Raw genomic sequence first — 55,419 nt, forward strand, 5'->3', positions numbered from 1 at the left:
ACCGCGTTCCGTTATTTGACGGACGGCTTCTTCTTTAAATTCAGGTGTAAATCGTGGTGTGCCCATACGCTCCTCCTGTGCTCAAACTATAGGGCAGGATCGTCTACTGGGGGGGGGGCAGTCCAGTTTTGCGTCAAGATCGATCTCTACCCATCGAGCGCCAGAAGCCTCCGAAGGGCGCACAAGAGTCAGGAGCTGCCATTCAATCAGGCAGCGAGTGGAAACGGACAGATTCGACATCACCAGCGAACGCATAAGCTTCGGCAATTCCTCTGGTCGCAGTGTGGGCATATTCTGCTTCTTAGGCTTTTCAAACGCCATCCCCACACCCGAGGCAGGATTAGCATCAATCAGCCCAGTATTGACCGCGTAAATCATAATCTCATTAATGCGCTGTACCAAGCAACGAACCGTTTCCAGAGCACCACGGGCCTTAATCGGCTCCAATGCTTCAACAAGCTTGCGCGCTTTTATTTCCTGTACGGGAATTTCACCAATAGCAGGAAAAACATCCTTCTCAAGAGAGCGCCAGATATCCTTAGCGTAATCCGCCGTAACGCTGGCTTGTTTCAAAGCAAACCAGTTAGCGGCCACGGTTGAGAAAATGCTGTCTAACGCTATCTGTTGCTGTTCTGTGACCTGTTCGGCCTGGGTCTGTGGGTCAATACCGTTTGCGAGTAAGGAGAGGTAGTCAGCGCGCAGGCGTCTGGCATCTGCCAGCGATAGGGCAGGGAAGGCACCAAGGCCCATCATGGTGCGCTGCTTTGTCGCTGGCCTTTGATAGCGGAAACGCCAAAGCTTCTTTCCTGTGGTTTTCACCACCATAAAAAGTCCGTCGCCGTCATGCAGCGTCAGATCTTTATCAATGGCTTTGGATCGAAGAACTTCTGTGTTGGTGAGAGGGCGCGTAGTCCTTGCCATACGGGGCTTTCCTGCGTGAATTGGTATACGTTATTGGCATACATCTTACCGTATACCAATGCGTATACCAATTATCACCGGATTTGGCTGGATCTCTACGGACTACTACAGACGTAAAAAAGCCCGCGAGGCTGGTTCCAAGCGGGCTTTCAGGACTTACCCGGACGTATCCGGTATCCGGTACATAATGTGGTGGAGCTGGCGGGAGTTGAACCCGCGTCCGAAATTACTACACCGTCGGCACTACATGCTTAGTCCAGTCTTTACATTCGCCGGTTAGCTGCGAACGGACACGCCACTAACAAACTAGCCTGATTAGGTTTAATGCTTCAGCCCCAGGCAGGGCATTCGCACGATCTCTTTTGGGTTTGACCTCTCTTGATCCCCGTCCTAAGAGCGGAGGCTAGGGAGAGAGGGCTCTGAGCAGGTTATTAAGCTGCTAAAGCGTAGTTTTCGTCGTTTGCAACTATTTTTTTGCGGCTTTTAACGAGGCAAACCGCCCCTCGGCATGCTCCTAGGGCTTCGCAAATCCCGTCGAATCCAGAATCAGCCCCAAGTACTGTGAAGCAGTATATCAGAAAAACCCGTCGCAACGCCAGAGACTTAGCGATTGGCGTGTTTCATGATGCGTGCTTTGTCGGTCTTCCACTCGCGATCTTTAATGTCATCACGCTTGTCGTGCTCTTTCTTACCTTTTGCCACGCCGATTTTCAGCTTGGCCCAGGCATTTTTCCAGTACAGCGACAGCGCCACGACAGTGTAGCCATCACGGTTTGCTTTACTGAACAGGTTTGCAAGCTCACGCTCTTTCAGCAGAAGCTTACGGGTGCGGGTTGGATCGCAGACCACATGCGATGATGCGCCAATCAGCGCCTGGAAGGTGGCACCGAACAGAAAGGCTTCACCGTCACGCAGCATGATATAGCTCTCACTGATATTGGCCTTACCGGCACGGAGAGATTTGACTTCCCATCCCTGTAGCGAAAGCCCCGCTTCGAACTCTTCTTCAATGAAGTATTCATGACGGGCCCGCTTGTTCATGGCAATGGTGGCGGAACCGGGTTTATGTGCTTTTTTCTTTGTCATAGTGCAACTTAGTGTACATGAAGCGGTGATTGATGGCATCCCCTGTAACAACAGCGGCAGGGAAAAGCGCTATTTTAGCAGAACGCTGACGGCTGAGAATTTTTGTTTGATCGCCGGCGATGGTATTATTGACAGGTTTAGGATTAACAGGAAACGCTATGTCTCAGATTAGTCGTTCTGCGCTGGTGCCCTACAGTGCAGAGCAAATGTTCCGGTTGGTAAACGATGTGGATGCCTATCCGGAATTTCTTCCAGGGTGTACCGGCAGCCGGGTGCTTGATGCCAGTGAACAGCAGATGACGGCGTCGGTGGACGTTTCCAAAGCCGGTATCAGCAAAACTTTTGTCACCCGAAACACGTTGACTGACAATCAGAGCATTCACATGCAGCTGGTTGATGGCCCGTTTCGCAAACTGACCGGTGGCTGGGAGTTCACCGCGCTCAGTGAAGATGCCTGCAAGGTTGAGCTGAACCTCGAGTTTGAATTTACCAATATGCTGGTGGAAATGGCCTTCGGACGAATTTTCAAAGAACTGGCCAGCAGCATGGTGCAGGCTTTCACCCGCCGCGCCAAAGAGGTTTACAGTGCCTGATATTGCCATCGAGGTGGTTTATGCGTTGCCGGAAAAACAATATCTCTACACGGTAAATGTGGAAGAGGGTGCCACCGTAGAGCAGGCGATCAGGGCTTCCGGCATTCTGGATCTGCGCACTGATATCGACCTCGCCAGCAACAAGGTGGGTGTATTCAGCCGTCCGGTGAAGCTGAATGATGAAGTTCACAGCGGTGACAGAATCGAGATTTATCGTCCCCTGCTGGCTGACCCGAAAGAATTACGTCGTCAGCGTGCCGAGCGCGCCGCAAAAAATAAGGCGCCCTGAGCGCCTTACTGTTTTCCTTCCGACCGGTGGCTATCGCAGTCCGACCGCGACTCCACTTAGCCTTTGTTGCGGCTCAGATTCGGTTTGTTATCGATGTTGGTCAGCGTGCCATTTTTGTCAAAGGTCAGCGTCAGTGTCTGCTGGGTCACTGGCTCGTGGCCTGGCTCCTGACGGAACACGTAATACCAGACGTTGCTGCCAAACGGGTCACGCATCATCGGCGTGCCCAGAGTGTAGGCCACCTGCTGTTGAGTCATGCCGTTATGGATTTTAGAAACGTCATTAGCAACCAGGTAGTTACCCTGGTTGATATCTGGCCGGTAAACCACTCGCTCCAGAGTGGAACATCCAGCGGTCATCATCAGAAGAACCACCGCCGCAGCAGTCAGCGTTTTACAGCGCATAAGTATCTTTATTCCTTTTAGGGCCAACAATCTGGCTGCATCGAAACTCGCGACGATAACAGCGTAAGAAGTCGATGATAATAAACCTTTCCGCAGTTTGAAACCTCTACGGAGCATGGTTATGACCACAGGCACCCAAAAAAGTGCGGCATCAGGCTGCTAAAAGCTCTTTCGCATTCGCCAGCGTGTTGCGGGTTACTTCACTTCCGCCCAGCAGACGCGCCAGCTCCTGCAGGCGGGAGCGTTTGTCGAGCGGCTGCATATGGGTCTCTGTCATCTCTCCATCGGTCTCTTTGCTGACGTAAAAATGATGGTTGCCACACCCTGCAACCTGCGGCAGGTGGGTTACGCACATGACCTGAGTAGACTCACCTAACTGGCGCAGCATTTTGCCCACCACTGCGGCGGTTGGGCCGCTGATGCCCACATCCACTTCATCGAAAATCAGTGCCGGAGTATCCATTTTACGGGCGGTGATCACCTGAATAGCTAAAGCAATGCGCGAAAGCTCGCCGCCTGAAGCAACTTTGGACAGCGGCTGCAGCGGCTGACCAGGGTTCGTACTGACCCGGAAATCAATCCGGTCTGCCCCTTCTGCGGTGAGGTGGTCAGCGTTGAACTGAACATCAATACCCAACTGGCCATGAGGCATCGACAGCGCGTTCATACTCTCACCAATCATCCGGCTAAGCTCCTGCGCATAGTGCACGCGGCGATGATGCAGTTTCTCAGCACAAGTCAGGGCAACCTGATGATGCTGCGCAACAATCAGCGCCAGCTCATCCTGATCGCTTTCCTGCTGATTAAGCAACGCCTGCTCTTCCAGCAGTTGCTGGTGAAAGGCGGGGAGCTCTTCCGGTGAAATGTGGTGCTTACGCGCCAGAGAAATTTGCCGGGAGAGGCGCTGTTCTAGCTCATGCAGGCGGTTAGGATCCAGATCCAGCCACTCACAATAATGGCGAAGCTCATCGCTGGCTTCGCTGATCTGAATGGCGGCCTCGTCAAGCAGAGTGCAGACGCCACTGAGTTTGTCATCCATTGCCACCAGTTCACTGAGCAGTTGATGAGCAGTATAGAGCTGGTTTTGCAGCGTGGTATCTTCACCATCAGCCAGCAGCATCAGTGCCTGCTGGCTGGTGGACAGCAGCTGTCCGCTGTTCGCCAGGCGCTTATACTCTTCGTCAATCTGCTCATATTCCCCCGCCTGTGGGGCGAACTCATTCAGCTCTTTCAGCTGATACTGAAGCAGTTCGCGCCGTGCTTCACGCTCCTGAGACAGCTGCTGAAGCTGAGCCAGAGTCCGGCAGCTTTGATGCCACTGGCGATAGCTGCCAGCCATCTCCTGCAACAGGTTGTTCTCTCCGGCATAACCGTCCAGCAGAGTTTTCTGGTGTTCTGGTTTCAGTAACAGCTGATGAGCATGCTGCCCGTGGATCTGAATCAGGAGCTGACCCAGGTCGCGAAGCTGTGAAAGAGGAACAGCGGTGCCGTTAATAAAACCGCGTGAACGACCATCGCTGCTGAGCACACGGCGTAACAGGCACTCATTGCCTTCATCCAGCTGATTATCGAGCAGCCACTGCAGGGCGGAGGGGGTATCTTTCAGGGAGAAGCTGGCGCAAATATCCGCGCGAGTTGCGCCCTGGCGCACCATATCTGCTTCAGCACGGCCGCCCAGGCACAGACCCAGCGCATCGATAGCAATAGATTTTCCCGCACCGGTTTCGCCAGTGATGGCGGTCATGCCGCGCTGAAAATCGATTTCAAGTTCACGAACAATCGCAAAATTACTGATGGTCAGTTGTGCCAGCATAGTTAGCGTTCCTGTATGAAAACACAGATATGGTTTTTCATACAGTATATACTGGTTTTATAACCAGTAAAGTAGCTGGCGCTGGATTTTAAAACAATTTTTTTGACCAGCCCAGTTTGGAGCTCAGCGTGTTGAAATAATTGTAGTTTTGAGGATGGATCAAATTCAGGTGATCCTCGTTTCTGCGGATCAACACGTCTTCCCCTTCCTGGATCGGCAGGGCAATCTGGCTGTCACAGCTCACTTCCAGATCGCTGCGCATATGGGAAAAACGCAGGCGGATGGTGCTGCTGCTGTTGATCACCAGAGGGCGCGCGGAAAGCGTGTGCGGAAACATCGGCACAATGGCAATGGCATCCAGCGAAGGCGTCAGTATCGGGCCGCCTGCAGAGAGCGAGTAAGCGGTAGAGCCTGTTGGAGTGGAAATAATCAGACCATCTGAACGCTGCGAAAAAGCAAAAGTCTCGTCGATATAGACCTCAAACTCGATCATGTGCGCCACTTTGCCCGGGTGAAGCACCACTTCGTTAATCGCCGTGCCAATTCTCGGGTCGCGCCCATGCCTGCAAACCTGGGCTTCGAGCAGAAAGCGGCTCTCCGTGATGTATTTTCCTTCCAGCACATCGGCCAGCTGCTGTTGGGCATTGTCCGGGTCAAGGTCCGTTAGGAACCCAAGGTTGCCACGGTTAATCCCAATCACTTTAATGTCGTAGCGGGCCAGCACCCGGGCCGCTCCCAGCATATTCCCGTCGCCGCCGACCACCACAGCCAAATCGGCCTTCTGTCCAATCTCGGCCAGCGTTCCGGTTTCCACATCGGAGAGGTTCAGCTCACGTGCAATCTGCTGCTCGATAATCACCTCATAGCCCTTCGTCGTCAGCCAGCGGTAGAGCATTTCGTGCGTCGTCAGCGCGGTAGGATGGCGCGGATGCCCCACAATACCAATGCAGTTGAAATGGTTGTTCATGATGCTGGCGTTCCTCATGAGGTAAACTACCTCAGACAATGTGACCGGTTCCCTTGAAACCGCAATTCTGATCCCCATAATAAGCGAACCAGCGAGATGAATGTGCACAAACGCGGAGAATTTCATGAGTAGTAAAGAACAGAACACACCAAACGAGCAAGTCTCAGACGATATTGAGATGGAACAGACGCAACACCAGGACGCAGAGATAGCCGAAGGGGTGGATCCGCGTGATGAGCGTATCGCCGAGCTGGAAGCCCAGTTGGCTCAGGCGCAGGGCGGCGTGCGTGAAGCGCAGCTGCGTGCTCAGGCTGAAATCGAAAATATCCGTCGCCGTGTCGAACTGGACGTGGAAAAAGCCCACAAATTTGCCCTGGAAAAATTCGCCAACGAGCTGCTGCCGGTGATCGACAGCCTGGAGCGCGCGCTGGAAGTGGCAGATAAAGAAAATCCTGAACTGACCGCGATGGTTGAAGGGATTGATCTGACGCTGAAATCCCTGCTGGGTGCGGTGCGCAAATTTGGCGTGGAAGTGGTTGGCGATGTCAGTGTTCCATTTAATCCGGAAATCCATCAGGCGATGTCGATGATGGAATCTGACGAAGTGGCCCCTAATCACGTGCTGATGGTGATGCAACGTGGTTACACGCTGAATGGTCGCCTGCTGCGTCCGGCAATGGTTGCGGTTTCTAAAGCCAAAGCGTAGTTGCCCGCTGAAAGTAAAAAAGCACCTCATGAGGTGCTTTTTTTATTGCTGTAGCTCTGGTCTGGCAGAACGGGCGTCCAGTTAATGGGTTCTTCTCCGTGCTGAGCCAGCCATTCGTTGGTTTTGGAGAAGTGTCCGCAACCAAAAAAACCACGGTGTGCCGAAAGCGGGGAAGGGTGCGGAGCCTGCAGCACGTGATGACGCTTCCTGTCGATAATCGCGCCTTTTTTCTGCGCATGCGATCCCCACAGTAAAAACACCACGCCCTCACGATGCTCATTGATCGCCGCTATCACGTTATCGGTAAACGTTTCCCAGCCAAAGCGAGCGTGGGAGTGTGCCTGTCCGGCTTCAACTGTCAGCACCGTGTTCAGCAGCATCACTCCCTGCCTTGCCCAGCTTTCAAGAAAACCATGCTGGGGGCGTTCGAAGCCGGGAATATCAGTGAGCAATTCTTTATACATATTGACCAGCGAAGGCGGAACGGCGACACCCGGCAATACGGAAAAGGACAGACCGTGTGCCTGGTTAGGGCCGTGGTAAGGATCCTGCCCAAGGATCACTACCTTCACCTCGCTCAGCTCTGTCAGACGAAAGGCGTTAAACACGTCTTTCTGCGGCGGATAAACCGTTTTGCCAGCTGCGCGTTCTTTTGCCACTAATGACAGGGTGTCGATAAAGTAGGGCTTCTCTTTTTCCTGTGCCAGCACGTCGTGCCAGGTCAGTGCATTGACCATATCTGCCTCCTTAGGGGTAACCTGCCCGTAGCTTAACCCGGATCGCTGCGGCTAGAAACTTAAAATAAAATTGAAAATATACAAAAAAATATGAAATTCATTTTTCTGGCAAAATTGAACTAAATCAAAACGTTGATAAATAGTTGTCACTGCGGCATAGGACGATTTTGATTTAAATCAAAGTGGATCTTCCGGCAGGCTGATATACAGGTCAAATAGCATCACTGAATTTTCTGAACTTTGACCTGCTGATAACCTTCAGCACTGACTGCCTGGGAGGCACAATCATGATTACCGGAATCCAAATTACCAAAGCAACCAATGCGGCCCTGCTGAATTCGTTCTGGCTGCTGGATGATGAAAAAGCTGAAGCCCGCTGCGTCTGTGCCAAAGCTGATTACAGCGAAGATCAGGTGGTGTCTGTCAGTGACCTGGGCGACATCGAATACCGTGAAATCCCACTTGAAGTCAAACCTCAGGTACGTGTGGAAGGCGGTCAGCATCTGAATGTTAACGTGCTGCGCCGCGAAACGCTGGAAGAGGCTGTTAAGCATCCTGAGAAGTACCCACAACTGACTATCCGTGTTTCTGGCTATGCAGTGCGTTTCAACTCTCTGACGCCAGAACAGCAGCGTGACGTTATCGCGCGTACCTTTACAGAAAGTCTGTAATAGTGACTGAAAAATCCCGGTTTTCTGCCGGGATAATTGGTTGCGAGTAGAAAAAATCATCAGTGAAAACTCATTGTTAACATGATGAATAACAGACAGAAAAACCTTGCGGTTTTTACAGGTGCAGAGTGCTTACAGAGTAATTTGTCAGTTTTCTGAAAATTGTGAGTAAACAGGCAGTTTCTGTCACTGATGTCATTAAAAAAACCGCCCTTTCGGGGCGGTTTTTTGTCAGGCGGTATGATTATTCGGCGCTTTCAGTTTTAACTGTTCCGCTTGGCTTGCGACGCTTACCGATATTTTTGGTATCGCGGTGGCGTTTCTTCACGCGCGGCTTGGCTGCTTCAGCATCCTTGTCTTTCTGTTCTTTACGCTTAGCCAGGACCTTCTTGGAAGGTTTACCACTCAGTTTCTCACTTGGCGCACGGGTAGTGGGGCGCAACTCATCAACGGTACGCGCTTTCAGCGGTTCATTAACATAGCGGCTGACTTTGCCCAGCAGCACGTTGTCGTGCGCTTCCACCAGAGAGATCGCGGTGCCTTTCTTACCGGCGCGACCAGTACGCCCAATACGGTGCAGGTATGTATCCGCAGTGCGCGGCAAATCGAAGTTAAAGACGTGACTGACATCATCAATGTCGATACCACGAGCGGCCACATCGGTCGCAACCAGCACGTTCACCCGGCCGTCGACAACACGTTTTATCGCTTCGTTACGCTTAAACTGCTCAAGCTCACCTTCCAGATAGCTGGTGTTGATGCCAGCCTCACGCAGCCAGCCGCAGAGCTCATGCACACGCTCACGTTTGCGAACGAAGACTACTGAACGTGTCACTTCTGGCTGCTGTAGCAGATGGATCAGCAGAGCCGTTTTATGCTTAACATCGTCCGCACGGTAATACCACTGCAGAATCTTTTTGCGTTCGCGGCGGGCAGGATCGGCTTCGATCTCCACTGGCTCGTTCAGCAGACGTTCGGAGAAGTCTTTGATCGCATCGCCTTCCAGCGTGGCGGAGAAAAGCAGGGTCTGCTTGCGCCAGCGGGTTTCCGCCGCGATAGTCTCAATATCCTGTGCGAAGCCCATGTCCAGCATACGGTCGGCTTCATCCAGGATCAGCGTTTCCACTGCCCGGCAGTCGAAGTTCTCTTCTTTAATGTATTGCAGCAGGCGGCCGGTGGTCGCCACCACCACATCTTGGTTTTCACTGAACACTTCGGCGTGGTTCATGTATGCCACACCACCGGTGATGGTAGCGATATCCAGATGGGTGTGTTTGGCCAGCTCACGTGCCTGGTCAGCAACCTGCATCGCCAGTTCACGGGTAGGCGTCAGCACCAGAATGCGTGGCGGGCCTGATTTTTTACGGGGAAAATCGAGCAGATGCTGTAGAGCCGGCAGCAGATATGCGGCCGTTTTGCCTGTACCGGTTGGTGCCGAACCCAGAACGTCACGACCCTCCAGTGCAGGCGGGATTGCAGCGGCCTGGATAGCAGTGGGGCGCGTGAAGCCCTTTTCCTGCAGGGCTTCCAGCAGGCTTTCATCAAGTTCGAGTTCGGAAAAAGTGGTTACAGTCATGGTCTACCTCAGTTTGGGGCGCTGATTATAGACAGATTGAACGCGATCTTCATCTGTTTGTGTGGTCTGAATGACTTTTCCTTATTTCTTAATTGCCCTATGCTAGCGCCGTTTCCCTTTCAGGTCAGTCAAATGTCTCAACAGAAAGTTGTTCTCCGCGCCAACGGGTTTACTTTTAAACAATTTTTTGTCGCCCACGATCGCTGTGCGATGAAGGTTGGCACCGATGGCGTGCTGCTTGGCGCCTGGGCTCCGGTAGCGGGCGCCGGGCGGGTGCTGGATATCGGTACTGGCAGCGGGCTGATTGCTCTTATGCTGGCCCAACGTACAGCAGAAATCGTGGCAATTGATGCAGTTGAGCTGGATGAGCAGGCGGCCAGACAGGCGCAGGAGAATGCCGCTGCCTCGCCGTGGGCCGGACGAATCACTGTCTATCAGGATGATATTCTGCAGTGGGCGAAAAATTGCGGGCAGCGCTACTCGCTGATCGTGAGCAATCCGCCTTATTTTGTGCCGGGCGTCGATTGTGCCACACCCGAACGGGCTTCAGCACGCTATACCAGCGACTTAACTCACGATGTATTGCTGGCCTGTACGGAGAATCTCATTACGGAAGATGGCTATTTCTGTGTGATCCTGCCCGAATCTGCAGGTAACAAGCTGGTGGAGCTGGCGTTGCAGCGCGGCTGGCATCTGCATTTCCGCACCGATATTTCCGATAATGAAACGCGGCCGCCTAACCGCGTGCTGCTGGCGTTTTCCCCCCGGCCGGGCGAACAGTTCCTCGATCGCATGACCATTCGTGGGCCAGACCAGCGTTATTCTGAAGCGCATTGCAGCCTGACCCGCGAGTTCTATCTGTTCCGGTGATTATGGCGTGAGGACCGTGGGTTTGGGATCGTCCAATTGATTCGGGTAATCCAGCGTGTAATGCAGGCCCCGGCTCTCTTTTCTCTCCATTGCGCAGCGGACAATCAGTTCGGCTACCTGTACCAGGTTGCGCAACTCCAGCAAATTGTTAGAAATGCGGAAGTTGGCGTAATATTCGTCAATTTCCTGCTGCAACATAGTGATACGTCGCAGGGCACGCTCCAGTCGTTTAGTGGTGCGGACTATCCCCACGTAATCCCACATAAACAGCCGTAACTCGTGCCAGTTGTGCTGAATAACCACCTGTTCATCCGAATCATCCACGCGGCTCTCGTCCCACGCAGGAAGATCTTCAACCGGCGGCACAGCCTGCAGATGTTCATTGATGTGTTCTGCGGCTGACCAGCCATAAACCAGACATTCCAGCAGAGAGTTAGAGGCGAGGCGATTCGCCCCATGCAGACCGGTATAACTGACCTCTCCAATAGCATATAAACCGGAGACATCCGTCCGTCCCTGTTGATCAACCACCACGCCGCCACAGGTGTAATGTGCAGCCGGAACGACAGGAATGGGTTCTTTGGTCAGGTCGAAGCCCAGCGTTTTCAGTTTTTCATTGATGGTCGGGAAATGCGCCTGAATGAAGTCAGCTGGTTTATGGCTGATATCCAGATACATGCAGTCGGCACCCAGCCGTTTCATCTCATGATCGATAGCGCGGGCAACAATATCCCGGGGAGCCAGCTCGGCACGTTGATCGAAATCAGGCATAAACCTTGTGCCATCCGGACGCTTCAGCACGGCTCCTTCGCCGCGTAATGCTTCAGTCAGCAGGAAGTTTCGTGCCTCAGGATGGAACAGGCAGGTCGGGTGGAACTGGTTGAACTCCAGGTTTGCCACGCGGCAACCTGCACGCCATGCCATGGCGATGCCATCACCTGATGCCACGTCCGGATTAGTGGTGTACTGGTAGACTTTCGCCGCGCCACCGGTTGCCAGTACAACGGATCGTGCACGGCAGGTTTCAACCTTCTCACGCTTGCGGTTCCAGATATAGGCTCCGACAACACGTCGCTCGCCGGGCAGGCCAATTTTATCGGAGACGATCAGGTCCACGGCATTGCTGCGCTCGATGATACTGATATTCGGGTGGCTAAGTGACTGGCTTACCAGCGTATTTTCGACGGCACGCCCTGTGGCATCGGCACTGTGCAGTATCCGGCGGTGGCTGTGCCCGCCTTCGCGGGTCAGGTGATAGGGGCCATCGCCATTCTCCGGGCTCTCTTTGTCAAACAGCATGCCGTTATCGATCAGCCACTGCACACAGTGTCTGGCGTTGCTGGCGATAAAAGAGACCGCTTCGCGCTCACATAAACCGCCCCCGGCGACCAGCGTATCCTCGACGTGGGATTCTATGCTGTCATCCTCATCGAATACCGCGGCGATGCCACCCTGAGCATAAAACGTTGAGCCTTCGCTGATTGGCCCTTTACTTAATACGGTGACCTGATGTTTCCCGGCCAGGCGGAGGGCCAGTGTAAGACCGGCGGCACCGCTACCAATAATCAATACGTCACAGTTGTAATTGGGAGAAGAAATCATGTTGTTTAATTTACTAAACAGGTTGTTTGCTGAGCATAGCACCCAATTTTGGCGGTGAAAAAGTCTTTTTTCCCCGCCTCCGGGAGAGTGTGAGCCAGTCGATATTTTCATTCTTGTTGGAAATACAGCAAATTCACGGTTTTTTGTGCGTAAGAGGTTTAATATTGCGAACAGACTCGAATCACCGTGATTTAAAGATGAAAAAACAGGCTTCTTGGGGTACTCTGCGGCGTTGACGGGACGCTTTATGCCAGCAGGCGAAAGTGCAAAGAGAAGCAGTGGCTGCTCAAATCAGTCAGAAATCATAAAAATGATCGCTGATTTATCCTCTTCCCGCACCGACATCACAAATAAAACGGCGCAACGGAACTTTACTCATGACCATCACTCTAAGCGCATGCTTGCTCAAAAAGTATGAGTTATTGCGGGGAGTTCGGAAACGCGTGGAAAAAGATTTGGGGAGACATTACCTCGGATGAGCGAGCAGTTAACGGACCAGGTTCTCGTAGAGCGAGTTCAGAAAGGAGATCAGAAGTCATTCAATTTACTGGTGGTACGCTACCAGCATAAAGTGGCGAGCCTGGTTTCCCGCTATGTTCCGTCTGGAGATGTACCTGATGTAGTACAGGAATCATTCATTAAAGCGTATCGTGCGCTGGAATCATTCCGTGGCGATAGTGCCTTTTATACCTGGCTCTATCGGATTGCCGTCAATACGGCCAAAAATTACCTTGTTGCTCAGGGACGCCGTCCGCCATCCAGTGATGTGGATGCGATAGACGCTGAAAACTTCGAAAGTGCAGGTGCACTGAAAGAAATTTCGAACCCTGAGAACTTAATGTTGTCGGAAGAATTGAAACAGATGGTTTTTCGCACCATCGAAACGCTGCCCGAGGATCTCCGTATGGCGATTACTCTGAGGGAGCTGGATGGTCTGAGCTATGAAGAGATAGCCGCCATTATGGATTGCCCGGTCGGTACAGTTCGTTCTCGTATCTTCCGTGCTCGCGAAGCCATCGATAATAAAATTCAACCGCTTATCCAACGCTAGCGATAGCGGATACAGGAAGGGTACTGAGGCATGCAGAAAGAACAACTTTCCGCTTTAATGGACGGTGAGACTTTGGATAACGAAGTTTTGTACGCATTGTCTAAAGACGCCAGGCTGCAACAAAACTGGGAAAGCTATCACCTGATTCGCGATACTCTGCGCGGTGATGTTGGGCAGGTCATCCATTTCGATATCTCAGCCCGGGTGGCTGCGGCAATCGCAAATGAACCGCTTGGCAAAACTACAACGCTGATCCCGGAAGCGCAGCCAACTCCGGAATGCTATGGCAACATGCCGTTCTGGCACAAAGTCCGTCCATGGGCCGCTCAAATTACTCAGGTTGGCGTAGCCGCCTGTGTCTCGCTGGCAGTGATAGTTGGCGTGCAGCATTACAACCAGCCCCAGAACGGGCAGAGCCAGTCAGATTCGCCAGTGTTTAACACGCTGCCGATGATGGGGCAGGCTTCTCCGGTGAGTCTGGGAGTGCCTTCTGAGAGCGCAGTTAACAGCAATGCGCCACAGCAGGTGCAGGAACAGCGCCGCCGTGTAAATGCGATGCTGCAGGATTATGAATTGCAGCGCCGCTTGCATTCCGATCAGCTCCAGTTTGAGCAGAAACCTGCTCAGCAGGCTGCCGTTCAGGTTCCGGGTAATCAGTCGTTAGGAATTCAGCAGCAGTAATGAAGCAACTTTGGTGCGCCGTCAGCCTTATGGCTGGCAGCCTGATGTACTCCAGTGTCGCCCCGGCGGAAACTACCTCCGGGGCGCTGTTGCAACAGATGGAGCAGGCCGGCCAGTCTCTCAATTACGAATTCGCTTACATCAACGTCTCAAGACTGGGGATTGAATCCCTGCGTTACCGTCATGCCGTGCTGAACAACAAAGTGTATGCTCAGATGCTGCAGATGGACGGGCCGCGCCGTGAAATTATCCAGCGCGGTAATGAGGTGAGTTACTTCGAACCCGGCCTGGAGCCGTTTACCCTGGCAGGGGATCACATTGTTGATGCCCTCCCGTCGCTGGTTTATGCCGATTTCCAGAAGCTGGCCGATACCTATGATTTTGTGCCTGTAGGCCGCACCCGCATTGCCGACCAGATGTGTGAGGTAATCCGCATCGTGGCCCGTGATGGTACGCGCTACAGCTACATTGTCTGGCTGGACAGCGACACCAAACTGCCACTGCGGGTCGATCTGCTTGATCATGACGGTGAGACGCTGGAGCAGTATCGCGTGGTCAGTTTCGCGGTGGATGATGGCGTGCGGAAGATGATGCAGGGGCTGGAAAAAGCCAATCTGCCACCTTCTTTATCCGTTCCTGCCAGTGATAAAGTGACCTTTAACTGGACCGCTGGCTGGTTGCCGGTGGGAATGAAAGAAGTGACGCAGAGCCGCCGGCAGATCCCGTCATTGAACAAACCGGTGGAATCCCGTCTTTACTCTGATGGCCTGTTCAGTTTCTCGGTTAACGTCAGCGCGGCCGATAAAAACAGTTCGCCACAGCTATTGCGTACCGGGCGTCGTACGGTCCAGACTGAAGTACGTAATAATGCGGAAATCACGGTGGTCGGTGAACTCCCGCCATCAACCGCTAAACGTATTGCAGACGGCGTTAAACTGGGGTCGGTACAATGATGAGAGAATGGGCCACGGTGGTGTCGTGGCAGGATGGTGTGGCCACGCTGCACTCCGAAATGAAAACTTCCTGCAGCAGCTGCTCAGCCCGCAAGGGTTGCGGCAGCCACATGCTCAATAAGCTGGGGCCGAAAAACGCGCACGTGATGAAAATCGCCAGCGCTGAACCGCTGAAGGCGGGGCAACGTATTGAGCTGGGCATTGAAGAGAAAAGCCTGCTCAGTTCAGCTTTGCTTGTGTATATGACTCCGCTGCTGGGCCTGTTCATCGTTGCTGGCCTGTTCCAGATGCTGTTTCATAGCGATCTTTCCGCCGCAGCGGGTGCATTACTGGGTGGCGTTGGCGGTTTTATTGTGGCTAAGGGAATTTCGAATTTCCTCGGGAAATCTGCCTCTTTCCAGCCGGTAATCCTCAGCGTTGCACTACCTCCGGATGTTCTCCGGGTCGAAACGGATGCATAATTCCCCCGGCCTGCTGTTAATAAATTCTTTCAATCAACAGGTTAAGTGTTGCAGGGTCGCTTCGGCGGCCCTGTTTACTTTTGCAGGCTGAAAGACGTTTTCTTAAGGATGGTCTGGAGTGTAATTAATGGTCAGCATGGTCGTAAACTGACATCCTCCGTTGCGAATTTGATGCCCTGCTATGCGTGTGAATTCTTTCGTGCAGGGGGCTAACAGTGTAAGATGCGTGCTCATTGATGGCGGGTGCATTGCAGTAAGTGTTGACGGCCGTGTCCACCGCGAGAATTAAACCGAACGTTTAAGCGAAAATATTCATATAAATGAAGCATATAAGAAACTTTTCTGTCATCGCTCATATCGACCATGGCAAATCAACGCTCTCCGACCGTTTGATTCAGATTTGCGGTGGCCTGACCGAACGTGAAATGGCTGCACAGGTGCTGGATTCAATGGATCTGGAACGTGAACGCGGCATTACCATCAAGGCGCAGAGCGTGACGCTCGACTACCACGCGCCAGACGGTGAAACTTACCAGCTCAATTTTATCGACACCCCGGGCCATGTGGACTTCTCCTATGAAGTTTCCCGCTCGCTGGCAGCCTGCGAAGGCGCACTGCTGGTGGTTGATGCCGGGCAGGGCGTGGAAGCACAGACTCTGGCCAACTGCTACACCGCGATGGAAATGGATCTGGAAGTGGTACCGGTGCTGAACAAGATTGATCTGCCCGCGGCGGATCCCGATCGCGTGTCGCAGGAAATCGAAGATATCGTCGGCATTGATGCCACCGATGCGGTGCGTTGCTCCGCCAAAACTGGCGTGGGCGTACCGGATGTCCTGGAACGCCTGGTGCGTGATATCCCGCCTCCGGAAGGCGACCCTGAAGGTCCGCTGCAGGCGCTGATCATCGACTCCTGGTTTGATAACTATCTGGGCGTGGTCTCACTGGTGCGTATTAAAAACGGCACCCTGCGTAAAGGCGATAAGGTCAAAGTAATGAGCACCGGTCTGGCCTATAACGCCGATCGTCTGGGGATCTTCACGCCGAAGCGTGTTGACCGCGAAATGCTGAACTGTGGCGAAGTTGGCTGGCTGGTCTGCGCGATCAAAGATATCCTGGGTGCGCCAGTTGGGGATACGCTGACGTTGTCACGTAACCCGGCGGAAAAGGCGTTGCCAGGCTTCAAGAAAGTGAAGCCACAGGTTTATGCCGGTCTGTTCCCAATCAGTTCAGATGACTATGAAGCCTTCCGTGATGCGCTTGGCAAACTGAGCCTGAACGATGCTTCATTGTTCTACGAGCCAGAAAGTTCCACCGCGCTGGGCTTTGGCTTCCGCTGTGGCTTCCTTGGCCTGTTGCACATGGAGATCATTCAGGAGCGTCTGGAGCGTGAATACGACCTGGATTTGATCACCACGGCACCGACCGTAGTCTATGAAGTGCTGACCACTTCCGGCGAGACTGTCTATGTTGACAGCCCGGCGAAGCTGCCGCCGCTGAACAACATCGAAGAGCTGCGTGAACCGATTGCCGAGTGTCACATGCTGCTGCCGCAGGAATACCTCGGCAACGTGATCACGCTGTGTATCGAAAAACGCGGTGTGCAGACCAACATGGTTTACCACGGTAACCAGGTTGCCCTGACTTATGAAATCCCGATGGCGGAAGTGGTGCTCGACTTCTTCGACCGCCTGAAGTCCACCTCGCGTGGTTACGCCTCGCTGGACTATAACTTTAAACGCTTCCAGGCATCCGACATGGTGCGTGTGGACGTGCTGATCAACGCCGAGCGTGTCGATGCTCTTGCGCTAATCACCCACCGTGACAACTCGCAGTATCGCGGACGTGACCTGGTGGAAAAAATGAAAGATTTGATCCCGCGTCAGCAGTTTGACATCGCGATCCAGGCGGCCATTGGTAACCACATCATTGCCCGTTCTACCGTGAAACAGCTGCGTAAAAACGTCCTGGCGAAATGCTATGGCGGTGACGTCAGCCGCAAGAAAAAGCTGTTGCAGAAACAGAAAGACGGTAAGAAACGTATGAAGCAGGTGGGTAACGTTGAGCTGCCTCAGGAAGCGTTCCTTGCCATTCTCCATGTTGGTAAAGACGGTAAATAAAGCCCCAAGGCTACGAGGGAACTGTAATGGCTAATATGTTCGCCCTGATTCTGGCGATAGCAACATTACTCACCGGAATTATCTGGTGTGTGGATAAATTCAAGTGGGCTCCGGCACGCAAGGCGAAGTTAGCTGAAGCTGCTGCCCAGTCTGGCAGCACAGGGGAGAAAGCGGTAGCGAAGCAACCTGGTTGGGTTGAAACGGCAGCGTCCGTTTTTCCGGTACTGCTGCTGGTGTTCGTGGTGCGCTCTTTTATCTACGAACCGTTCCAGATCCCGTCAGGATCGATGATGCCAACGCTGCTGATTGGCGATTTTATTCTGGTGGAAAAATTTGCCTACGGTATTAAAGACCCGATCACCCAGACGACGTTGATCCCAACCGGTCATCCGAAACGTGGCGATATTGCGGTCTTTAAATACCCGAAAGATCCGAGCATGGATTATATTAAACGTGTTGTCGGCTTACCGGGCGATCGCGTGAGCTATGATCCTCAGAGCAAAACCGTCACCGTTAATCCGGCCTGCTCATCCGGCGAAGCTTGCGAAACCGCATTGCCGATTACCTATTCGGACGTGCAGCCAAGCGACTTTATCCAGACCTTTAGCGGGTTTGACGGCAATGAAGTGGGCAATGGTTTTTACCAGATGCCACAGGGCGAATCCATGCGTGGCGGGTTACGTCTGGCTACCCGCAATGAGACTCTGGGCGAGGTGACTCACCACATTCTGCTGGTGACGCAGGCTCAAAGTCAGGCAAGCTCTTACTATCAGCAGCCGGGCCAGCCGCAGTCAACATGGGTGGTGCCTCAGGGCATGTACTTCATGATGGGCGATAACCGCGATAACAGCGCAGACAGCCGTTACTGGGGCTTCGTGCCGGAGAAAAATCTGGTTGGTAAAGCAACCGCCATCTGGATGAGCTTTGAGAAGCAGGAAGGGCAATGGCCAACCGGCGTTCGCCTGAGCCGCATTGGCGGTATTCATTAATGGCTGCCTTCGGGCACCATTGATAAAAAGGGTGGCTTCCTGCGGGGAGCCACTGCACACGAAACAGTTTCGTGTTGGCAGGTCCAGCCCTGTTCCGTGTGCAGCATAATTGACGCATTCAGATACTGGTAACACATGAATCCCATCGTAATTAACAGGCTCCAGCGGAAGTTGGGCTACACTTTTACCCATCAGGAACTGTTGCAGCAGGCGCTCACTCACCGCAGTGCCAGCAGCAAGCACAATGAAAGACTGGAGTTTCTGGGCGACTCGATCCTCAGTTATGTGATTGCCAATGCGCTCTATCACCGTTTCCCTCGTGTCGATGAAGGGGATATGAGCCGCATGCGAGCCACGCTGGTGCGTGGGAATACGCTGGCAGAAATGGCCCGTGAATTTGATTTGGGCGAGTGCCTGCGATTAGGGCCGGGCGAGCTGAAAAGCGGCGGTTTCCGCCGTGAGTCGATTCTGGCTGATACCGTAGAGGCGCTGATTGGTGGCGTCTTCCTGGATAGCGATATCCAGGTGGTGGAAAAGCTGATCCTGAACTGGTACGCCAGCCGTCTCGATCAGATCAGTCCGGGTGACAAACAGAAAGATCCAAAAACGCGTCTGCAGGAGTATCTGCAGGGTCGCCATTTGCCGCTGCCCTCCTATCTGGTGGTGCAGGTGCGGGGCGAAGCGCACGATCAGGAATTTACTATCCACTGCCAGGTAAGCGGCATGGCAGATCCGGTTGTAGGAACCGGCTCCAGCCGTCGCAAAGCTGAGCAGGCAGCAGCCGAACAGGCGCTGATTAAGCTGGGACTTGAATGAGCGAACAAACCACCCACTGCGGCTTTATTGCTATTGTAGGCCGCCCCAACGTCGGGAAATCCACCTTACTGAACCAGCTTCTGGGGCAGAAGGTGTCGATCACCTCGCGTAAACCACAAACCACCCGTCACCGCATTATGGGCATCCACACCGAAGGCGAATACCAGGCCATCTATGTGGACACCCCAGGCCTGCACATGGAAGAAAAGCGGGCGATCAACCGTCTGATGAACCGTGCAGCCAGCAGCTCCATCGGTGATGTTGAGCTGGTGATCTTTGTGGTGGAGGGCACGCGCTGGACCGCCGACGATGAAATGGTGCTGAACAAACTGAAAGATAACAAAGTGCCGGTGCTGCTGGCGATCAACAAGGTCGACAACATCACTGACAAAAGCATTCTGCTGCCGCACATGCAGTTCCTCAGCCAGCAGATGAACTTTATGGACGTGGTGCCGATCTCAGCCGAAAGCGGTAAGAATGTGGATACCATTGCCAGCATCGTGCGTAAGCGCCTGCCGGAAGCGATTCACCACTTCCCGGAAGATTATATTACCGACCGTTCTCAGCGCTTTATGGCTTCAGAGATCATCCGTGAAAAGCTGATGCGCTTCCTGGGTGCCGAACTGCCGTATTCTGTGACCGTTGAGATCGAGCGGTTCGTGACTAACGAGCGCGGAGGTTACGACATCCATGGCCTGATCCTGGTCGAGCGTGAAGGCCAGAAAAAAATGGTTATCGGTAACAAAGGCGCGAAGATCAAAACCATCGGCATTGAAGCGCGTAAAGATATGGAAGAGATGTTCGAAGCTAAAGTGCATCTGGAACTGTGGGTGAAAGTGAAGTCCGGCTGGGCGGATGATGAACGCGCCCTGCGTAGCCTGGGCTATGTAGACGACCTCTGACACGTGGAAGGCTGGCAGCGCGCATTCGTCCTGCATGGACGCCCTTACAGCGAAACCAGCCTTCTGCTCGACCTGTTTTCTGAAAACTACGGTCGGATCCGCGTCCTTGCCAAAGGTGCGCGGGGCAAGCGCTCCAGCCTGAAGGGCGCTTTGCAACCCTTCACACCGCTGCTGGTTCGCTGGGGCGGCCGGGGCGAAGTTAAAACCCTGCGCGGTGCTGAACCTATCTCTCTTGCTCTCCCTCTCTCTGGCATCACCCTCTATTGTGGGCTGTACGTCAACGAACTGCTGGCCCGTGTGCTGGAGCAGGAAACCGCGTTTACCGAACTCTTTTTCGACTACCTGAATTGTATTCAGGAGCTGGCGGCCACCTCTGGTACACCGGAACCCGCGCTGCGCCGGTTTGAACTGGCCATGCTCGGACACCTGGGATACGGCGTGGATTTTCTGCACTGTGCAGGAAGTGGAGAAGATGTGGCTGACGGAATGACCTACAGCTACCGGGAAGAAAAAGGCTTTATCGCCAGCCTGGTGCTGAACCATAAAACGTTTACCGGGCGCCAGCTGCGGGCGCTGTCTGAACGCACTTTTCCCGATGCAGATACCCTGCGGGCGGCCAAACGTTTCACCCGTATCGCGCTGAAACCCTATCTGGGTGGCAAGCCCTTAAAGAGCCAGGAGCTTTTCCGCCAGTTTGTGCCGAAAAAACGCGCAGACACACCGCCGGAATCAGAGTAAACCGATCAGGTCATACCGGTCCCGGCGTGGAACGATGTACACTGTTGGGACGATGGATAATTCTGAGGACCGTCATGGCTGAGTTATTGTTAGGCGTAAATATCGATCACGTTGCTACCGTCCGTAATGCGCGCGGTACCAATTATCCCGATCCGGTGCAGGCCGCTTTTGTTTCAGAGCAGGCAGGCGCTGATGGCATCACCGTTCACCTGCGCGAAGACCGCCGTCATATTACCGACCGCGACGTTAAGATCCTGCGTCAGACGATCCAGACCAGAATGAACCTGGAAATGGCCGTCACCGATGAAATGGTCGACATTGCCTGCGAAATCAAACCGCATTTCTGTTGCCTGGTGCCGGAAAAGCGTGAAGAAGTGACGACTGAAGGTGGACTGGACGTCGCGGGGCAGCTGGACAAAATCACCACAGCGGTATCCCGTCTGTCAGAAGCCGGGATCCTGGTATCACTGTTTATTGATGCCGATCACCAGCAGATTGATGCTGCGATGGCCTCCGGCGCGCCCTACATCGAAATCCATACCGGTGCCTATGCAGATGCAGCAGAAGGACGGGAGCGGGATGCTGAGTTCCGGCGTATCAAAGATGCCGCTGCCTATGCGGACGGGAAAGGGCTGAAAGTTAATGCCGGTCACGGACTGACTTACCACAACGTCCAGCCGATTGCCGCGCTGCCACAGATGCATGAACTGAATATCGGCCACTCGATTATCGGCCGTGCAGTGATGAGCGGTCTGGCAGATGCGGTCAGAGAGATGAAAGATCTGCTGCGGGAAGCACGTCGCTAATGGCTATCCTTGGCCTCGGCACCGACATCGTGGAGATCTCCCGGATTGAAGGGGTAATCTCCCGATCCGGTGACAGGCTGGCAAAACGGGTCTTGAGCGAAAACGAGTGGGCGCAGTATCAGGCACATCAGCAGCCAGTGCGCTTTCTTGCCAAGCGGTTTGCCGTTAAAGAAGCGGCGGCCAAGGCTTTTGGTACCGGTATTCGCGGTGGTCTGGCGTTTAATCAGTTCGAAGTATACAACGACGAATTAGGCAAGCCGGGTCTGCGCTTTTTCCAGCAGGCATCGGAAGTGGCAAAGAAGCTGGGCGTGGCTCATGTGCACGTCACGCTGGCCGATGAGCGGCACTATGCTTGCGCCACGGTGATTATCGAAAGCTGAGAAGCGGTACTACGCCTGCATCACAGCAATTCTGATAGTCGATTGTCAGGGCGAAACTCTTTTCGCCCTCTCTCATCACGAGACAGCGTGGTGCAGCACCACAAACTTCTCCCACAGCAGCTCGGTGCTCTCGGTATGGTCCGGGTCAGTAATGATGGTGTTATCGATAGGGCAGACCTGCTGGCAGGTTGGGGTATCGTAATGGCCCACGCATTCGGTGCAGCGGTTCACATCAATTTCATAGATGCTGGCCCCCATGGAGATCGCCTCGTTAGGGCACTCTGGTTCGCACATATCGCAATTGATGCAGCGTTTGGTGATTAATAAAGCCATGCTGAAACTGTTACCCTGATGCCCTTAGCGTTAGAAGGGCGATAATTTACCACATCTGTTGCGGAACCTGGCGTTTTTTTGTCCTCACGGATGCCAGAGTGAGGATTTGGCAATACCGGCGACATATTGCATTTTAGTGACATCCTGCACGGCCAGGCGGATTGGCGCATGATCTTCATTGACCGGCAGCAGGTGGTAAAAGCCGTCACGCTTGAACAGAAAGGTTTTCACCATCACCTCGCCAGAGTTGGTTACCACCAGAACCTCATCGCCGGGATGAAAATTCTGGTTAGGCTCCACGATCACGAATTCACCTTCCTTGATCCTTGGCATCATCGAATCACCCACACACTTCAGTGCATAGACATCGTGGTCGCATGAAGGCCAACGTAAAAAGCCATCTCCGTTGCCGACGGGATACTGCATATCACTCCAGTAACCGCCATGTCCCAGCTGGGTATTCCCCAGGACAGGAACCTTTTGCAGCGATAGTTTCAGGTAACTTTCGCCTTCAGGGATACCCGTCCCGCTCTGAATCATCTCCAGATTACTCTCGATCAGATCGGTAGCTGAAACGTTGAAATAGTCAGCAAGGAACTTCAGCGTGGTGTACCTGGGATCTTTCACCTCACCGGTCAGTAACCGGTGCAGTGTTGACTGCTGCAGCTTCACTTTTTTAGAAAGTTCGGTAACGCTGCCGATCCCGTATTTATCCATTAAGTACTTAATATTTCTGTTAAAAACGTCCAGATCGAAGATCATGTTTCGCCCCGTTGAACCTGTTTTAATGCGATAATGCATTAAATTTGGCGCTTTCAAGTCGTTTGCGGTTTGCCGTGTAATGCATTTTAGTATAAATTGCTATCAAAGTCATTACGACTGTATAAATGTACAGTTTGAATCAAACGAGCAATGAGGATCTCTGATGCGTGATATTCAAAAAGTGTTAGAACGATGGGGCAGCTGGGCAGCAGCTGAAGGGTCACAGCTGGACTGGTCGCCGGTGGCCGCGGGTTTTGAAGGCCTGCTTCCTTCGGAAGGGAAATCTCGTCTTTCATGCTGCGACAGCGATGGAATGATTGTGGATTCCGCCATTGCCAGGCTGAATAAAGTAGGGCGAATGGATGAGGTGGAACTGATCATGCTGCATTATATGTGGAATGTCTCCAAATCGGCTATTGCCCGAAAGAAGAAATGCTCTGAAGGGAAAATAAGAAATCAGCTGATGATTGCAGAAACGTTTATCGATGCGTGCATTATTATGAGTGATGCTGAACTGGAAATGGATCGCTGGGTATAAATATTAAGAAAAACCTTTTCGTAACGAATTTCCAGCTGTAGTGTTGCAGCATGGTTGTTAAGAAAAACAACCTCTGTACTTCCTCCTCGTCTTTTATGTGAGGTGAATCAATACGAATACCAATAACAATGGAGTCAATTGTCCTGGAGTATAAGTATATACGATGAGCAAACTGATCACAGGGGCGGCTTATGGTGCCGTGGCTTGTTCTGTAGCGAACGGGTTCCTGACCCGATTAAGTCCGGATGAATGGAGCGCCATCGGCGTTCTGGCCGGTGTTTTTGTAGGGTTGTTAACTTTTATCATCAACTGGTATTACAAGCGCAAAGCAACGCTGGCGCAGATCAGTGCGCTGGAAAAAAGGTGTCCATATCAGGCTGATACTCATGAGTGCAGGTATGGTTTATCTCCCGGGTTAAGAAATAAACTCCTCGCTGCAGCAGGCAGTGGGGCATTATTAATAGCAACATTACTGCTTAAAAGTGAGGATGGATTAGAAGGGCGGGAATATATACCTTATAAAGATGTCCCCGGTATCCTTATCGTCTGCGACAGGCATACGAGTGAACATATTATTCCCGGAAAAACATATACCGATAAAGAGTGTGATTTACTGCTGGATGCCGATCTGGCAAAAGTCAGAAAATCAGTTGATCGGCTGGTAGCTGTTCAGACTAACGATTATCAGCGCGCTGCGCTTTACAGCTTTGCATTTAATGTTGGAGTGACGGCATTCAGTCATTCCACACTGTTGAGTAAACTGAATGCTGGCGATCATATTGGTGCATGCTATGAGTTTCGCCGCTGGATTTATGCCGATAAAAAAACTGGCGAGGGCTGGTTAAACAGCGAGAAACTGAACGTATTCTGTGCCTCTGGGAGGATAATAATGAACTGACTGAACGCTAAAATTGCCCTGAAAGTATTTCTGTTTCTGCTGATCATTATTTTCGCCATGATAAAAGTGGCACTTAATTACCATCATTAATATCTCTCTGTCAGCGAACGGCTGAAATTACAGCAAGCGCAGGTGGGGGATATGCAGCATCGCTTAAAGGATATCGCCGCCCTTGATCAAAAATATGCTGCTCAGCTTGAGCAGTCCAGGAAGACTGTCAGCCAGCTTGAGCGGGATGTGTCTGCTGGCAAGCGCAGGCTGCAGTACGCCGGCAGCTGTTCAGCCACAACCGTGCCCGTCTCCACCGGCGTGGATGATGCAGCCAGCCCCGGATCTGATGACGCCGTTAAACGAAAAGGAATTCAGTATCGTCTGGCGAAGCATTTATAAAATGTGAATTATTTGGGTTCGCCACGCCAGGCTGTCACCATCATAGCCAGGCAGGCACAAATCAGTAATACGGTATTGCCCTGAATTAATACCGTATCCGCCAGGCCAAACAGGAACGCAGGCAGAATTATAAATAACACTCCATTTCCTCTCCGCATTGCTTTAGAAAGGGAAAAAACAATTCCGGCCAGATAGAATGCCATCAGTGCGATAATTCCAAGTATGCCATGTATTGAAAGTACTTCTAACATATCATTGTGCAGATGATAGGCAACATTTTTCCAGGCTTCTGGATTATCCTTTTCATACTTAACAATGTAGCTTCTGGCTTTTTCTGTGCGAGCGTCAGAATTCTGTCCAACTATACCGAAGTTGACACTGTGCCAGCCTGATTTCCAGATAGAGAATCTCGCCCCGATAGAAGTATCATTGTTGACATGATAACTATCGATATCGCTTTTAATATCCTTCATCCGGTCCCAGATGGCATAGGGGGTACCAATAATTACCGCAATAAAAATAGCCAGGCAGCTGTAAAGAATCGCTTTGTTGATTTTTCTGTAGTTCATAAAGAAAAACAGCACATACATCAGTGGTGCAACAATCACTGATGAGCGTGTTTCTGTCAGGATTACCAATGTAATATTTATCGCAAGGATGACAAAAAATAACAGTATCGAAAAAGGTGTACTTTTAAATCTCTGGAAAGATAAGTACAGGCAAGTCAATGATACAAATACTGTCAAATACGACGCTGTGGTAGCTGCATCAGCGGTCAGTTTAATTCTTGGATCGGTAAGAGAGTGCGCCTGAAGAGCAAGAAGCAAAGTGTACGCCAGTCCGGCAAGTATCACGACTATAGCTGCTGTGAGGACCGTCTTGTTTAATGAATTACGGGCCTTGTAAAAATAGAAAATGATAAAGGCAGCCAACAGAAAACGCTTGCCTCCGGTTACATAATTATCATGGATATCCTGATAAGTTGTGTGTTTGAAACAAACACCCCATATCATTCTGGCAGCGGCCATTAAAAAGAGTGAAACCATGAACCATAACAGGGGACGATTATCGACCGACTGGCTACGGTTGTACCAAACATGAGTCACCGTAAAAATTATACTGACATAACTTACGATATAAAATATTTTCTCAGGCAGACCTTTAATAAACAGGTCTGAAGTAAGCGCTATGGCCAGAGCAAAAAAACAGGCATTGTAAATCGCTTTATGCTGGCTTTTGAGTAAATTCATCGCAGATGCTCAATTAAAATAACGAAGTTTGAAATAAGAAAAGTACCATTTTAAGCCGTTCAGTATTTTTTTCTCTCTGAACATCAATTTGTACATTTTCTTTGCTTGCTGATCGTTTTTTGGTCCATCAAAAGGATATGTAGCCCAGACTGAACGTTGATAGATATTAACATAATATTGACATACGGCCTGTTTATTCCATTTTTGCCACGGTTTATCTGCTCCGGCATAATGCAGAAATACTGTATCAGGCGAAGGCATGCTTATATAATCTTTAGGTTTATGTCCCAGTTTAAAGAGTGTGTTGTATTTTTTCGGTAAAATACCAAACTTCTCTTCAAGAATAATATTTAACGCATCCTGATCAAGATATTGTAACGTCACACCTCTATGACTGAGTACTGAAAATACCTGCAATGATATTTTCTCTGTGATCCAGCGAGTTACATCAATCAACATGACTCCAGCATTAAAGTAGTCTTCGGTCATCAGACCAACATTTCTGGCCAGCTCTCCTCGAATATTTTCATTCTCAAGAGCAACAAACGCTGTTTTATTATGTGTTTTGGTGGAATCCCACAGAGTGGAAAAATTATTCAAACAAACAATATCTGCGTCAAGATACAAAAGTGTATCTATGCCTTGTAAAAAGTGCGGGGCAAGTAAGCGATAATAGGTGGCTTTAGTGAAGAGCGCTGTGGTCGGGAAATCAGAAAAAAGCTCTGCAGAGATTTTATGCAACGTAAAGCCATGCGGGCTGCCATTCAGCAGGATTGCTGCATTTTCCTTCACATTGCTGGTATTTTCACCGGTAATCAGGTGGAAGTTGAAAATCTGGCCAGGTGAGGCTTCAATAATTGACTGGATCGTAATAAATGCATGACGCAAAAAACCACCATCAACGCCTAACACTACGTGTCTGATTTCCGATTCAGAGGAATTTCCCCCGGTCGCCGCTTTCAGGACGTGTGAATGCACATTTCGATCGAGGAATGCCTCATCAATAATTCTCTCGAAACTTCCTTCATTCATCTAATGCGTCCAACTTGATGAGGGCCAGAAAACGTCAAAGTATACTAAATCTCATCAAAACGCAGCAATCGGTTTGCCTTAATTTGGTAATATCACTTTTGGTTGTTCTGCTGTTAAACCAACTTCTTCACCAATGCCTCGCTGTGCCGGATATGGCTGGAAGCCCGCTCCGGGTCGCGCTGCACCAGCGCCATAAAGAGCAGGTCGGTCAGCGTCAGCTGGGCGGCGGTGGAGGAGATAGCCGCGCTGCGGGTAGTTTGCTCCTCGGCAACGGTGTACAGGCAGTGGGTGGCGCACTGCTGCAGCGTGTTCGGCGTAAAGCCGGTGAAGGCCAGCACGTTGGCTCCTGCACGCTGCGCTTCCTGAGCCGCAAGGTTGATTTCTCGACGTTCGCCGGTGTATGAAATGGCTAACAGCACATCATCCACACGCAGTGCCTGCACGCTGGCCAGCAGGGCGTGCATGTCCTGCTCGGCCACCGCATTAATCCCAATCTTCATTAATTTCCACGAAAAATCCTTCGCCACCAGGCCTGATGCGCCTATACCTACCAACACGATGCGGTTGGCTCCTTTCAGCAACCGCAGCGTTTCCAGTAGCATCTCTTCACTGTTGATATCCAGCGTGGCTCTGATGGCCGACTGTTTCTCTGCCAGCAACTTTTCGCCCACTGTTTTCAGCGGATCATCACTGAGGATCAGATTGTGCACGGTGATGGCGTCTTTATCGGCCAGAGATTCACTGAGTGCCAGCTTCAGCGCCGGAAAGCCTTTGTAGCCCAACTTCTGTGCAAACTTCACTACGCTTGACTGACTGACGCCAGACTCTTCTGCCAGTTTTTGCGAGCTGAGGTGGCGTGCCCGGTCCGGTTGCGACAGCAGGAAATCGGCCAGCCGACGCTCGTTCAGCGCCAGCGTCGGATAGAGCTGACGAATACGCAACAGTGAACTCATTGAACAAAATCTCCCGGTAGTGAAGCCAACAGCTTGAATTATCAGGAGTGATAATAGACGGCTGTCAGATAAACACTCAGTTTAGCGCCATGTAAATCACATTCCATGATTAAAATCGGGTAATCGGCAGGCGGTTGCGAATATAATATTCAAAAATTCAGCCATTTTACGAATTAATAATTCTGGAGAGGATAGCATGAATCTTGGTGCACTGGTTTCCGAAACACGTAATGCCGACACAATGGATCTCGATAATCTCTCCACGCTGGAGATGGTGAGCAAATTTAATCAGCAGGATGCCACGGTGGCGGAAGCCGTGCGCAAAACCCTGCCGGAGGTTGCGCGGGCTGTAGATGCTGCCGCTCAGTCACTCAGCGAAGGTGGCAGGCTTATCTACATGGGCGCAGGCACCAGCGGCCGCCTGGGCGTGCTGGATGCTTCGGAATGTCCTCCTACTTTTGGTGTGCCGCACGGACTGGTGGTTGGGTTGATTGCCGGCGGTCCCGACGCACTGCTTAAAGCTGTCGAAGGTGCCGAAGACAATGAACAGTTGGGCGTCAGCGACCTGCAGGCACTGAATCTTACCGCGCAGGATATGGTGGTGGGGATTGCGGCATCAGGCCGCACGCCTTATGTGATTGGAGCATTGCGTTTCGCATGCCAGCTTGGCTGCCGGACGGCGGTCATCTCTTGTAATCCGGACTCTCCCATTGCCCGTGAGGCAGAAATTGCCATCTCTCCGGTTGTCGGGCCGGAAGCGCTTACCGGTTCCACCCGGTTGAAGTCTGGCACTGCGCAGAAACTGGTGCTGAATATGCTTTCCACCGGGGCGATGGTCAAAACCGGCAAGGTCTATCAGAACCTGATGGTGGATATGCAGGCCACCAACATCAAGCTGGTGGATCGTGCCAGCCGCATGGTTGTTCAGGCAACAGGTTGCACTGCGGAAGAGGCCGAAACCGCGCTGAAGCAAACCAGTTACGAAGTGAAAACGGCCATTCTGATGGTTCTCAGCGGCCTCCCGGCTTTGCAGGCAAAGGCACTACTGGTTAAACATAATGGTTTTCTACGGGCAGCACTTCAGGACAGGGGATAAGCCATGAAAGATGGGCTGGCGGCAGAACTGCTACAGGGAGTAGGGGGCGGACAAAATATTTCCCGTCTGGAGAACTGCATGACCCGGGTCAGAGTTGAGGTCCATGATGAAAGTCAGCTGGCCCTCGATCGGTTGCGAAAGCTTGACGGTGTTAAAGGTTATGTCAAACAGGGCAATCAACATCAGTTTATCGTCGGGCCGGGAGCAGCCTCTAAAGTCGTGGAGGCAATGCGGGAATTTATAGCGAAGGTTCCGGCCACAGTGGATACCGTCAGCCAGAATAAGGCTCAGGCGAAGGTGAAATATAAAGCGCCGATGAGCGATGCGCTGCGTCAGCTTGCTAACGTCTTTATTCCTCTGATCCCAGCCTTTATTGCCTCCGGCTTGATCACTGGCATAGTAAATATTTTAAAACGCCCGGATATTGTGGGCGATTTTGCCAGCCAGTATCCCAACTTTCTCGGTCTGGCAGCGATCTTTGGCAGCGCTATCTTCACCATTATGAATATTCTGGTTGGCGTAAACACTGCACGGGTATTTGGCGGTTCTGTCGCATTGGGCGGGGTGATGGCCGGGATCCTCTCCAGCCCGGCGCTGGCGCAGATAACCCTGTTTGGTGAAGCGTTACAGCCTGGACGAGGCGGGGTGATCGCGGTACTGCTGGTGGTGGTGCTGATGTGCTGGATTGAAAAAAGATTGCGGCAGTGGCTGCCAGAGTCGGTTGAGCTGATCCTTAACCCGCTTCTGACTACACTAATAACTGCTTCGCTGGCGATTGTGGCGCTGCAGCCGCTGGGTGGGATCATTTCTGATGCTATCGCTCACGGTGCCACGCTGGCGATAGATCGTGGCGGAGTGGTGGTTGGTGCAGTGCTGGCCGGGACTTTTCTGCCGCTGGTGCTGACCGGGTTGCATCAGGGAATGGTGCCTATTCACGTTGAACTGGTGCAGGCTCATGGTTTTAATGCGCTGTTGCCGATTCTGGCGATGGCGGGAGTGGGACAGGTCGGCGCTTCACTGGCGGTGCTGATGAAAACACGTAATGCCCGGCTGAAAAAACTGGTGAAGGGGGCATTGCCGGTCGGCATTCTGGGCATTGGTGAACCGTTGATTTTTGGGGTGACGCTGCCGTTGGGACGGCCCTTTATTGCCGCCTGTCTTGGCGGCGCGGTCGGCGGTGCGGTTATAAGCTCTGCCAAAGTGGCTACGGTGATCACCTTCGGCATTTCCGGGTTGCCGCTGGCCCTGACCATAGTCACTGGTAAGTTGATGATGTATCTGGCAGGCTGGCTGGCCGCGGTGATCTGCGGCTTTCTGTTTGCCTGGTTTATGGGATTTAATGACCCTGAGGAGTAATGTTTGAAAGCAGGTGAGGAACGGCGCGTGGTGTTTTTTGATTTAGACGGCACGCTGCATCAGCAGGATATGTTTGGCACGTTTATGCGCTATCTGCTCTGGCGTCAGCCGCTGAATCTGCTGCTGGTTGTCCCTTTGCTGCCGGTTATCGGGAGCTGGCTGCTGTTGAAAGGTCGGGCCGCTCGCCGGCCAATGAGCTTGTTGCTGTGGGCGATCACTTTCGGTCACAGCGAGGAAAGCCTCACACTGAAAGAAAAGCAGTTTGCACAATGGTTCCGCCAGCGTGTAAAAGCGTTTCCCATCGTGCAGCAGCGGCTGACTGATTATCTTAACAGCTCAGATGCCGATGTCTGGTTGATAACCGGGTCTCCTCAGTCGCTGGTTGAACAGGTCTATTTCGACTCGGCCTTTTTACCTAAAGTGAAATTGATCGCCAGCCAGATGAGCCGTGGTTTGGGTGGCCGCCTGCTGGCAATGCGCTGCCTGGGCCATGAGAAAGTAGCCCAGCTTGAAGAGAAGATCGGCACGCCTTTGCAGCTCTATAGCGGCTACAGCGACAGCAATCAGGATAACCCTCTGTTGTTCTTCTGCCAGCACCGCTGGCGGGTCACGCCGCAGGGCGAACTGCAACAGCTTGAGTAAACAGGTATACTACCCCGCGATTTTGTAGCTGGAGACTCAGGTGAGCAATACCGCAAGTGATGAATTCTGGATGCGCCACGCATTGACGCTGGCTCGCCGTGCCTGGGATGAAGGCGAAGTGCCGGTTGGCGCAGTGCTGGTGCAGGGCGACAGAGTCATTGGAGAAGGCTGGAACCGGCCTATTGGTCACCATGATCCTACCGCCCATGCCGAGATTATGGCGCTGCGTCAGGGCGGTAAAATCCTGCAGAACTACCGGCTCATCGACACCACGTTGTATGTGACGCTCGAACCCTGCGTAATGTGTGCGGGCGCGATGGTGCACGGAAGAGTTGGCAGGCTGGTTTATGGCGCTAATGATGAGAAAACCGGCGCGGCAGGATCGCTGCTTGATGTTCTCGGGCATCCCGGGATGAACCATCAGGTGAAGATTGAGCAAGGCGTGCTGGCCGGAGAGTGTGCGGCGATGCTGAGTGATTTCTTCCGTTATCGCCGGGCAGAGAAAAAGGCACTGCGTGATAAATTGCGCGGCCAGCTCCCCGATTAGTTCATCGCGATCTTCGGCTCAACAGCCGGGTAGCCTTTACCCAGCTCTGCTTCCATCGCCGCCTGCTGCGCCAGTTTTCGCTCCTGATCCTGCAAATACCCCACCAGACTCAGCTGATAAATGCGGATGTTCTCCACGTAGTTATAGGCTTCCTGCCCACGGGCATAGCCGTAGTTGGTCTGGCTGTAGTAACGCTTCTGGCTGAGCATTGGCAGCCGCTGCTTCACGTCGGCCCAGCTGTCAGGATTACCTTTCTGCTTTTCAGTCAGCTTGCGCGCGTCCAGCATATGCGCATACCCCATATTATAAGCCGCCAGGGCGAACCAGATTTTCTCGTCTTCCGGAATGGTGGCGGGGACCTTCTCCATCATACGTACCAGGTACTCACTGCCGCCGCGAATACTCTGCTCCGGATCGGTTCGATCGCTGACGTTGAGGCTCTCCGCTGTGTTTCGGGTCAACATCATCATCCCGCGCACTCCGGTAGGGGAGGTTGCCTGTGGATTCCAGTGTGATTCCTGATAAGAGATTGCCGCCAGCAGTCGCCAGTCGATGTCGCTGGCGTATTTCTGGAACAGCGGCTTGATGGTCGGCAGCGTTCCGTCGATAGCGCGCAGGAAAGTGCTGGTATCCACATAGTCAAATGTGCCGACGTGGCCGAGGTATTTCTCATCCAGCCGCGCCATCGCCCCTTCTTCGCCCATCTGGTTGAAATAATCCAGCATCGCGGCATCAAGGCTGTCATCCTGATCGCGCGGCATATACCAGGTCACCGGCTCTTCTTCGGTGATATCGAACGCCACGGCCAGCTGCGGATGAATGCGCTGCAGCAGAGCAATCGACACTGAATCACCCACCGTATAGTCGAGCTTGCCGTCCGCCACTGCTTCCAGCAGGGTAGTGGGACTTTGGTCTGTAGAGATTGCCCAGTCGAGATCGGGATACTGATTCTGCTTCATGTTGCGCAGCGTCGAAAGATAGGCCGAATCCGACGCAACGGTCAGCCGACCTTTCAGCGAGCCGAGGTTTTGCGGACGGGGCTTGCCCATCCGGTACACCAGCTGCTGCGAGACGGAGTAGTAAGTTGGCCCGGTGCGAAAGCGTGACAGACGATCGCTGTTGTAAATTAATCCGGCCGTCAGCACGTCAGCTTTGTCATCTTCCAGATCGTCAAACAAATCGCTCAGGTTCTGACGGACAGTAATTTGCAGTTTGACGCCCAGATAACTGGCGAAGCGCTTCGCCAGCTCATAATCCATTCCGGCCGGGGCTTTGTTCACGGTGTAGTAAGTCAACGGAGAGTTCAGCGTGCTCACACGCAGCACTCCCCGTGATTTTATCTGTTCTATCCGATCCTGCGTTCCGCCGTACCATGGGATCGACGGCCACAGCGCCAGCGCGAGCAGCACGGTGACAAGCCCGATAAACAGATAATTAATTTTAAGGCGTTTCAAATAGTTATCTCTCGATTGCTCTCAGGTCTCTGTCTGTACCGGCAGTATTCGTTGTCTATAATGGTTCCTGAGCGTGGGGCATTTTGCGCAACTCAGGTGTCCTGCGCAACTGAATTCATCCGGTATTGTGCGATTTTCAGCCAATTCCCTGGCCCGAAAAAAGCTGCGCAAACGGTTTCGTAACGTGCGGGGATTCTCTATAATACCGCCCGTTTTCCCTGTTGCGCCCCAAAGAAGCGTCGCCCGGCGCTCTGACGAGAGATCTTTGATGATGGAAATTCTGCGTGGTTCGCCCGCTCTGTCGGCATTTCGTATTACTAAATTGCTGGCCCGCTTTCAGGACGCTCACCTGCCGGTGAGCGACATTTACGCTGAGTACGTCCATTTTGCCGATGTCAGCGCACCACTTGCAGCTGATGAAAAAGCCCGTTTACAGCGTCTGCTGAAATACGGTCCCTCTCTCGCCGAACACGCCCCGGAAGGTCGCCTGATTCTGGTGACGCCTCGCCCGGGTACGATTTCTCCGTGGTCATCCAAGGCTACTGATATTGCCCATAACTGCGATCTGCCTCAGGTTCTGCGCCTTGAGCGCGGTCTGGCTTTCTATGTTAAAGCGCCACAGTTAACTGAAGCCCAGTGGTCACAGCTGGCCTCTCTGCTGCACGATCGCATGATGGAAGTGGTGCTCAGCGAGCTGTCACAAGCAGAACAACTGTTTGCTCATCACCAGCCTGCGCCACTGCAGAGCGTGGACGTGCTGGGTGAGGGCCGTTCCGCACTGGAGCAGGCTAACCGCAAGCTGGGTCTGGCGCTGGCAGATGATGAAATCGACTACCTGCTGGCGGCCTTTGAAAAGCTCGGGCGTAATCCTAACGACATTGAACTGTACATGTTTGCTCAGGCTAACTCTGAGCACTGTCGCCACAAGATCTTCAACGCCGACTGGGTGATTGACGGCAAGCAACAGCCGAAGTCGCTGTTCAAAATGATCAAAAATACCTTTGAGAAAACCCCGGATCACGTGCTGTCTGCTTACAAAGACAATGCTGCGGTGATGGAAGGGGCTCAGGTAGGCCGTTTTTATGCTGATGCCAACAGCCAGTACGACTTCCATCAGGAAGACGCGCATATTTTAATGAAAGTGGAGACGCACAACCACCCGACGGCGATCTCGCCATGGCCGGGTGCGGCTACCGGTTCCGGTGGTGAAATCCGTGATGAAGGGGCAACCGGCCGTGGCGCCAAGCCGAAGGCTGGCCTGGTGGGCTTTTCCGTTTCAAACCTGCGCATTCCTGGCTTCGAACAGCCGTGGGAAGAAGATTTCGGCAAGCCGGATCGCATTGTCACCGCGCTGGATATCATGACCGAAGGCCCATTGGGTGGCGCTGCGTTTAACAATGAATTTGGTCGCCCGGCCCTGAACGGCTACTTCCGTACCTACGAAGAGCAGGTCAACAGCCACAACGGCGTTGAGCTGCGCGGTTACCACAAGCCAATCATGCTGGCGGGTGGCATCGGAAATATCCGTGCTGACCACGTGCAGAAAGGTGAGATTACCGTTGGCGCGAAGCTGATCGTGCTGGGTGGCCCGGCGATGAATATCGGCCTGGGCGGTGGGGCGGCTTCTTCCATGGCTTCCGGCCAGTCTGATGCCGATCTGGATTTCGCTTCCGTACAGCGTGATAACCCGGAGATGGAACGCCGTTGTCAGGAAGTGATTGACCGCTGCTGGCAGCTGGGCGAACACAACCCGATTCTGTTTATCCATGATGTGGGAGCTGGCGGCCTTTCCAACGCTATGCCAGAGCTGGTCAGCGATGGTGAGCGTGGCGGTCGTTTCAACCTGCGTGACATCCTGAGCGATGAACCCGGCATGAGCCCGCTGGAAGTCTGGTGTAACGAATCACAGGAGCGTTACGTTCTGGCAGTTGCACCTGAGAAGCTGGCTGAGTTCGATGCGCTGTGTCAGCGTGAACGTGCGCCTTATGCGGTGATTGGTGAAGCTACCGAAGAGATGCACCTGTCGCTGTCAGACAGCCACTTTGATAACAAACCTATTGATATGCCGCTGGACGTTTTACTGGGCAAGACCCCGAAAATGACCCGCGACGTGACCACGCTGAAGGCCACGGGCGAACCGTTGGTTCGTGAAACCATTACCGTGGCAGATGCTGTTAAACGCATTCTGCACCTGCCAGCCGTGGCGGAAAAAACCTTCCTCATCACCATTGGTGACCGCTCTGTGACCGGTATGGTTGCCCGTGACCAGATGGTCGGCCCGTGGCAGATCCCGGTAGCCAACTGTGCGGTCACCACTGCCAGCCTGGACAGCTACTATGGTGAAGCAATGGCGCTGGGCGAACGTGCTCCGGTGGCGCTGCTGGACTTTGCGGCCTCCGGTCGTCTGGCCGTGGGGGAAGCGATCACCAACATCGCGGCTACTCAAATTGGCTCGCTGAAGCGCATCAAACTCTCTGCCAACTGGATGGCCGCCGCCGGTCACCCGGGTGAAGATGCCGGCCTGTATGAAGCGGTGAAGGCCGTGGGCGAAGAGCTTTGCCCGGCGCTGGGTATCACCATTCCGGTGGGCAAAGACTCCATGTCGATGAAAACCCGCTGGCAGCACGGTACAGAACAGCGTGAGATGACCTCTCCACTGTCGCTGGTAATCACTGCATTTGCCCGCGTGGAAGATGTGCGTCGCACCGTGACTCCTCAGCTTCAACCTCAGGTGGACAATGCGCTGCTGTTAATCGACCTGGGCAAGGGGGGCAACGCCCTTGGGGCCACGGCACTGTCACAGGTTTATCGTCAGCTGGGCGACAAGCCTGCCGATGTGCGCGACGCGCAGCAGCTGGCTGGTTTCTTCAACGCTATCCAGACGCTGGTTGCAGATGAAAAATTGCTGGCCTATCACGACCGTTCAGACGGCGGTCTGCTGGTGACGCTGGCCGAGATGGCCTTCACCGGTCATTGCGGTCTGGATGCGGATATTTCCGCTCTGGGCAACGATGCGCTGGCCGCGCTGTTTAACGAAGAGCTGGGTGCTGTGATTCAGGTTGCCGCTGCGGATCGCGCTCAGGTTGAGCAGGTCTTTGCGGATAACGGTCTCGCTGGTTGTGTCCATTATCTGGGAAGTGCTCAGACGGGCGACCGCTTTGTTATCACCTCCGGCGATTCGGCGGTGTACAGCGAAAGCCGCACCACGCTGCGTGCCTGGTGGGCCGAAACCACCTGGCAGATGCAGCGCCTGCGTGATAACCCGGCGTGTGCCGATCAGGAACACGAAGCGAAGAAGAACGATCTCGACCCTGGCCTGAACGTCGCGCTGACCTTCCAGCCGCAGGAAGATATTGCTGCGCCATATATCGCTACCGGTGCCCGTCCGAAAGTCGCCGTGCTGCGTGAGCAGGGAGTAAACTCCCATGTTGAAATGGCGGCCGCTTTCCACCGCGCCGGTTTTGATGCGGTAGATGTGCATATGAGCGACCTGCTGGCAGGACGCCGTGGCCTGGAAGATTTCCAGACGCTGGTGGCCTGTGGCGGCTTCTCCTATGGTGACGTGCTGGGCGCGGGTGAAGGCTGGGCGAAGTCCATTCTCTTTAACAGCCGCGTGCGTGATGAGTTCGAAACCTTCTTCCATCGTCCGCAGACGCTGGCGCTGGGCGTGTGTAACGGCTGCCAGATGATGTCGAACCTGCGCGAAGTGATCCCTGGCAGCGAGGCCTGGCCGCGCTTTGTACGCAATCAGTCCGAGCGTTTTGAAGCCCGCTTCAGCCTGGTAGAGGTGGCAGCCAGCCCGTCACTGCTGCTGGACGGTATGGTCGGTTCACGGATGCCAGTTGCGGTTTCCCACGGAGAAGGGTTTGTGGAAGTTCGTGACGAAGCTCACCTGTCCACGCTTGAGCACAAAGGTCTGGTTGCCCTGCGCTTCGTGGACAACTTCGGTAAGGTGACTCAACAGTACCCGGCGAATCCGAACGGCTCCCCGAACGGTATCACCGCGGTCACTAATGAAAGTGGTCGCGTCACTATCATGATGCCGCATCCTGAGCGTGTGTTCCGTACTGTAAGTAACTCCTGGCACCCGGCAGAGTGGGGCGAGGACAGCCCGTGGATGCGTATCTTCCGCAATGCGCGTAAGCAGTTGGGCTGAGGTGTTGCAAAATCCCGACAGTGACCGGTAATGAGTGTCGCCGAAAGGCGACATTTAACCGATTGATTTTTAATGCCTGCTGCGATTTATATTAAGACTGTTGCCTGTTAGCGACAGTCTGTTTTTGACCACCAGGTAAAAATACGCCTCCAGTTTGACTTTGTAATATTTTTTTGTGAGTTAAATCAGGCAAATAAAAATAATTTTCAAGCATGGCACGGCTATTGCTATAAGTAATGTAGTGGCTCATTCACCTGGTTACGACAGCCCTGCGCAAGCGGACAAGCGCTTCTTAACAACCCGAATGACGCACAATACGGTGCCTGCCGTCCACCACACCGATAACAGACCACTTTGTGGCTTTATCAAGCATCGGACGCAACGTTGAGTTAGGCACCACCTATTTTCTGTGATGATCGCTGGTCCTCACAGTCCAATGGCAGATTCTCTGAATCTGCCATTTTTCGTTTTGTTCTCCGGGCTTTCTTCCGGAGCTGCACTCCGCTAGCATCGGAACAGATGGTTAACTGAGAGTGTCCCGTGAAAACATGGCGTTTATTCCCCCGTTCCCTGCGTCAGCTGGTGCTGATGGCTTTTCTGCTGGTGCTGTTGCCGCTGCTGGTGCTGGCCTGGCAGGCCTGGGAGAGTTTGTCCGCGCTGAGCGATCGGGCTGCCGATACCAATCGCACCACCCTGACCGACGTGCGGCGCAGCGAGGCGATGGCCCGCACCGCGCTTGAGCTGGAGCGCAGCTATCGCCAGTACTGCGTGCTGGACGATCCGATGCTGGCAAACCTGTATCAAACCCAACGCACCAAATATGCTCAGTTGCTGGATGCCCACGTTTCGGTGCTGCCGGATAAGCGCATTTACGATTCGTTGCGCCAGTCCCTCACCCAGCTCAGTAAAATCACCTGCGAAAACAGTAACCCGGTGAAAGCCGCCTCTGACGGGCTGGAAGCTTTTTCCTCCGCGAATGCTCAACTGGTGCAGTCCACGCGCGAAGTGGTTTTCGCCAGAGGGATACAGCTGCAGCGTGAAATTGCCGAGCGCGGCCAGTACTTTGGCTGGCAGGCGCTGATCCTGTTCCTGCTCAGTCTCGGGCTGGTGCTGTTGTTTACCCGCATGATTATCGGGCCGGTGAAAGCCGTTGAGCGAATGATTAACCGGCTTGGTGAAGGGCGAACGCTGGGCCACAATCTGGCCTTTAAAGGCCCGCGTGAGCTGCGCTCGCTGGGGCAACGGATCCTTTGGCTGAGCGAGCGCCTGGCCTGGCTGGAGTCGCAGCGCCACGAGTTTCTGCGTCACCTCTCGCACGAGCTGAAAACGCCGCTGGCCAGCATGCGTGAAGGTACGGCGCTGCTGGCGGATGAGGTGGCAGGCCCGCTGACGCCCGATCAGCACGAGGTAGTGAGCATTCTGGATGAAAGCAGCCGTCACCTGCAGCGGCTGATTGAACAGCTGCTGGATTACAACCGTAAGCTCTCCGAAGCGCAGATCGCGCTGGAGCCGGTGCAGCTTAAACCGCTGGTTGAGGGGATTGTCAGCACTCACAGCCTGACGGCGCGGGCCAAGTTGATGCAGACTGAGATCGACCTTGGTGCCAGCGCCTGCCAGGGAGAGACGACGCTGCTCGCCAGGGCCATCGATAATCTTTATTCGAATGCGATACATTACGGGGCTGAATCCGGTACCATCTGGATCCGCAGTCGTCAGCAGGGCCGCAGAGTCATCATTGAGGTGGCAAACACCGGGATGCCCGTGCCGCAGACCGAGCAGGCAATGATCTTTGAACCCTTTTTCCAGGGTAGTCAGCAGCGCAAGGGGGCCGTTAAAGGCAGCGGGCTTGGGCTCAGTATTGCCAAAGACTGCCTGCAACGCCTGCAGGGCGACCTCCAACTGGTCAGCAGTGAGGGGGCTGATGTCTGCTTCAGAATTGAACTCAATACCATTGCCGGGAACGAACAATAATGAAAAAAAAATCCTGTTCTGCAGCCTTAACACCCTGGTTCACCGCAGGAAAATTCACGGCAGCAGCCCTGTTTGCCATTCTGCTGGCGGGTTGCAGCGCGAAGTCGTCTGGCCCGTCCGCAACAGGCAAAGACAGCACGCTGGTGGTGCCAGAAATCAAAGTCGTCGATTTTCAGCTGGTGCCGTGCGACCACATCTGGCAGGCGGATGACGGGAAAACCATGGGCAATTCTCTCTACTGGCTGCGGGCGATGGACTGTGCCGTCAGGCTTTCCCCTGCGGATGCTCGTGCAGAAGCGCGCCGCTGGCCGGATGACAACTGGCAGAGCGCCTTCAAGCAGGGCGTGCTGATGGCCAATGGCAACGTCACGCCGGTGGAGCGACGGGAATACCTGCAGCGACTGGATACCTTCAGCCAGAGCTACCCCTCATCCGTGCGGGTGCTGATGCAGCTCTGGCGCGACGATCAGATGGGGCTGTTACAGCTGTCAGAAGAGAGAACCCGCTATCACCATCTGCAACAGGCAAGCGATGCGGAGCTGGATGCACTGCGCCAGCAGCAGCTGAGCCTGAACAAAGAACTGAACGTTACCCGCCGTAAACTGGAGACGCTGACCGACATTGAGCGTCAGCTATCATCGCGGCGTTCACCCGACACCTCTGACAGCAGTCACAGCGATAAAAGTGGTGGGGCGGGTAACTCATCACCCGGAAATAACACTGACGGTAGCCAGCCATGATAAAGAAATCGGCCAGCCTGCTGCTGGTGGACGACGATCCCAGCCTGCTTAAGCTACTGGGAATGCGTCTGGGAAGCGAAGGCTTCAGAGTGTTAACCGCCGAAAGCGGACCAGAAGCTCTGCGAACCCTGCAGCGTGAGAAGATCGATTTGGTGATCAGCGATCTGCGAATGGATGAGATGGACGGCCTGGCGCTGTTCACTGAGATTCAGAAAATCCAGCCCGGTATGCCGGTGATTATCCTCACTGCGCACGGATCGATTCCGGAAGCCGTTTCGGCGACCCAACAGGGCGTGTTCAGCTTCCTGACCAAACCTGTCGATCGCGATGCGCTCTATAGTGCGATTGACCAGGCACTGGTCCATCGTGCGCCTGCCAGTGACGATGCCTGGCGGGAAAGTATTGTTACCCGCAGCCCGCTAATGTTGCGGATGCTGGAGCAGGCCAGAATGGTGGCCCAGTCCGATGTCAGCGTGTTGATTAACGGGCAGAGCGGTACCGGTAAAGAGATTCTGGCGCAGGCAATCCATGCCGCCAGCCCACGGGCGGGCAAGGCTTTCATTGCGATTAACTGCGGTGCGCTGCCCGAGCAGCTGCTGGAGTCCGAGCTGTTCGGCCACGCCAAAGGCGCATTTACCGGAGCGGTCAGTAATCGTGAAGGGCTGTTCCAGGCGGCCGAAGGTGGGACACTGTTCCTGGATGAAATCGGTGATATGCCGCAGGCGCTGCAGGTCAAGCTGCTGCGCGTGTTACAGGAGCGTAAGGTACGTCCGCTCGGCAGCAACCGCGACCTGGATATCAACGTGCGTATCCTTTCGGCGACCCATCGCGATCTGCCTAAGGCGATGGAGAAGAAAGAGTTCCGTGAAGATCTGTTCTACCGGTTGAATGTGGTGAACCTGAAAATCCCGGCACTGCATGAACGTTCTGAAGATATTCCGCTGCTGGCAAATCATCTGCTGAAGCAGTCGGCAGAGCGACACAAACCGTTCGTACGCAGCTTCTCAACCGATGCGATGAAGCGCCTGATGGCTGCGAGCTGGCCGGGCAACGTGCGTCAGCTGGTGAACGTCATTGAGCAGTGCGTGGCGCTGACTTCTGCGCCGGTGATCGGTGAAGCGCTGGTCGAGCAGGCACTGGTGGGCGAGAACACCGCGTTACCCACTTTTGTGGAAGCCAGAAACCAGTTTGAACTGAACTACTTACGCAAGCTGCTGCAGATGACCAAAGGCAACGTTACCCACGCTGCACGTCTGGCCGGGCGCAACCGGACCGAGTTTTATAAATTGCTGTCGCGCCACGAGTTGGATGCGTCTGATTTTAAAGAGTAGTTTTTTCAGTGCCGCTTTGCTGCCGGGATATGGTAGCTTAGGCCTCCTGAAATAGAGACAGACCGCGCAGCGGAACCTGTCCGCTGCATTTATACTCATGTTTACCCTCCGGGTGCGGAGGGAATGAAAAGGGTCTGCCATGAAAAAGATTGATGCAATTATCAAACCGTTCAAACTCGATGACGTGCGTGAAGCGCTGGCCGAAGTAGGGATCACCGGCATGACCGTCACTGAAGTGAAAGGTTTTGGACGCCAGAAAGGGCACACTGAGCTCTATCGCGGCGCGGAATATATGGTCGATTTTCTGCCGAAGGTGAAGATTGAGATCGTCATTGCTGACGACATCGTTGATACCTGCGTGGAAACCATCATGCGCACCGCGCAGACCGGCAAAATTGGTGATGGTAAAATCTTTGTGTATGACGTGGCGCGCGTGGTACGTATCCGTACGGGCGAAGAAGACGAAGAAGCGATTTAATTCTGGCTGCGGGCAGGATCGTAAAAGGGGCGGGTATCTCAGGATATCCGCCCCTTTTATTTTCATTGTGTTCATCGCTGGTCAAATTGTGATCTCTGCCCGGAATGTTGGCTAACCTTTTGTTAATGTCATGGCATCTGATCCTGAAAGGGTTTCAGGATGACAGAAAAAGGGAAACAGGAATGTCATGGACTTATAACGTCAGGACGAAAGAGTTTCACCTTAACGGTGAACTAAAATTTAAATCCCAGTATGCTGGTGCTGTTGGGTATAAAAATGACCCTGGATTTGAGTGTATTAAAAATAAAGGCCCACTGCCGCGCGGAAGCTATCGCATAGGTGCTCCTTACGATTCAAAAAAAACCGGGCCATTTACTCTGGTGTTGATTCCACAAAGTGCTAATAATATGTGTGGACGTGGTGATTTCAGAATCCATGGCGACAGTAAGAAAGAGCCGGGATCGGCTTCTGAGGGCTGTATTGTTGCAGAAAAGGACTTCAGGGAAAAAATTTGGGAAAGTGGTGACAGGGAGTTGATTGTTAAATGAATTTCTTCAGGGTTTTAATGTTTATTCCTTTACTGACAGGCTGTGTCCACACAATCCCTGTCGAACCTGATGCTTGTGTCGTGCCCGATTCATCTGTTGAGATCTCTATGTTTGATTCCATGATTGATAGCCTGAAAATAGATCAATCGGTGGTGGCAAGAGGTCAGACAAAAATGGAGCTTCTGGATAACAGGCTGGTCAGTCCCCTTTTTGCCGAATATTTAGCGCAGAAATCGTGGGATAATGATAAAGATAAATGGCTTAGCATAGAGAGGTATAAAAAAATCTATTCTGAACATAATGTCAGGAATCTTATTGTTAAGATCACCTATTTTAATAACGAACGAAAAAAAAATGTATTCATTGCTTCTGCCTTAGTTAACGACGATGAATGTTCAATTGATTTCAACGGCTATATTATTGTCAGTCGTGAATTTTAAAACAGGCCGCCCGGCAGGGCGGCTGTGTTTTTAATAATGGTCGGCATGTTGCCTGTCTAATCAAATTACTTTATGCGGGCCAAACACTTCGTAGTGAATACGGTCTTCTGTAATCTCCATACTCAGCAACTGGCGGGCAACATGCTGCATAAACCCAACCGGGCCGCACAGGTAGTAACGCATTGCAGGATCGCTGAGCTGGCTTTCAATTGGCATCAGGTCTGTCAGGCCTTCGCTGTCAAAGTTGCCTTTATCCTGCGGCAGTGGCTGGCTGTACCAGAGGTGCTGCGCGAAGTTGCCAAGCCGGTTGCCTGCTGCAGCGACTTCTTCGCGGAAAGCGTGTCGTTTGCCGTTATCAGCTGCATGGAACCACTGTACGCGCGCCGGATGTCGCTGCGCGGTCAGCACGTCCAGCATTGCCAGCATCGGCGTCTGTCCCACACCGGCCGAAATCAGCGTAACCGGTGTTTCCGGTTCTACGTTCAGGAAGAAGTCACCTGCCGGTGCCGCCAGATGCACTTCATCGCCAACTTTCGCCTGCTGATGCAGCCAGCCTGATACCGTGCCGCCTTCTTCAATGGCGCACAGCAATGCGATAATCACGACCGTTTGGTGCCCGGGTCAGCGAATACTGGCGGATCTCCTGGTTGGCAAAACCTTCCTCACGCAGCCAGACGCCCAGATACTGCCCGGCATGATAATCCGCCACCGGCAGGCCATCGGCTGGCGTCAGAGTAAAGCTTTTGATCACCTCACTCTGCGTGGCGATTTCGCTGATGTGGAAAGCGCGTGGTGTTCTCCAGCCGCCCGTTTTATTTTCTCCTTCCCGGTAAATCTCTTCTTCGCGCTGAATAAATACGCCCGCCAGCACGCCGTAAGCCTTACCCCACTCATCCAGAACCTCCTGACCCGGGCTGAGCATCTCATCCAGCGTGGCCAGCAAATGCGTGCCCACAATCTGGTACTGCTCCGGTTGAATAGCAAAGCTGGTGTGCTTCTGGGCAATTTTCTCTACCGCAGGCAGCAGGGCAGCCAGGTTTTCGATATTGCTGGAATAAGCGTAGATCGCATTGAACAGCGCTTCACGCTGGTTGCCGTTGCGCTGGTTGCTCATATTGAAAATGTCCTTCAGCTCCGGATTGTGCGCAAACATGCGGTCATAAAAATGGGCGGTCAGGCGGGGGCCGGTGGCGAGCAGGGCAGGAATAGTGGCTTTAACGGTGGCGATGGTCCTGGCGTCTAACATGGCAAAGCTCCTTGCATGAATTACAAAGATGTATTTTAAATGCATCTTATGGCGCTTTAACAGGCATTGTAAATACACCTTAAAGCGGCAGGGGCATTTTTCGCCACAGACTGGTGAACAATGTGAAGGAACTGCATCTGGATGATGATGAAATATCGTGAAGCTAAGGGTAGCAAAAAAGAGGAAAAAAACCGTGCCAGCACTGAAGCCAATCGTTTGCGTAAAAAGCGCGCTTTCCGGCTACCGCTCGGTGGGTAAAACAGTTTACACTGTTGGCCTTAGCCCAAACGGGCCGTCCAATGCCGAATATTAGTTAGCTGAGTCAGGAGAAGCGGATGTTAAAGCGTGATATGAATATTGCCGATTATGATGCCGAGTTATGGCAGGCAATGGAGCAAGAGAAAGTGCGTCAGGAAGAGCATATTGAACTGATTGCTTCTGAAAACTACACCAGTCCGCGTGTCATGCAGGCACAAGGGTCTCAGCTGACCAACAAATATGCCGAAGGCTATCCGGGCAAGCGTTACTACGGCGGCTGCGAGTATGTTGATATCGTTGAGCAGCTGGCTATCGACCGTGCGAAAGCACTGTTCGGTGCTGACTATGCTAACGTGCAGCCGCACTCTGGTTCACAGGCTAACTTCGCGGTGTACACCGCGCTGCTGCAGCCGGGCGATACCATTCTCGGAATGAACCTGGCGCACGGTGGTCACCTGACTCACGGTTCACCGGTTAACCTGTCCGGCAAGCTCTACAATGTGGTGCCTTACGGCATCGACGAAACCGGCAAAATTGATTACGAAGATCTGGCTGCGCAGGCGCAGAAGCACAAGCCAAAAATGATCATAGGTGGTTTCTCGGCTTATTCCGGTGTCTGTGACTGGGCAAAAATGCGTGAAATCGCTGACAGCATCGGCGCATATTTGTTCGTGGACATGGCGCACGTAGCCGGTCTGATCGCTGCAGACGTCTACCCGAACCCGGTACCTCACGCGCACATCGTGACCACCACCACCCACAAAACCCTGGCAGGTCCACGTGGCGGCCTGATCCTGGCTAAAGGCGGTGATGAAGATCTGTATAAGAAGCTGAACTCTGCTGTCTTCCCTGGCGGCCAGGGCGGCCCGCTGATGCACGTGATTGCCGGTAAAGCGGTAGCGCTGAAAGAAGCGATGGAGCCTGAGTTCAAAATTTACCAGCAGCAGGTTGCTAAAAACGCCAAAGCCATGGTGGAAGTGGTGCTGGAGCGCGGATACAAAGTGGTTTCCGGTGGTACCCATAACCACCTGTTCCTGCTGGACCTGGTGGACAAAAATCTGACCGGTAAAGAAGCTGATGCTGCCCTGGGTCGCGCTAATATCACCGTGAACAAAAACAGTGTCCCTGATGACCCAAAAAGCCCGTTTGTGACTTCCGGTATTCGCATCGGTTCACCTGCGGTAACCCGCCGTGGCTTTAAAGAAGCCGAAGTTCGCGAGCTGGCTGGCTGGATCTGCGATATTCTCGACAATATCAATGACGAAGGCGTTCAGGAACGTGTGAAGAAGCAGGTGCTGGATATCTGCGCGCGCTTCCCGGTCTACGCATAAGCGAACTCTGCTCCGGCCTTTCTCTAAGCGATGGGGCGATGTCGGTGCTGGGGAGCACGGTGCTGTTTCTGCGGCCCGGAATGGCGTAATTATGACTCCAGCAGCATCCTGATACGGTGCTGCTGGTGAGCCTGCAGGGGCAGTTCGGCGTGGATCAGCGGCGGTGAGTAGAGTGGCAGAGGGGTGGCATAAGGGGTAATAACCAGCGCAATCCCTTTCGGCGCACTGCTACGCTGATACTCATCCACCTCGAGATATTTAATATTCAGCGGCAACAGCGTCAGTTCCCTCAGCTGCTGCTCCACGGCCTGTTCCAGCTGAGGATCTTTCCCGGTCAGCAGCAGCACCTGTTTTTCCTGTAGCGCATTCTCCTGCATCAGCCACGCGCCAAAAATAATTGCTATCAGCCCCAGCTCCTCCTGCGAGAAATGCAGGCCATAGAGCTGCTCAAAGTCACTTACCGCTTCCTGAGTGGTCCGCAACAGGCGGGGATAAAGCCGTACCACCTCTTCAGTCAGGCTGTTATCGATACCAATTCCGAACAGGCTGCGTTCCAGTGCCTGAGCAAGATGAGTATAAAGCTGTGAACACAATCCCTTTTCATCACTAAAGCGCATTTCGGACAACGTCTGGAATCGATCTGCTATCTGCCGGACGGCTTCCAGCAAACGCAGCTCATACCCATGGCAGGCATTGTCAGCCGCAGGCGCGTGCATCTGGCTGAACAGCAGGGCATACAGCCAGACTTCGCTGGCATCCGGTGCGGTTTTACACCGTTTCTGCCAGTGACGCACAACCTCCTGTGCCACCTGATGTTCGATGCGTGAAATCAGCCATGCCTGTTGAGCTTCACTGAATTCGGTAGGGGTACGGCGGCAGAGTGAATGCTGCATGAAAATCTGCAAAAACTGGCAGTCGCGGCTGGTGAACTCACGCGAAAGTCCCTGAGCGCAGTGCTGCACCAGGGCATTCAGATTGTGCTCATCGTACAGCGCTTTTTCCGTCTGCAGGGCTTTCAGCTGCTGTTTAATCGCCGGGGCGAAGCGGTGGCGGACGAAATCAGGTGCAAGCCGCAGACCTCGCCGCAGCCAGTGCAGCAGGCACAGCCGCTGGTCCAGCTCCCTGCCGTCAATCCGGAAGCTGCCGTTTGCATCCTGAGTGAGGGCAAGCCGGTGATAGCGCTGGATTTCTTCTGCCACCTCCGCTATATCTTGCCGGGTAACCGACCGATCCACCCCGTTGAGCTGACAAAGAGAATCAAGGTTTACGGTGAAGTCCGGGAGATAAAGCATTAATAGCAGGTGGCAGTGACGCTGCGGGCCGGAGAAGGCAGAAGGTTGTGGTGAGGGTAAGCTCATCGTCTGCAATCCTGGTCAAGAGTAACACCGCTAAGAATAGCGTGGTTGCAGCCTTTTGAGCCCGCAGAGGCCAGATTTATTCATAGCTTATAAGGCAGGTCACAGAATTTTTTGCCTGACAAGCAGAGGGAACAAAATTTGTTACGTTATAACATGCTCACCGGGCTGACGATCGGTGCCATACTGCTGGCAGCCACGCCGCTGGCCTGGAGCCATCCGCACAGCTTTATTGATATGCAGGCCACGCTGGTGCACAAGGATAATCAGCTGACCGGGCTGAAAATGCACTGGGTGATGGACGAAATCACCTCCGCCGATCTGCTTTATGATGCGGGCGAGGCAAAGCCGGGGTCGGTGGTATGGAAAAAGCTGGCGGCACAGGTTATGGCAAACGTACTGGGTCAGCACTACTTCAGCGAGTTCTGGCATGAGGGTAAGGCGGTAAAATTCGATAATCTGCCGCCAGAATATTCACTTTCCAGAGAAGGACATAAAGCCGTGCTGGACTTTATTCTGCCGTTGGGTGAGCCACGGTCACTGGCTGGTCAGCGCTACACTTTCTCCACCTTCGACCCAAGCTATTTTGTCGATATGTATTACGACTCTGAAAAGTGCCTGCATATCCCGCCCGAACTGGCAAAGCAGTGTCAGTTTTCGCTGCATACCCCCAAACCCAATGCTTCAATGCAGGCTTACGCGCTGTCGCTGGATAAAGCCGATGCGCCACCTGAAGATATGGATCTTGGCAAGCAATTTGCCCAGACGGTGACGCTGACATGTCAGTAAATTCCCTGCCGCAGAAATCCGGAACCGCTGGCTGGCTGCAGATATGGCCGCTGTTTGTTTTGCTGGCTCTGTTGCTGGCCGCAGGTGTGGCCGTCTGGCTGCACTGGCCGCAGATTTTGTTGCAAAGCATATTCTGGCAGAAAACCCTGCATCAGCAGATGACTACGCTGCTGCAGCAGGTTGCTACTCATCCCCATCAGGCCGGGCTGGCGCTGATGGGCTTCAGTTTGATCTACGGCGTGCTGCACGCACTGGGACCGGGGCACGGCAAGGTGGTGATCGCCACTTTCCTGGCAACACACCCCACGAAAGTGAAAACCAGCCTGCAGTTGACGATGATGGCGGCGGTGGTGCAGGGCGGGGTGGCGATAGCGCTGGTGACGGTCATGCTGGTGGTGCTGAAACTCTCCTCTCGCCAGCTGCATATCAGCAGTTACTGGCTGGAGAAGGGCAGCTATCTGCTGGTGGCCGGGCTGGGGCTGTGGCTGTGCTGGCGCGCGCTCGGTAAGATTGTTAAGGCGCTCCGTACTCCGGACACCATGACTATCCGGCGGATTGTGCCTGTCGGTCACCAGCACAGCGCGGACTGCGGCTGTGGACATCAGCACGTGCCGGACAGTGAGATGCTCGGTAAGGCGGTCAACGGCAGAACCAAAGCGATTGTGGTACTGTCTATGGGGCTGCGTCCCTGTTCCGGGGCGATTATGATGCTGCTGTTTTCGAAAGTCATTGGCGTGTACTGGTGGGGCGTGCTTTCGGCGCTGGCTATGGCGGTCGGGACGGCGATGACCGTTTCGGCAATGGCCCTGCTGGTGCAGGTTTCCCGGGTGCTGGCGATAAAGCTCAGCCGCAATGCTTCACCGGCAGGCTGGCAGAAAGTGGGGTGGTCTTGTTTGTCGCTGACGGGGGGCGTGTTGCTGATAGCGGCAGGGATGATGCTGTGGTTCAGCGCCAGGCCAGAGATGGTGGGTGGCATCCGGCCGATGTTTCTGCGGTGAAAACTGGCCGCAAACCTGAAAAAAAGTGCATACAGTCAGTCCTGATAAAAACAGTGACTGTTCGGGGAACCCTGGCCGCTCATAAAGACGCAAACAACGCCATCCGTGGCAGCTCGACTCCTGCCGTCCATGGCACGAGACGCTTTATTCCCGGCCAGGGTTCCCCTCACTTTGAGTTGGGCGGTCGTTTGAAAAAAACTTCCCACTCATAACTGCAAACTTAGCGCTTCAGCGCTTCGCTCAGCTCGTCACGCATGGTAGCCAGCATCGCTTTCACCACGCGCGGATTACCCGCCACGATGTTGCCGGAAGTCATGTAACCGTGAGCGCCAACAAAGTCAGTCACCAGGCCGCCAGCTTCACGCACCAGCAGTTCACCGCCTGCGAAATCCCATGGCTTCAGGCCGATTTCAAAATAACCGTCTACACGGCCAGCGGCAACGTAGGCCAGATCCAGCGCGGCTGAACCGGTACGACGGAAATCCGCACACTGGTTAAACAGTTTGCCAACGATATTGATGTAAGGAGTTGCATGCTGTTTTAGCTTGAACGGGAAGCCTGTCGCCAGGATGGTGCCGTCCAGATCGCGTGCTGTACCACCGCGCAGGCGATAACCGTTCAGCTGAGCACCCTGACCACGAGCCGCGCTGAACAGCTCATTGCGCATTGGATCATAAACCACGGCGACTTCGGTGCGGCCTTTGATGCGCACGGCGACAGAAACGGAGAAGTGAGGGAGACGCTTGATGAAGTTGGTGGTGCCATCCAGTGGATCGATAACCCATTGCACATCCTGGTCTTCACCGGCTAACTCACCACTCTCTTCAGTAATAATGGTGTGCTTCGGGTAAGACTTGCGGATCACCTCAATAATCAGGCGCTCGGCGTCGCGGTCAACATTGGTAACGAAGTCGTTGCTGCCTTTCTGGCTGGCTTCGACGGCGTCCGGGGTTTCATAGTTCTTGGCAATTAAATTTCCGGCCTTACGCGCAGCGCGCACGGCGATGTTGAGCATCGGATGCATCGGTCTCTCTCACTGGATGTTAAAGAACGGGAAAACGGCGCGGATTATAACAGGGAGAACGCCATCTGTCCTGAAAATATGTTAGCATCGTCAAATTATCTCACAGACCTGACTTCCCTATGCTGCAAAATATCCGAATCGTGCTGGTGGAAACTTCTCACACCGGCAATATGGGTTCTGTCGCTCGCGCGATGAAAACCATGGGCTTAACCAACCTGTATCTGGTCAACCCGCTCGTCAAACCTGATTCTCAGGCCATTGCTCTGGCTGCCGGGGCCAGTGATGTGATTGGCGAAGCCCACATCGTCGACACCCTCGACGAAGCGCTGGCTGGCTGCAGCCTGGTGGTGGGCACCAGCGCCCGTTCCCGATCTCTGCCATGGCCAATGCTCGATCCGCGTGAATGTGGAATCAAAAGCGTGCAGGAGGGGCAACAGGCTCCGGTCGCACTGGTCTTTGGCCGCGAGCGCGTTGGCCTGACCAATGAAGAGCTGCAGAAGTGCCATTACCATGTGGCTATCGCGGCTAATCCGGAATACAGCTCGCTGAACCTGGCGATGGCGGTGCAGATCATCGCTTATGAAGTGCGGATGGCCTTCCTGCAGACGCAGGAGAGCACGCAGCCGCAGCCTTCAGGTGAAGAGTCACCTTATCCGCTGATCGACGATCTCGAACGCTTCTATCAGCATATGGAGCAGATGATGGTTAATAGCGGCTTTATACGTGAAGGCAGTCCGGGGCAAGTGATGAGCAAAATGCGCCGCTTGTATACCCGTGCCCGTCCGGAGCGTGATGAGCTGAATATCCTGCGTGGCATGCTCTCTTCGCTGGAAAAAAACAGGGGCGAAAAGTAAGCAAAAATAGCTAGCAGTAATGGCAACAATAGTTGAGTAAAACACTTGGTTAAATAGTTGACCAAATCACTCAGGAATGGCAGACTTGCGACCATCTTTTCGTTAAGCCCACCAGGGTACAACCGAGGTCGTTTACGCCATGAGACTGACATCCAAAGGCCGTTATGCCGTTACTGCTATGCTCGACGTTGCTCTTCACTCCCACGAAGGGCCTGTACCGTTAGCTGATATTTCCGAGCGTCAGGGGATCTCCCTCTCTTATCTCGAGCAGCTGTTCTCCCGCCTGCGTAAAAATGGCCTGGTGGCCAGCGTACGTGGTCCGGGTGGCGGTTACCTGTTGGGTAAAGAGTCGAACGCTATCGCGGTTGGCGCAGTGATCACTGCCGTGGACGAGTCGGTTGACGCCACCAAGTGTCAGGGCAAAGAAGGCTGCCAGGGCGGCGAACGCTGCCTGACTCACGTTCTGTGGCGTGACCTCAGTGAGCGCATCAGCGACTTCCTGAACAACATTACGCTGGCTGAGCTGGTTAACAACCAGGAGATTCTGGATGTGGCCGACCGTCAGAACAATACTGAAAAAGCACGTGTGCCAAATGGCCGCATGCATGAAACTATTAACGTCAATCTGCGTGCCTGATTGCCTTTAAGGCGAAGCCTGTCGTCCGTCGTCACGGGGACGACAGGAGCTGAGCCCAGCCAGACAGCATTGAATGACGTTATATACGGAGTTCAACTGCAATGAAAGTCCCTGTCTATCTCGATTACGCCGCCACCACCCCTGCCGATCCCCGCGTTGCTGAAAAAATGGTGCAGTTCCTGACCATGGACGGCACGTTTGGCAATCCAGCTTCCCGTTCACACCGCTTTGGCTGGCAGGCTGAAGAAGCCGTTGATGTGGCCCGCAACCAGGTGGCAGAGCTGATCGGTGCCGACCCACGCGAGATCGTTTTCACTTCCGGTGCCACGGAATCCGATAACCTGGCGATCAAAGGTGCAGCCCATCTCCATCAGGAAAGAGGCCGCCATATCATCACCAGCCAGACCGAACATAAAGCGGTGCTGGATACCTGTGCCCAGCTTGAGCGCGAAGGTTTCGCGGTAACTTACCTCGTACCGCAACGTAACGGCCTGATCGATCTGCAGCAACTCGAAGCCGCGCTGCGCAATGACACCATTCTTGTGTCGATCATGCATGTTAACAACGAGATCGGCATCGTGCAGGACATCGCCGCGATTGGCGAGCTGTGCCGTACCCGCGATATCCTGTTCCATGTCGATGCCACGCAAAGTGTTGGCAAACTCCCGCTGGATGTCAGCCAGATCAATGTTGATCTTGTCTCTTTCTCTGCCCATAAAATTTACGGCCCGAAAGGTATCGGAGGGTTATACGTGCGTCGCAAGCCCCGCATCCGTATCGCAGCGCAGATCCACGGTGGTGGGCATGAGCGCGGCATGCGTTCCGGCACGCTTCCCGTCCATCAGATTGTCGGAATGGGGGAGGCGTACCGTATTGCTAAAGAAGAGATGACTGCTGAAATGGCACGTCTGGCGGTGCTGCGCAAAAAGTTGTGGGAAGGTATCAGCAAGCTTGAAGATGTGACACTGAATGGCGATCTTGAGCAGGGCGCACCCAATATACTCAATATCAGCTTTGGCGGTGTGGATGGCGAAACGCTGATTATGGCGCTGAAAGATCTGGCGCTTTCATCCGGTTCAGCCTGCACCTCGGCCAGCCTGGAACCTTCCTACGTGCTGAGCGCGCTGGGGCTGTCTGACGAGCTGGCGCACAGCTCGCTGCGTTTCTCTTTGGGGCGCTTCACCACTGAAGAGGAGATTGATTTTGCCATTCCTCTGGTGCAGAAAGCCATTACCCGCCTGCGCGAACGTGGATGAATTCTGTAAGTCACCATAGACGATGACGCAGAAAGGTTTATTGTAGTGTCCGACCGTTTTACGACGGACCTTATGAAGTTCAAACAAGGAGCCATGCGATGACAACGACTTCAATGAAAATAACACTGTCAACGGCAGCGGCAGATCAGCGCTGGGGGGAAAAAGCTACCCTGACCAGCAACGACAGTGGCATGACCATTCATCTGACGGGCAGCGACGCGCTGACCACCATCCAGCGCGCGGCCCGTAAAATTGACGGCCAGGGCATCCGCCACGTTACCCTGAGCGGCGACTGGGATCTGGAGAAAAGCTGGGCATTCTGGCAGGGCTATCGCGGCCCGAAAGGCGAACGTAAAGTTGAGTGGGCAGCACTGAGTGAGGCTGACAGCGCGGAATTTGAACGTCGCCTGAAAATTATCGACTGGGTGCGTGACACCATCAATCTGCCCGCGGAAGATCTCAGCCCGTCACAGCTGACTCAGCGTGCGGTTGACCTGCTGAGCGATGTGGGCGGCGAAAGCGTCAGCTACCGCATCACTAAAGGCGACGATCTGCGTAACCAGGGCTATATGGGCCTGCACACCGTGGGGCGTGGCTCATCCCGCCTCCCGGCGCTGCTGGCGCTGGACTACAATCCAACCGGTGATGAAAACGCCCCGGTGTTTGCCTGCCTGGTTGGCAAAGGCATTACCTTCGATACCGGCGGCTACAGCCTGAAGCCGAGCGGTTCAATGGATTCGATGAAATCGGACATGGGCGGCGCAGCTACCCTGACCGGTGCGCTGGCGCTGGCCGTCAGCCGTGGTCTGAAAAAACGTGTGAAGCTGTATCTGTGCTGCGCCGACAACATGGTGAGCGGCAATGCGTTCCGCCTGGGCGACATCATCAGCTACCGTAACGGCAAAACCGTGGAAGTGATGAACACCGATGCGGAAGGTCGTCTGGTGCTGGCGGATGGTCTGATTGACGCCAGCGAACAAAATCCTGAGTTGCTGATCGATGCTGCCACGCTGACCGGTGCCGCCAAAACAGCGCTGGGCAATGATTACCATGCGCTGTTCAGCTTTGATGACCAGCTGGCTCAGTCGCTGCTCAGCAGTGCTGCAGGTGAAAATGAGCCGTTCTGGCGTCTGCCGCTGGCCGAGTTCCATCGCAGCCATCTGCCGTCTAACTTTGCCGATCTGAACAACATTGCAGCTCCTTCACACACTGCTGGTGCCAGCTCTGCGGCAGCGTTCCTGTCGCATTTTGTGAAGCGCTACCAGAAGGGCTGGCTGCACATTGACTGTTCCGCCACCTACCGTAAAGGGGCTGTGGATCAGTGGTCCGCCGGGGCGACCGGCCTGGGCGTGCGTACCGTTGCTAATATGCTGCTGAAATAATCTGCCATCACAGCTTTCCTGCCTGCTCACCTGGGCGGAAAGCTGATGCCGTTGACTGGACCGATCAATGAATGAAAACAATCTGCGCCTTGAAGAGGTGCTGAAACTGGCGGCAACTGAGCCAGCACATCGCCCGGAATTCTTCTCTTTGCTGATGGATGCCAGCGTCTGGGTGCCCGGAGAAAGTGCGGAAGAGGGCGAAATCGCGGCCACCGCTCAGGTGGATTTACGGCACTGGGAGAAAGATGATGGCACCACGGTCATTCCTTTCTTCACCTCGGTCAGCGCTATGGAGCAGGCGGTCAGCGAAGAGCAGCCCTTTCTGGTGATGCCGGTGCGCACGCTGTTTGAAATGACGCTGGGCGAAACGCTGTTCCTCAACCCAAAACTGCCTTCCGGCAAGGAGTTCTCTCCTCGTGAGATCGGCAATCTGCTGGGTGAGGGCGGCAATGCTCTGAGTCAGCAAACCGTGCTGGAAGGAGGCACTTCACTGCTGCTTTCTGAAATTGCTGAACCGCCAGCGCAAATGATTGCTTCGCTGACGACGCTGTTTATCAGACACAAGCAGGTTCGCCGGGCCTATATTGCCCACATCAAAGAGTCGGCGGAAGAGCAACCCAACTTGTTGATTGGGATCGAAGCTGACAGCGATATTGAAACCATCATTCGTGCGGCAGGCAGCGTTGCTACTGACACGCTTCTGGAAGATGAGCCGGTTGATCTCTGTGAAGTGGTGGAAAATGAAAAGGGCATCAGTCACTTCTTTACCGCCCACATTACCCCCTTTTATGAGCGCAGGTGGGGCAGTTTTCTGCGGGAGTTCAGGCAGAGCAAATAACGCTAAATAATGCGTAATCCGGCCCTGAGCTGCCTGACGGCTCAGGGCTTTCTGTTGTTGGGGGGGGCGGTTAACGCACTCTTTTTTCCTTCCTTTCACGACATTATTAATTTATTAACGCTTTTTTTGTGAATCGTGTCATAAAAATAAATCGAAATAGCGTTACTGTGTTTAGTGAAAACCATTACAGAAAATGATGAATGTTAAAAGTCTCTGCTGCTGAGTTGTGGACTTGGTTTTATCATTTTTTTTATTTATCGCTTTGTTTTTATTATTATCTTCTATTTATTGATATTGAAATAAGTCCACATGGCATCTATCATTTGATGGTTTTACAACGCTTTTTCAAATTCAATACAAAAGGAAATGTCATGAGTGATTTTATCCTGATCGATAATAGCGAC

The 55,419-nt window shown here is 53.5% G+C and carries 56 protein-coding genes, 1 other RNA gene and 3 pseudogenes (1 of these 60 only partly in view); 41 read left to right on the forward strand and 19 right to left on the reverse strand.

The features are described 5' to 3' along the window. Positions 1 to 102: 102 nt before the first annotated feature. The 3 genes and pseudogenes from AC3Y5R_RS17300 to smpB all read right to left on the reverse strand — a co-directional run. Positions 103 to 921, reverse strand: a pseudogene (locus AC3Y5R_RS17300) (phage integrase central domain-containing protein); the annotation flags it as partial. Between the two features lie 190 nt (positions 922 to 1,111). Then, positions 1,112 to 1,475: a transfer-messenger RNA gene (ssrA, locus tag AC3Y5R_RS17305) on the reverse strand. Between the two features lie 49 nt (positions 1,476 to 1,524). Next, positions 1,525 to 2,007, reverse strand: a complete 483-nt coding sequence (gene smpB / locus AC3Y5R_RS17310; RefSeq protein WP_158782688.1) for an SsrA-binding protein SmpB — start codon at positions 2,005 to 2,007, stop codon at positions 1,525 to 1,527. 158 nt (positions 2,008 to 2,165) lie between these two features. Here smpB and AC3Y5R_RS17315 point away from each other — a divergent pair, with 158 nt between their 5' ends. After that, positions 2,166 to 2,600: a type II toxin-antitoxin system RatA family toxin gene (locus AC3Y5R_RS17315; protein WP_199257253.1), complete on the forward strand. Its 435-nt coding sequence runs from the start codon at positions 2,166 to 2,168 to the stop codon at positions 2,598 to 2,600. Further along, a complete protein-coding gene (locus tag AC3Y5R_RS17320) occupies positions 2,593 to 2,889 on the forward strand; it encodes an RnfH family protein (RefSeq protein ID WP_489922347.1) in 297 nt (98 codons plus the stop codon). Before AC3Y5R_RS17315 ends, AC3Y5R_RS17320 begins: the two co-directional genes overlap by 8 nt. A gap of 56 nt (positions 2,890 to 2,945) precedes the next feature. Here the strand turns inward: AC3Y5R_RS17320 and bamE are convergent, their stop codons facing one another. The 3 genes from bamE to nadK all read right to left on the reverse strand — a co-directional run bounded on the left by bamE (position 2,946) and on the right by nadK (position 6,073). Beyond that, positions 2,946 to 3,293 (reverse strand): outer membrane protein assembly factor BamE, encoded by a 348-nt coding sequence (gene bamE, locus AC3Y5R_RS17325; protein ID WP_489922348.1) that lies wholly within the window; start codon positions 3,291 to 3,293, stop codon positions 2,946 to 2,948. A 151-nt stretch (positions 3,294 to 3,444) separates the two neighbouring features. After that, positions 3,445 to 5,106 (reverse strand): DNA repair protein RecN, encoded by a 1,662-nt coding sequence (gene recN, locus AC3Y5R_RS17330; RefSeq protein WP_489922349.1) that lies wholly within the window; start codon positions 5,104 to 5,106, stop codon positions 3,445 to 3,447. Between the two features lie 88 nt (positions 5,107 to 5,194). Then, complete coding sequence (gene nadK, locus AC3Y5R_RS17335; RefSeq protein WP_158782693.1) at positions 5,195 to 6,073, reverse strand: NAD(+) kinase; 879 nt, start codon at positions 6,071 to 6,073, stop codon at positions 5,195 to 5,197. Positions 6,074 to 6,197: 124 nt separating this feature from the next. On the opposite strand from nadK, the gene grpE reads away from it, so the two are divergent. Then, entirely contained in the window at positions 6,198 to 6,779 is a 582-nt protein-coding gene (gene grpE / locus AC3Y5R_RS17340) for a nucleotide exchange factor GrpE (RefSeq protein WP_489922350.1), read from the forward strand. A gap of 26 nt (positions 6,780 to 6,805) precedes the next feature. Here the strand turns inward: grpE and ung are convergent, their stop codons facing one another. Beyond that, positions 6,806 to 7,516: a uracil-DNA glycosylase gene (gene ung / locus AC3Y5R_RS17345; protein ID WP_489922351.1), complete on the reverse strand. Its 711-nt coding sequence runs from the start codon at positions 7,514 to 7,516 to the stop codon at positions 6,806 to 6,808. A gap of 287 nt (positions 7,517 to 7,803) precedes the next feature. Here ung and grcA point away from each other — a divergent pair, with 287 nt between their 5' ends. After that, on the forward strand, positions 7,804 to 8,187 hold the full coding sequence (gene grcA, locus AC3Y5R_RS17350) for an autonomous glycyl radical cofactor GrcA (protein WP_489922352.1): 384 nt from the start codon (positions 7,804 to 7,806) through the stop codon (positions 8,185 to 8,187). Positions 8,188 to 8,431: 244 nt separating this feature from the next. Here grcA and srmB read toward each other — a convergent pair whose 3' ends face one another. Beyond that, positions 8,432 to 9,763: an ATP-dependent RNA helicase SrmB gene (gene srmB / locus AC3Y5R_RS17355; RefSeq protein WP_158782697.1), complete on the reverse strand. Its 1,332-nt coding sequence runs from the start codon at positions 9,761 to 9,763 to the stop codon at positions 8,432 to 8,434. A 132-nt stretch (positions 9,764 to 9,895) separates the two neighbouring features. Between srmB and trmN the strand changes: the two genes are divergently transcribed. Next, entirely contained in the window at positions 9,896 to 10,633 is a 738-nt protein-coding gene (gene trmN, locus AC3Y5R_RS17360; RefSeq protein ID WP_489922353.1) for a tRNA(1)(Val) (adenine(37)-N(6))-methyltransferase TrmN, read from the forward strand. On the opposite strand, the gene nadB is transcribed toward trmN, so the two are convergent. Beyond that, positions 10,634 to 12,235 carry an L-aspartate oxidase gene (gene nadB / locus AC3Y5R_RS17365; protein WP_489922354.1) on the reverse strand — a complete coding sequence of 534 codons (1,602 nt, stop codon included), beginning with the start codon at positions 12,233 to 12,235 and terminating at the stop codon, positions 10,634 to 10,636. It lies immediately after the preceding gene. 247 nt (positions 12,236 to 12,482) lie between these two features. Between nadB and AC3Y5R_RS17370 the strand changes: the two genes are divergently transcribed. The 12 genes from AC3Y5R_RS17370 to acpS all read left to right on the forward strand — a co-directional run bounded on the left by AC3Y5R_RS17370 (position 12,483) and on the right by acpS (position 22,132). After that, entirely contained in the window at positions 12,483 to 12,653 is a 171-nt protein-coding gene (locus tag AC3Y5R_RS17370) for a hypothetical protein (RefSeq protein ID WP_489922355.1), read from the forward strand. Positions 12,654 to 12,710: 57 nt separating this feature from the next. Next, the gene (rpoE, locus tag AC3Y5R_RS17375) at positions 12,711 to 13,286 is read left to right on the forward strand and encodes an RNA polymerase sigma factor RpoE (protein WP_158782700.1); all 576 of its coding nucleotides are present in this window, start codon (positions 12,711 to 12,713) and stop codon (positions 13,284 to 13,286) included. A gap of 30 nt (positions 13,287 to 13,316) precedes the next feature. Beyond that, positions 13,317 to 13,967 (forward strand): anti-sigma-E factor RseA, encoded by a 651-nt coding sequence (gene rseA, locus AC3Y5R_RS17380; protein ID WP_489922356.1) that lies wholly within the window; start codon positions 13,317 to 13,319, stop codon positions 13,965 to 13,967. Then, positions 13,967 to 14,920, forward strand: a complete 954-nt coding sequence (gene rseB / locus AC3Y5R_RS17385) for a sigma-E factor regulatory protein RseB (protein ID WP_489922357.1) — start codon at positions 13,967 to 13,969, stop codon at positions 14,918 to 14,920. Before rseA ends, rseB begins: the two co-directional genes overlap by 1 nt. Further along, the gene (rseC, locus tag AC3Y5R_RS17390) at positions 14,917 to 15,381 is read left to right on the forward strand and encodes a SoxR-reducing system protein RseC (protein WP_489922358.1); all 465 of its coding nucleotides are present in this window, start codon (positions 14,917 to 14,919) and stop codon (positions 15,379 to 15,381) included. Before rseB ends, rseC begins: the two co-directional genes overlap by 4 nt. Positions 15,382 to 15,701: 320 nt before the next feature. After that, positions 15,702 to 17,501 carry a translation elongation factor 4 gene (gene lepA / locus AC3Y5R_RS17395; protein WP_158782704.1) on the forward strand — a complete coding sequence of 600 codons (1,800 nt, stop codon included), beginning with the start codon at positions 15,702 to 15,704 and terminating at the stop codon, positions 17,499 to 17,501. Positions 17,502 to 17,527: 26 nt separating this feature from the next. After that, entirely contained in the window at positions 17,528 to 18,490 is a 963-nt protein-coding gene (gene lepB / locus AC3Y5R_RS17400) for a signal peptidase I (RefSeq protein ID WP_489922359.1), read from the forward strand. 135 nt (positions 18,491 to 18,625) lie between these two features. Next, positions 18,626 to 19,306, forward strand: coding sequence for a ribonuclease III (gene rnc / locus AC3Y5R_RS17405; protein WP_158782706.1), 681 nt, complete (start codon positions 18,626 to 18,628; stop codon positions 19,304 to 19,306). Then, positions 19,303 to 20,208 (forward strand): GTPase Era, encoded by a 906-nt coding sequence (era, locus tag AC3Y5R_RS17410; RefSeq protein ID WP_489922360.1) that lies wholly within the window; start codon positions 19,303 to 19,305, stop codon positions 20,206 to 20,208. The genes rnc and era overlap by 4 nt, the downstream gene beginning before the upstream one ends. A 3-nt stretch (positions 20,209 to 20,211) precedes the next feature. After that, positions 20,212 to 20,946, forward strand: a complete 735-nt coding sequence (recO, locus tag AC3Y5R_RS17415; RefSeq protein WP_489922361.1) for a DNA repair protein RecO — start codon at positions 20,212 to 20,214, stop codon at positions 20,944 to 20,946. Positions 20,947 to 21,020: 74 nt separating this feature from the next. Continuing rightward, positions 21,021 to 21,752: a pyridoxine 5'-phosphate synthase gene (gene pdxJ / locus AC3Y5R_RS17420; protein ID WP_158782709.1), complete on the forward strand. Its 732-nt coding sequence runs from the start codon at positions 21,021 to 21,023 to the stop codon at positions 21,750 to 21,752. Beyond that, positions 21,752 to 22,132: a holo-ACP synthase gene (gene acpS / locus AC3Y5R_RS17425; RefSeq protein ID WP_158782710.1), complete on the forward strand. Its 381-nt coding sequence runs from the start codon at positions 21,752 to 21,754 to the stop codon at positions 22,130 to 22,132. Before pdxJ ends, acpS begins: the two co-directional genes overlap by 1 nt. A gap of 75 nt (positions 22,133 to 22,207) precedes the next feature. Here the strand turns inward: acpS and AC3Y5R_RS17430 are convergent, their stop codons facing one another. Further along, positions 22,208 to 22,465 carry a YfhL family 4Fe-4S dicluster ferredoxin gene (locus AC3Y5R_RS17430; RefSeq protein ID WP_158782711.1) on the reverse strand — a complete coding sequence of 86 codons (258 nt, stop codon included), beginning with the start codon at positions 22,463 to 22,465 and terminating at the stop codon, positions 22,208 to 22,210. Between the two features lie 84 nt (positions 22,466 to 22,549). Continuing rightward, positions 22,550 to 23,182 (reverse strand): S24 family peptidase, encoded by a 633-nt coding sequence (locus tag AC3Y5R_RS17435; protein ID WP_489922362.1) that lies wholly within the window; start codon positions 23,180 to 23,182, stop codon positions 22,550 to 22,552. Positions 23,183 to 23,390: 208 nt separating this feature from the next. Between AC3Y5R_RS17435 and AC3Y5R_RS17440 the strand changes: the two genes are divergently transcribed. The 4 genes and pseudogenes from AC3Y5R_RS17440 (at position 23,391) to rz1 (ending at position 25,060) form a co-directional block, all read left to right on the forward strand. After that, positions 23,391 to 23,765 (forward strand): antiterminator Q family protein, encoded by a 375-nt coding sequence (locus tag AC3Y5R_RS17440; protein ID WP_489922363.1) that lies wholly within the window; start codon positions 23,391 to 23,393, stop codon positions 23,763 to 23,765. A gap of 163 nt (positions 23,766 to 23,928) precedes the next feature. Further along, entirely contained in the window at positions 23,929 to 24,663 is a 735-nt protein-coding gene (locus AC3Y5R_RS17445; RefSeq protein ID WP_489922364.1) for a phage holin, read from the forward strand. A 141-nt stretch (positions 24,664 to 24,804) separates the two neighbouring features. Next, a pseudogene (locus tag AC3Y5R_RS17450) lies at positions 24,805 to 24,957 on the forward strand (lysis system i-spanin subunit Rz); the annotation flags it as partial. Beyond that, positions 24,899 to 25,060, forward strand: a complete 162-nt coding sequence (rz1, locus tag AC3Y5R_RS17455) for a lysis system o-spanin lipoprotein Rz1 (RefSeq protein WP_489922365.1) — start codon at positions 24,899 to 24,901, stop codon at positions 25,058 to 25,060. The pseudogene AC3Y5R_RS17450 and the gene rz1, both read left to right, overlap by 59 nt. A gap of 1 nt (position 25,061) precedes the next feature. Here the strand turns inward: rz1 and AC3Y5R_RS17460 are convergent, their stop codons facing one another. The 3 genes from AC3Y5R_RS17460 to AC3Y5R_RS17470 form a co-directional block, all read right to left on the reverse strand. Then, positions 25,062 to 26,303 carry an O-antigen ligase family protein gene (locus AC3Y5R_RS17460; RefSeq protein ID WP_489922366.1) on the reverse strand — a complete coding sequence of 414 codons (1,242 nt, stop codon included), beginning with the start codon at positions 26,301 to 26,303 and terminating at the stop codon, positions 25,062 to 25,064. Between the two features lie 9 nt (positions 26,304 to 26,312). Further along, positions 26,313 to 27,335 carry a glycosyltransferase family 8 protein gene (locus AC3Y5R_RS17465; protein WP_489922367.1) on the reverse strand — a complete coding sequence of 341 codons (1,023 nt, stop codon included), beginning with the start codon at positions 27,333 to 27,335 and terminating at the stop codon, positions 26,313 to 26,315. Positions 27,336 to 27,448: 113 nt separating this feature from the next. Continuing rightward, positions 27,449 to 28,288 carry a MurR/RpiR family transcriptional regulator gene (locus AC3Y5R_RS17470; protein ID WP_158780508.1) on the reverse strand — a complete coding sequence of 280 codons (840 nt, stop codon included), beginning with the start codon at positions 28,286 to 28,288 and terminating at the stop codon, positions 27,449 to 27,451. A 196-nt stretch (positions 28,289 to 28,484) separates the two neighbouring features. On the opposite strand from AC3Y5R_RS17470, the gene murQ reads away from it, so the two are divergent. The 4 genes from murQ to tadA are packed head-to-tail and all read left to right on the forward strand — an operon-like array spanning position 28,485 to position 31,929. Then, entirely contained in the window at positions 28,485 to 29,384 is a 900-nt protein-coding gene (gene murQ / locus AC3Y5R_RS17475; protein WP_489922368.1) for an N-acetylmuramic acid 6-phosphate etherase, read from the forward strand. 3 nt (positions 29,385 to 29,387) lie between these two features. Continuing rightward, the gene (locus AC3Y5R_RS17480; protein WP_489922369.1) at positions 29,388 to 30,740 is read left to right on the forward strand and encodes a PTS transporter subunit EIIC; all 1,353 of its coding nucleotides are present in this window, start codon (positions 29,388 to 29,390) and stop codon (positions 30,738 to 30,740) included. 3 nt (positions 30,741 to 30,743) lie between these two features. After that, the gene (gene yfhb, locus AC3Y5R_RS17485; RefSeq protein ID WP_489922370.1) at positions 30,744 to 31,382 is read left to right on the forward strand and encodes a phosphatidylglycerophosphatase C; all 639 of its coding nucleotides are present in this window, start codon (positions 30,744 to 30,746) and stop codon (positions 31,380 to 31,382) included. A 40-nt stretch (positions 31,383 to 31,422) separates the two neighbouring features. After that, positions 31,423 to 31,929 carry a tRNA adenosine(34) deaminase TadA gene (gene tadA, locus AC3Y5R_RS17490; protein ID WP_489922371.1) on the forward strand — a complete coding sequence of 169 codons (507 nt, stop codon included), beginning with the start codon at positions 31,423 to 31,425 and terminating at the stop codon, positions 31,927 to 31,929. Here the strand turns inward: tadA and mltF are convergent. Beyond that, positions 31,926 to 33,383, reverse strand: coding sequence for a membrane-bound lytic murein transglycosylase MltF (gene mltF, locus AC3Y5R_RS17495; RefSeq protein ID WP_489922372.1), 1,458 nt, complete (start codon positions 33,381 to 33,383; stop codon positions 31,926 to 31,928). The two genes, tadA and mltF, sit on opposite strands and share 4 nt — an antisense overlap. Positions 33,384 to 33,651: 268 nt before the next feature. Between mltF and purL the strand changes: the two genes are divergently transcribed. Beyond that, a complete protein-coding gene (gene purL, locus AC3Y5R_RS17500) occupies positions 33,652 to 37,539 on the forward strand; it encodes a phosphoribosylformylglycinamidine synthase (protein WP_489922373.1) in 3,888 nt (1,295 codons plus the stop codon). Between the two features lie 91 nt (positions 37,540 to 37,630). Here the strand turns inward: purL and AC3Y5R_RS17505 are convergent, their stop codons facing one another. Continuing rightward, entirely contained in the window at positions 37,631 to 37,789 is a 159-nt protein-coding gene (locus tag AC3Y5R_RS17505; protein ID WP_489922374.1) for a hypothetical protein, read from the reverse strand. A 290-nt stretch (positions 37,790 to 38,079) separates the two neighbouring features. Between AC3Y5R_RS17505 and AC3Y5R_RS17510 the strand changes: the two genes are divergently transcribed. From AC3Y5R_RS17510 to AC3Y5R_RS17535, 6 genes are all read left to right on the forward strand, one after another. Continuing rightward, the gene (locus tag AC3Y5R_RS17510) at positions 38,080 to 39,510 is read left to right on the forward strand and encodes a sensor histidine kinase (protein ID WP_489922375.1); all 1,431 of its coding nucleotides are present in this window, start codon (positions 38,080 to 38,082) and stop codon (positions 39,508 to 39,510) included. Next, entirely contained in the window at positions 39,510 to 40,250 is a 741-nt protein-coding gene (gene qseG, locus AC3Y5R_RS17515) for a two-component system QseEF-associated lipoprotein QseG (protein WP_489922376.1), read from the forward strand. The genes AC3Y5R_RS17510 and qseG overlap by 1 nt, the downstream gene beginning before the upstream one ends. After that, on the forward strand, positions 40,247 to 41,581 hold the full coding sequence (glrR, locus tag AC3Y5R_RS17520) for a two-component system response regulator GlrR (protein WP_158780517.1): 1,335 nt from the start codon (positions 40,247 to 40,249) through the stop codon (positions 41,579 to 41,581). The genes qseG and glrR overlap by 4 nt, the downstream gene beginning before the upstream one ends. A 139-nt stretch (positions 41,582 to 41,720) precedes the next feature. After that, on the forward strand, positions 41,721 to 42,059 hold the full coding sequence (gene glnB, locus AC3Y5R_RS17525) for a nitrogen regulatory protein P-II (protein ID WP_158780518.1): 339 nt from the start codon (positions 41,721 to 41,723) through the stop codon (positions 42,057 to 42,059). 182 nt (positions 42,060 to 42,241) lie between these two features. Next, the gene (locus AC3Y5R_RS17530; RefSeq protein ID WP_489922377.1) at positions 42,242 to 42,607 is read left to right on the forward strand and encodes a tlde1 domain-containing protein; all 366 of its coding nucleotides are present in this window, start codon (positions 42,242 to 42,244) and stop codon (positions 42,605 to 42,607) included. A 17-nt stretch (positions 42,608 to 42,624) separates the two neighbouring features. After that, positions 42,625 to 43,047 carry a Shiga toxin A subunit gene (locus tag AC3Y5R_RS17535; protein ID WP_489922378.1) on the forward strand — a complete coding sequence of 141 codons (423 nt, stop codon included), beginning with the start codon at positions 42,625 to 42,627 and terminating at the stop codon, positions 43,045 to 43,047. A gap of 60 nt (positions 43,048 to 43,107) precedes the next feature. On the opposite strand, the pseudogene hmpA reads toward AC3Y5R_RS17535, so the two are convergent. After that, positions 43,108 to 44,293 (reverse strand): annotated as a pseudogene (gene hmpA, locus AC3Y5R_RS17540) (NO-inducible flavohemoprotein). A gap of 335 nt (positions 44,294 to 44,628) precedes the next feature. Here hmpA and glyA point away from each other — a divergent pair. Beyond that, on the forward strand, positions 44,629 to 45,882 hold the full coding sequence (glyA, locus tag AC3Y5R_RS17545; protein ID WP_489922379.1) for a serine hydroxymethyltransferase: 1,254 nt from the start codon (positions 44,629 to 44,631) through the stop codon (positions 45,880 to 45,882). An 89-nt stretch (positions 45,883 to 45,971) separates the two neighbouring features. Here glyA and csiE read toward each other — a convergent pair whose 3' ends face one another. Continuing rightward, positions 45,972 to 47,240, reverse strand: a complete 1,269-nt coding sequence (gene csiE, locus AC3Y5R_RS17550) for a stationary phase inducible protein CsiE (RefSeq protein ID WP_489922380.1) — start codon at positions 47,238 to 47,240, stop codon at positions 45,972 to 45,974. 153 nt (positions 47,241 to 47,393) lie between these two features. Between csiE and AC3Y5R_RS17555 the strand changes: the two genes are divergently transcribed. Continuing rightward, positions 47,394 to 48,026: a DUF1007 family protein gene (locus AC3Y5R_RS17555; protein ID WP_489922439.1), complete on the forward strand. Its 633-nt coding sequence runs from the start codon at positions 47,394 to 47,396 to the stop codon at positions 48,024 to 48,026. Next, complete coding sequence (locus AC3Y5R_RS17560; protein WP_489922381.1) at positions 48,017 to 49,024, forward strand: nickel/cobalt transporter; 1,008 nt, start codon at positions 48,017 to 48,019, stop codon at positions 49,022 to 49,024. Before AC3Y5R_RS17555 ends, AC3Y5R_RS17560 begins: the two co-directional genes overlap by 10 nt. Positions 49,025 to 49,244: 220 nt before the next feature. Here the strand turns inward: AC3Y5R_RS17560 and suhB are convergent, their stop codons facing one another. After that, a complete protein-coding gene (gene suhB / locus AC3Y5R_RS17565) occupies positions 49,245 to 50,048 on the reverse strand; it encodes an inositol-1-monophosphatase (protein ID WP_489922382.1) in 804 nt (267 codons plus the stop codon). Positions 50,049 to 50,167: 119 nt separating this feature from the next. Between suhB and trmJ the strand changes: the two genes are divergently transcribed. The 6 genes from trmJ to AC3Y5R_RS17595 all read left to right on the forward strand — a co-directional run. Further along, positions 50,168 to 50,902, forward strand: a complete 735-nt coding sequence (trmJ, locus tag AC3Y5R_RS17570) for a tRNA (cytosine(32)/uridine(32)-2'-O)-methyltransferase TrmJ (RefSeq protein WP_489922383.1) — start codon at positions 50,168 to 50,170, stop codon at positions 50,900 to 50,902. Between the two features lie 139 nt (positions 50,903 to 51,041). After that, entirely contained in the window at positions 51,042 to 51,539 is a 498-nt protein-coding gene (gene iscR / locus AC3Y5R_RS17575) for a Fe-S cluster assembly transcriptional regulator IscR (protein WP_158780528.1), read from the forward strand. 101 nt (positions 51,540 to 51,640) lie between these two features. After that, entirely contained in the window at positions 51,641 to 52,795 is a 1,155-nt protein-coding gene (locus tag AC3Y5R_RS17580) for an IscS subfamily cysteine desulfurase (RefSeq protein ID WP_158780529.1), read from the forward strand. Positions 52,796 to 52,893: 98 nt separating this feature from the next. Continuing rightward, the gene (gene pepB, locus AC3Y5R_RS17585; protein WP_158780530.1) at positions 52,894 to 54,177 is read left to right on the forward strand and encodes an aminopeptidase PepB; all 1,284 of its coding nucleotides are present in this window, start codon (positions 52,894 to 52,896) and stop codon (positions 54,175 to 54,177) included. Between the two features lie 67 nt (positions 54,178 to 54,244). After that, positions 54,245 to 55,015, forward strand: a complete 771-nt coding sequence (gene sseB, locus AC3Y5R_RS17590) for an enhanced serine sensitivity protein SseB (protein ID WP_489922384.1) — start codon at positions 54,245 to 54,247, stop codon at positions 55,013 to 55,015. 200 nt (positions 55,016 to 55,215) lie between these two features. Next, on the forward strand, positions 55,216 to 55,419 hold the 5' end (the start) of the coding sequence (locus AC3Y5R_RS17595; RefSeq protein WP_489922385.1) for a BBE domain-containing protein. The gene runs 1,626 nt beyond the window's last position; 204 of the gene's 1,830 nt are visible here — the first part of the coding sequence; the start codon lies at positions 55,216 to 55,218; its stop codon lies off the right edge, out of view.

The organism is Erwinia sp. 009765445, from assembly GCF_058137865.1.

What these genes read in the sequence shown, in the direction of transcription:
- smpB (WP_158782688.1), bottom strand. Translation starts at nt 2,007, where the DNA reads ATGACAAAGAAAAAAGCACATAAACCCGGTTCCGCCACCATTGCCATG.
- AC3Y5R_RS17315 (WP_199257253.1), top strand. Translation starts at nt 2,166, where the DNA reads ATGTCTCAGATTAGTCGTTCTGCGCTGGTGCCCTACAGTGCAGAGCAA.
- bamE (WP_489922348.1), bottom strand. Translation starts at nt 3,293, where the DNA reads ATGCGCTGTAAAACGCTGACTGCTGCGGCGGTGGTTCTTCTGATGATG.
- recN (WP_489922349.1), bottom strand. Translation starts at nt 5,106, where the DNA reads ATGCTGGCACAACTGACCATCAGTAATTTTGCGATTGTTCGTGAACTT.
- nadK (WP_158782693.1), bottom strand. Translation starts at nt 6,073, where the DNA reads ATGAACAACCATTTCAACTGCATTGGTATTGTGGGGCATCCGCGCCAT.
- grpE (WP_489922350.1), top strand. Translation starts at nt 6,198, where the DNA reads ATGAGTAGTAAAGAACAGAACACACCAAACGAGCAAGTCTCAGACGAT.
- ung (WP_489922351.1), bottom strand. Translation starts at nt 7,516, where the DNA reads ATGGTCAATGCACTGACCTGGCACGACGTGCTGGCACAGGAAAAAGAG.
- grcA (WP_489922352.1), top strand. Translation starts at nt 7,804, where the DNA reads ATGATTACCGGAATCCAAATTACCAAAGCAACCAATGCGGCCCTGCTG.
- srmB (WP_158782697.1), bottom strand. Translation starts at nt 9,763, where the DNA reads ATGACTGTAACCACTTTTTCCGAACTCGAACTTGATGAAAGCCTGCTG.
- trmN (WP_489922353.1), top strand. Translation starts at nt 9,896, where the DNA reads ATGTCTCAACAGAAAGTTGTTCTCCGCGCCAACGGGTTTACTTTTAAA.
- nadB (WP_489922354.1), bottom strand. Translation starts at nt 12,235, where the DNA reads ATGATTTCTTCTCCCAATTACAACTGTGACGTATTGATTATTGGTAGC.
- AC3Y5R_RS17370 (WP_489922355.1), top strand. Translation starts at nt 12,483, where the DNA reads ATGCCAGCAGGCGAAAGTGCAAAGAGAAGCAGTGGCTGCTCAAATCAG.
- rpoE (WP_158782700.1), top strand. Translation starts at nt 12,711, where the DNA reads ATGAGCGAGCAGTTAACGGACCAGGTTCTCGTAGAGCGAGTTCAGAAA.
- rseA (WP_489922356.1), top strand. Translation starts at nt 13,317, where the DNA reads ATGCAGAAAGAACAACTTTCCGCTTTAATGGACGGTGAGACTTTGGAT.
- rseB (WP_489922357.1), top strand. Translation starts at nt 13,967, where the DNA reads ATGAAGCAACTTTGGTGCGCCGTCAGCCTTATGGCTGGCAGCCTGATG.
- rseC (WP_489922358.1), top strand. Translation starts at nt 14,917, where the DNA reads ATGATGAGAGAATGGGCCACGGTGGTGTCGTGGCAGGATGGTGTGGCC.
- lepA (WP_158782704.1), top strand. Translation starts at nt 15,702, where the DNA reads ATGAAGCATATAAGAAACTTTTCTGTCATCGCTCATATCGACCATGGC.
- lepB (WP_489922359.1), top strand. Translation starts at nt 17,528, where the DNA reads ATGGCTAATATGTTCGCCCTGATTCTGGCGATAGCAACATTACTCACC.
- rnc (WP_158782706.1), top strand. Translation starts at nt 18,626, where the DNA reads ATGAATCCCATCGTAATTAACAGGCTCCAGCGGAAGTTGGGCTACACT.
- era (WP_489922360.1), top strand. Translation starts at nt 19,303, where the DNA reads ATGAGCGAACAAACCACCCACTGCGGCTTTATTGCTATTGTAGGCCGC.
- pdxJ (WP_158782709.1), top strand. Translation starts at nt 21,021, where the DNA reads ATGGCTGAGTTATTGTTAGGCGTAAATATCGATCACGTTGCTACCGTC.
- acpS (WP_158782710.1), top strand. Translation starts at nt 21,752, where the DNA reads ATGGCTATCCTTGGCCTCGGCACCGACATCGTGGAGATCTCCCGGATT.
- AC3Y5R_RS17430 (WP_158782711.1), bottom strand. Translation starts at nt 22,465, where the DNA reads ATGGCTTTATTAATCACCAAACGCTGCATCAATTGCGATATGTGCGAA.
- AC3Y5R_RS17435 (WP_489922362.1), bottom strand. Translation starts at nt 23,182, where the DNA reads ATGGATAAATACGGGATCGGCAGCGTTACCGAACTTTCTAAAAAAGTG.
- AC3Y5R_RS17440 (WP_489922363.1), top strand. Translation starts at nt 23,391, where the DNA reads ATGCGTGATATTCAAAAAGTGTTAGAACGATGGGGCAGCTGGGCAGCA.
- AC3Y5R_RS17445 (WP_489922364.1), top strand. Translation starts at nt 23,929, where the DNA reads ATGAGCAAACTGATCACAGGGGCGGCTTATGGTGCCGTGGCTTGTTCT.
- rz1 (WP_489922365.1), top strand. Translation starts at nt 24,899, where the DNA reads ATGTGTCTGCTGGCAAGCGCAGGCTGCAGTACGCCGGCAGCTGTTCAG.
- AC3Y5R_RS17460 (WP_489922366.1), bottom strand. Translation starts at nt 26,303, where the DNA reads ATGAATTTACTCAAAAGCCAGCATAAAGCGATTTACAATGCCTGTTTT.
- AC3Y5R_RS17465 (WP_489922367.1), bottom strand. Translation starts at nt 27,335, where the DNA reads ATGAATGAAGGAAGTTTCGAGAGAATTATTGATGAGGCATTCCTCGAT.
- AC3Y5R_RS17470 (WP_158780508.1), bottom strand. Translation starts at nt 28,288, where the DNA reads ATGAGTTCACTGTTGCGTATTCGTCAGCTCTATCCGACGCTGGCGCTG.
- murQ (WP_489922368.1), top strand. Translation starts at nt 28,485, where the DNA reads ATGAATCTTGGTGCACTGGTTTCCGAAACACGTAATGCCGACACAATG.
- AC3Y5R_RS17480 (WP_489922369.1), top strand. Translation starts at nt 29,388, where the DNA reads ATGAAAGATGGGCTGGCGGCAGAACTGCTACAGGGAGTAGGGGGCGGA.
- purL (WP_489922373.1), top strand. Translation starts at nt 33,652, where the DNA reads ATGATGGAAATTCTGCGTGGTTCGCCCGCTCTGTCGGCATTTCGTATT.
- AC3Y5R_RS17505 (WP_489922374.1), bottom strand. Translation starts at nt 37,789, where the DNA reads ATGAGCCACTACATTACTTATAGCAATAGCCGTGCCATGCTTGAAAAT.
- qseG (WP_489922376.1), top strand. Translation starts at nt 39,510, where the DNA reads ATGAAAAAAAAATCCTGTTCTGCAGCCTTAACACCCTGGTTCACCGCA.
- glrR (WP_158780517.1), top strand. Translation starts at nt 40,247, where the DNA reads ATGATAAAGAAATCGGCCAGCCTGCTGCTGGTGGACGACGATCCCAGC.
- glnB (WP_158780518.1), top strand. Translation starts at nt 41,721, where the DNA reads ATGAAAAAGATTGATGCAATTATCAAACCGTTCAAACTCGATGACGTG.
- AC3Y5R_RS17530 (WP_489922377.1), top strand. Translation starts at nt 42,242, where the DNA reads ATGTCATGGACTTATAACGTCAGGACGAAAGAGTTTCACCTTAACGGT.
- AC3Y5R_RS17535 (WP_489922378.1), top strand. Translation starts at nt 42,625, where the DNA reads ATGTTTATTCCTTTACTGACAGGCTGTGTCCACACAATCCCTGTCGAA.
- glyA (WP_489922379.1), top strand. Translation starts at nt 44,629, where the DNA reads ATGTTAAAGCGTGATATGAATATTGCCGATTATGATGCCGAGTTATGG.
- csiE (WP_489922380.1), bottom strand. Translation starts at nt 47,240, where the DNA reads ATGAGCTTACCCTCACCACAACCTTCTGCCTTCTCCGGCCCGCAGCGT.
- AC3Y5R_RS17555 (WP_489922439.1), top strand. Translation starts at nt 47,394, where the DNA reads ATGCTCACCGGGCTGACGATCGGTGCCATACTGCTGGCAGCCACGCCG.
- AC3Y5R_RS17560 (WP_489922381.1), top strand. Translation starts at nt 48,017, where the DNA reads ATGTCAGTAAATTCCCTGCCGCAGAAATCCGGAACCGCTGGCTGGCTG.
- suhB (WP_489922382.1), bottom strand. Translation starts at nt 50,048, where the DNA reads ATGCATCCGATGCTCAACATCGCCGTGCGCGCTGCGCGTAAGGCCGGA.
- trmJ (WP_489922383.1), top strand. Translation starts at nt 50,168, where the DNA reads ATGCTGCAAAATATCCGAATCGTGCTGGTGGAAACTTCTCACACCGGC.
- iscR (WP_158780528.1), top strand. Translation starts at nt 51,042, where the DNA reads ATGAGACTGACATCCAAAGGCCGTTATGCCGTTACTGCTATGCTCGAC.
- AC3Y5R_RS17580 (WP_158780529.1), top strand. Translation starts at nt 51,641, where the DNA reads ATGAAAGTCCCTGTCTATCTCGATTACGCCGCCACCACCCCTGCCGAT.
- pepB (WP_158780530.1), top strand. Translation starts at nt 52,894, where the DNA reads ATGACAACGACTTCAATGAAAATAACACTGTCAACGGCAGCGGCAGAT.
- sseB (WP_489922384.1), top strand. Translation starts at nt 54,245, where the DNA reads ATGAATGAAAACAATCTGCGCCTTGAAGAGGTGCTGAAACTGGCGGCA.